At 38.6% G+C, this 56,862-nt stretch carries 63 protein-coding genes; 43 read left to right on the top strand and 20 right to left on the bottom strand.

All coding sequences use genetic code 11. The features are described from left to right. Positions 1-32 precede the first annotated feature (32 nt). A complete protein-coding gene (locus AC07YT_RS21725; protein WP_086549164.1) occupies positions 33-482 on the bottom strand; it encodes a hypothetical protein in 450 nt (149 codons plus the stop codon). Between the two features lie 318 nt (positions 483-800). Here AC07YT_RS21725 and AC07YT_RS21720 point away from each other — a divergent pair, with 318 nt between their 5' ends. Continuing rightward, a complete protein-coding gene (locus AC07YT_RS21720; RefSeq protein ID WP_086549165.1) occupies positions 801-1,388 on the top strand; it encodes a YceI family protein in 588 nt (195 codons plus the stop codon). 217 nt (positions 1,389-1,605) lie between these two features. Here the strand turns inward: AC07YT_RS21720 and AC07YT_RS21715 are convergent, their stop codons facing one another. Continuing rightward, on the bottom strand, positions 1,606-2,373 hold the full coding sequence (locus tag AC07YT_RS21715) for an MBL fold metallo-hydrolase (RefSeq protein ID WP_494945520.1): 768 nt from the start codon (positions 2,371-2,373) through the stop codon (positions 1,606-1,608). 111 nt (positions 2,374-2,484) lie between these two features. Between AC07YT_RS21715 and AC07YT_RS21710 the strand changes: the two genes are divergently transcribed. The 11 genes from AC07YT_RS21710 (at position 2,485) to AC07YT_RS21660 (ending at position 11,931) form a co-directional block, all read left to right on the top strand. Continuing rightward, positions 2,485-3,810, top strand: a complete 1,326-nt coding sequence (locus AC07YT_RS21710; protein ID WP_086549167.1) for a sulfatase-like hydrolase/transferase — start codon at positions 2,485-2,487, stop codon at positions 3,808-3,810. A gap of 102 nt (positions 3,811-3,912) precedes the next feature. Then, entirely contained in the window at positions 3,913-5,613 is a 1,701-nt protein-coding gene (recJ, locus tag AC07YT_RS21705) for a single-stranded-DNA-specific exonuclease RecJ (protein ID WP_086549168.1), read from the top strand. Between the two features lie 87 nt (positions 5,614-5,700). After that, positions 5,701-6,441 (top strand): LPS export ABC transporter ATP-binding protein, encoded by a 741-nt coding sequence (gene lptB / locus AC07YT_RS21700; RefSeq protein ID WP_086549508.1) that lies wholly within the window; start codon positions 5,701-5,703, stop codon positions 6,439-6,441. Positions 6,442-6,614: 173 nt separating this feature from the next. Then, positions 6,615-8,132 carry a GH3 auxin-responsive promoter family protein gene (locus tag AC07YT_RS21695; protein WP_086549169.1) on the top strand — a complete coding sequence of 506 codons (1,518 nt, stop codon included), beginning with the start codon at positions 6,615-6,617 and terminating at the stop codon, positions 8,130-8,132. Positions 8,133-8,240: 108 nt separating this feature from the next. Continuing rightward, positions 8,241-8,648: a hypothetical protein gene (locus tag AC07YT_RS21690; protein WP_086549170.1), complete on the top strand. Its 408-nt coding sequence runs from the start codon at positions 8,241-8,243 to the stop codon at positions 8,646-8,648. Continuing rightward, positions 8,649-9,275, top strand: coding sequence for a DUF2306 domain-containing protein (locus AC07YT_RS21685; RefSeq protein WP_494945519.1), 627 nt, complete (start codon positions 8,649-8,651; stop codon positions 9,273-9,275). A gap of 23 nt (positions 9,276-9,298) precedes the next feature. After that, entirely contained in the window at positions 9,299-10,183 is an 885-nt protein-coding gene (locus AC07YT_RS21680; protein ID WP_086549510.1) for a YARHG domain-containing protein, read from the top strand. Positions 10,184-10,200: 17 nt separating this feature from the next. Continuing rightward, positions 10,201-10,635 carry a YkvA family protein gene (locus tag AC07YT_RS21675; protein ID WP_086549171.1) on the top strand — a complete coding sequence of 145 codons (435 nt, stop codon included), beginning with the start codon at positions 10,201-10,203 and terminating at the stop codon, positions 10,633-10,635. Continuing rightward, positions 10,616-10,936 (top strand): DUF2752 domain-containing protein, encoded by a 321-nt coding sequence (locus AC07YT_RS21670; protein WP_086549172.1) that lies wholly within the window; start codon positions 10,616-10,618, stop codon positions 10,934-10,936. Before AC07YT_RS21675 ends, AC07YT_RS21670 begins: the two co-directional genes overlap by 20 nt. Before the next feature lie 8 nt (positions 10,937-10,944). After that, positions 10,945-11,424: a CCC motif membrane protein gene (locus tag AC07YT_RS21665; RefSeq protein WP_494945518.1), complete on the top strand. Its 480-nt coding sequence runs from the start codon at positions 10,945-10,947 to the stop codon at positions 11,422-11,424. A 96-nt stretch (positions 11,425-11,520) separates the two neighbouring features. Beyond that, a complete protein-coding gene (locus tag AC07YT_RS21660; RefSeq protein ID WP_086549173.1) occupies positions 11,521-11,931 on the top strand; it encodes a BrxA/BrxB family bacilliredoxin in 411 nt (136 codons plus the stop codon). A 295-nt stretch (positions 11,932-12,226) separates the two neighbouring features. On the opposite strand, the gene cdaA is transcribed toward AC07YT_RS21660, so the two are convergent. The 3 genes from cdaA to folP all read right to left on the bottom strand — a co-directional run bounded on the left by cdaA (position 12,227) and on the right by folP (position 14,524). After that, a complete protein-coding gene (cdaA, locus tag AC07YT_RS21655) occupies positions 12,227-13,018 on the bottom strand; it encodes a diadenylate cyclase CdaA (RefSeq protein WP_086549174.1) in 792 nt (263 codons plus the stop codon). A gap of 124 nt (positions 13,019-13,142) precedes the next feature. Beyond that, entirely contained in the window at positions 13,143-13,508 is a 366-nt protein-coding gene (locus tag AC07YT_RS21650) for a four helix bundle protein (RefSeq protein WP_494945517.1), read from the bottom strand. 164 nt (positions 13,509-13,672) lie between these two features. Further along, positions 13,673-14,524, bottom strand: coding sequence for a dihydropteroate synthase (gene folP / locus AC07YT_RS21645; RefSeq protein ID WP_086549175.1), 852 nt, complete (start codon positions 14,522-14,524; stop codon positions 13,673-13,675). Between the two features lie 99 nt (positions 14,525-14,623). Between folP and AC07YT_RS21640 the strand changes: the two genes are divergently transcribed. The 5 genes from AC07YT_RS21640 to AC07YT_RS21620 are packed head-to-tail and all read left to right on the top strand — an operon-like array spanning position 14,624 to position 18,391. Further along, positions 14,624-15,169 (top strand): DUF1599 domain-containing protein, encoded by a 546-nt coding sequence (locus AC07YT_RS21640; RefSeq protein WP_086549513.1) that lies wholly within the window; start codon positions 14,624-14,626, stop codon positions 15,167-15,169. A gap of 35 nt (positions 15,170-15,204) precedes the next feature. Further along, positions 15,205-16,356, top strand: a complete 1,152-nt coding sequence (locus AC07YT_RS21635; RefSeq protein WP_086549176.1) for a BT_3928 family protein — start codon at positions 15,205-15,207, stop codon at positions 16,354-16,356. 2 nt (positions 16,357-16,358) lie between these two features. Beyond that, on the top strand, positions 16,359-17,414 hold the full coding sequence (locus tag AC07YT_RS21630; RefSeq protein WP_086549177.1) for an ABC transporter permease: 1,056 nt from the start codon (positions 16,359-16,361) through the stop codon (positions 17,412-17,414). Positions 17,415-17,417: 3 nt separating this feature from the next. Further along, entirely contained in the window at positions 17,418-17,864 is a 447-nt protein-coding gene (locus AC07YT_RS21625; protein ID WP_086549178.1) for a DinB family protein, read from the top strand. Between the two features lie 23 nt (positions 17,865-17,887). Then, positions 17,888-18,391 (top strand): shikimate kinase, encoded by a 504-nt coding sequence (locus tag AC07YT_RS21620; protein ID WP_086549179.1) that lies wholly within the window; start codon positions 17,888-17,890, stop codon positions 18,389-18,391. Positions 18,392-18,460: 69 nt separating this feature from the next. Here the strand turns inward: AC07YT_RS21620 and crtD are convergent, their stop codons facing one another. Then, a complete protein-coding gene (crtD, locus tag AC07YT_RS21615; protein ID WP_086549180.1) occupies positions 18,461-19,948 on the bottom strand; it encodes a 1-hydroxycarotenoid 3,4-desaturase CrtD in 1,488 nt (495 codons plus the stop codon). Positions 19,949-19,952: 4 nt separating this feature from the next. After that, positions 19,953-21,656 (bottom strand): M28 family peptidase, encoded by a 1,704-nt coding sequence (locus AC07YT_RS21610; RefSeq protein ID WP_086549181.1) that lies wholly within the window; start codon positions 21,654-21,656, stop codon positions 19,953-19,955. A 103-nt stretch (positions 21,657-21,759) separates the two neighbouring features. Between AC07YT_RS21610 and AC07YT_RS21605 the strand changes: the two genes are divergently transcribed. Next, complete coding sequence (locus tag AC07YT_RS21605; RefSeq protein WP_086549182.1) at positions 21,760-22,935, top strand: ATP-binding protein; 1,176 nt, start codon at positions 21,760-21,762, stop codon at positions 22,933-22,935. Here the strand turns inward: AC07YT_RS21605 and AC07YT_RS21600 are convergent. Beyond that, on the bottom strand, positions 22,926-23,384 hold the full coding sequence (locus tag AC07YT_RS21600) for a DoxX family protein (RefSeq protein WP_086549183.1): 459 nt from the start codon (positions 23,382-23,384) through the stop codon (positions 22,926-22,928). The genes AC07YT_RS21605 and AC07YT_RS21600 overlap by 10 nt on opposite strands. 212 nt (positions 23,385-23,596) lie before the next feature. Here AC07YT_RS21600 and AC07YT_RS21595 point away from each other — a divergent pair, with 212 nt between their 5' ends. The 3 genes from AC07YT_RS21595 (at position 23,597) to AC07YT_RS21585 (ending at position 25,761) form a co-directional block, all read left to right on the top strand. Next, positions 23,597-23,707 carry a hypothetical protein gene (locus AC07YT_RS21595; protein WP_025145553.1) on the top strand — a complete coding sequence of 37 codons (111 nt, stop codon included), beginning with the start codon at positions 23,597-23,599 and terminating at the stop codon, positions 23,705-23,707. Positions 23,708-23,849: 142 nt separating this feature from the next. Next, on the top strand, positions 23,850-25,262 hold the full coding sequence (rlmD, locus tag AC07YT_RS21590) for a 23S rRNA (uracil(1939)-C(5))-methyltransferase RlmD (RefSeq protein ID WP_086549184.1): 1,413 nt from the start codon (positions 23,850-23,852) through the stop codon (positions 25,260-25,262). Between the two features lie 85 nt (positions 25,263-25,347). Continuing rightward, positions 25,348-25,761 carry a hypothetical protein gene (locus tag AC07YT_RS21585; RefSeq protein WP_086549185.1) on the top strand — a complete coding sequence of 138 codons (414 nt, stop codon included), beginning with the start codon at positions 25,348-25,350 and terminating at the stop codon, positions 25,759-25,761. Between the two features lie 20 nt (positions 25,762-25,781). On the opposite strand, the gene AC07YT_RS21580 is transcribed toward AC07YT_RS21585, so the two are convergent. After that, positions 25,782-27,098, bottom strand: a complete 1,317-nt coding sequence (locus tag AC07YT_RS21580; RefSeq protein WP_086549186.1) for a serine hydrolase domain-containing protein — start codon at positions 27,096-27,098, stop codon at positions 25,782-25,784. Between the two features lie 114 nt (positions 27,099-27,212). Further along, a complete protein-coding gene (locus tag AC07YT_RS21575) occupies positions 27,213-27,917 on the bottom strand; it encodes a head GIN domain-containing protein (protein ID WP_086549514.1) in 705 nt (234 codons plus the stop codon). A gap of 194 nt (positions 27,918-28,111) precedes the next feature. Here AC07YT_RS21575 and AC07YT_RS21570 point away from each other — a divergent pair, with 194 nt between their 5' ends. The 11 genes from AC07YT_RS21570 (at position 28,112) to AC07YT_RS21520 (ending at position 35,645) form a co-directional block, all read left to right on the top strand. Further along, positions 28,112-28,618 (top strand): phosphoribosyltransferase family protein, encoded by a 507-nt coding sequence (locus tag AC07YT_RS21570; protein WP_029275623.1) that lies wholly within the window; start codon positions 28,112-28,114, stop codon positions 28,616-28,618. A gap of 229 nt (positions 28,619-28,847) precedes the next feature. Continuing rightward, entirely contained in the window at positions 28,848-29,471 is a 624-nt protein-coding gene (locus AC07YT_RS21565; RefSeq protein ID WP_086549187.1) for a 1-acyl-sn-glycerol-3-phosphate acyltransferase, read from the top strand. After that, positions 29,468-30,565: a glycosyltransferase family 2 protein gene (locus tag AC07YT_RS21560; protein WP_086549188.1), complete on the top strand. Its 1,098-nt coding sequence runs from the start codon at positions 29,468-29,470 to the stop codon at positions 30,563-30,565. The genes AC07YT_RS21565 and AC07YT_RS21560 overlap by 4 nt, the downstream gene beginning before the upstream one ends. Next, positions 30,535-31,209: a carotenoid biosynthesis protein gene (locus tag AC07YT_RS21555; protein ID WP_086549189.1), complete on the top strand. Its 675-nt coding sequence runs from the start codon at positions 30,535-30,537 to the stop codon at positions 31,207-31,209. The genes AC07YT_RS21560 and AC07YT_RS21555 overlap by 31 nt, the downstream gene beginning before the upstream one ends. A 29-nt stretch (positions 31,210-31,238) precedes the next feature. After that, complete coding sequence (locus AC07YT_RS21550; RefSeq protein ID WP_086549190.1) at positions 31,239-31,448, top strand: DUF2683 family protein; 210 nt, start codon at positions 31,239-31,241, stop codon at positions 31,446-31,448. After that, positions 31,430-31,711 (top strand): Txe/YoeB family addiction module toxin, encoded by a 282-nt coding sequence (locus AC07YT_RS21545; protein ID WP_086549191.1) that lies wholly within the window; start codon positions 31,430-31,432, stop codon positions 31,709-31,711. Before AC07YT_RS21550 ends, AC07YT_RS21545 begins: the two co-directional genes overlap by 19 nt. A gap of 16 nt (positions 31,712-31,727) precedes the next feature. Continuing rightward, entirely contained in the window at positions 31,728-32,579 is an 852-nt protein-coding gene (locus tag AC07YT_RS21540) for a 4-hydroxy-3-methylbut-2-enyl diphosphate reductase (RefSeq protein WP_086549192.1), read from the top strand. 31 nt (positions 32,580-32,610) lie between these two features. Next, complete coding sequence (locus AC07YT_RS21535) at positions 32,611-33,153, top strand: cysteine hydrolase family protein (RefSeq protein WP_086549193.1); 543 nt, start codon at positions 32,611-32,613, stop codon at positions 33,151-33,153. A gap of 33 nt (positions 33,154-33,186) precedes the next feature. After that, entirely contained in the window at positions 33,187-33,861 is a 675-nt protein-coding gene (locus tag AC07YT_RS21530) for a fatty acid desaturase (protein ID WP_494945516.1), read from the top strand. A gap of 260 nt (positions 33,862-34,121) precedes the next feature. Next, positions 34,122-35,132 carry a ferrochelatase gene (hemH, locus tag AC07YT_RS21525; RefSeq protein ID WP_086549194.1) on the top strand — a complete coding sequence of 337 codons (1,011 nt, stop codon included), beginning with the start codon at positions 34,122-34,124 and terminating at the stop codon, positions 35,130-35,132. A 6-nt stretch (positions 35,133-35,138) separates the two neighbouring features. Beyond that, positions 35,139-35,645 carry a gluconokinase gene (locus tag AC07YT_RS21520; protein ID WP_086549195.1) on the top strand — a complete coding sequence of 169 codons (507 nt, stop codon included), beginning with the start codon at positions 35,139-35,141 and terminating at the stop codon, positions 35,643-35,645. Here the strand turns inward: AC07YT_RS21520 and AC07YT_RS21515 are convergent. Beyond that, the gene (locus AC07YT_RS21515) at positions 35,623-36,882 is read right to left on the bottom strand and encodes a 3-deoxy-D-manno-octulosonic acid transferase (RefSeq protein ID WP_494945515.1); all 1,260 of its coding nucleotides are present in this window, start codon (positions 36,880-36,882) and stop codon (positions 35,623-35,625) included. The two genes, AC07YT_RS21520 and AC07YT_RS21515, sit on opposite strands and share 23 nt — an antisense overlap. A 134-nt stretch (positions 36,883-37,016) precedes the next feature. Between AC07YT_RS21515 and AC07YT_RS21510 the strand changes: the two genes are divergently transcribed. The 5 genes from AC07YT_RS21510 to AC07YT_RS21490 are packed head-to-tail and all read left to right on the top strand — an operon-like array spanning position 37,017 to position 41,756. Then, entirely contained in the window at positions 37,017-38,330 is a 1,314-nt protein-coding gene (locus AC07YT_RS21510; protein ID WP_086549197.1) for a UDP-glucose dehydrogenase family protein, read from the top strand. A gap of 60 nt (positions 38,331-38,390) precedes the next feature. Continuing rightward, complete coding sequence (locus AC07YT_RS21505; protein ID WP_086549198.1) at positions 38,391-39,419, top strand: UDP-glucuronic acid decarboxylase family protein; 1,029 nt, start codon at positions 38,391-38,393, stop codon at positions 39,417-39,419. A 1-nt stretch (position 39,420) separates the two neighbouring features. After that, on the top strand, positions 39,421-40,443 hold the full coding sequence (gene galE, locus AC07YT_RS21500) for a UDP-glucose 4-epimerase GalE (RefSeq protein ID WP_086549199.1): 1,023 nt from the start codon (positions 39,421-39,423) through the stop codon (positions 40,441-40,443). Further along, positions 40,444-41,001, top strand: a complete 558-nt coding sequence (locus AC07YT_RS21495) for a hypothetical protein (RefSeq protein ID WP_086549200.1) — start codon at positions 40,444-40,446, stop codon at positions 40,999-41,001. It begins immediately after the preceding gene. 17 nt (positions 41,002-41,018) lie between these two features. Beyond that, positions 41,019-41,756 carry a tyrosine-protein phosphatase gene (locus AC07YT_RS21490; protein WP_086549201.1) on the top strand — a complete coding sequence of 246 codons (738 nt, stop codon included), beginning with the start codon at positions 41,019-41,021 and terminating at the stop codon, positions 41,754-41,756. 87 nt (positions 41,757-41,843) lie between these two features. Here AC07YT_RS21490 and AC07YT_RS21485 read toward each other — a convergent pair whose 3' ends face one another. Together AC07YT_RS21485 and AC07YT_RS21480 are read right to left on the bottom strand one after the other, a co-directional pair. Then, positions 41,844-43,073 (bottom strand): ABC transporter permease, encoded by a 1,230-nt coding sequence (locus tag AC07YT_RS21485; protein WP_086549202.1) that lies wholly within the window; start codon positions 43,071-43,073, stop codon positions 41,844-41,846. A 163-nt stretch (positions 43,074-43,236) separates the two neighbouring features. Then, positions 43,237-43,590 (bottom strand): HesB/IscA family protein, encoded by a 354-nt coding sequence (locus AC07YT_RS21480; RefSeq protein ID WP_086549203.1) that lies wholly within the window; start codon positions 43,588-43,590, stop codon positions 43,237-43,239. 92 nt (positions 43,591-43,682) lie between these two features. Here AC07YT_RS21480 and AC07YT_RS21475 point away from each other — a divergent pair, with 92 nt between their 5' ends. From AC07YT_RS21475 to dnaA, 3 genes are all read left to right on the top strand, one after another. Continuing rightward, on the top strand, positions 43,683-44,213 hold the full coding sequence (locus tag AC07YT_RS21475; RefSeq protein WP_086549204.1) for a DUF7935 family protein: 531 nt from the start codon (positions 43,683-43,685) through the stop codon (positions 44,211-44,213). Positions 44,214-44,375: 162 nt separating this feature from the next. Then, on the top strand, positions 44,376-45,923 hold the full coding sequence (locus tag AC07YT_RS21470; protein ID WP_086549205.1) for an acyl-CoA mutase large subunit family protein: 1,548 nt from the start codon (positions 44,376-44,378) through the stop codon (positions 45,921-45,923). Between the two features lie 553 nt (positions 45,924-46,476). Next, on the top strand, positions 46,477-47,907 hold the full coding sequence (gene dnaA / locus AC07YT_RS21465) for a chromosomal replication initiator protein DnaA (RefSeq protein WP_029275646.1): 1,431 nt from the start codon (positions 46,477-46,479) through the stop codon (positions 47,905-47,907). Positions 47,908-48,040: 133 nt separating this feature from the next. On the opposite strand, the gene AC07YT_RS21460 is transcribed toward dnaA, so the two are convergent. The 5 genes from AC07YT_RS21460 to AC07YT_RS21440 form a co-directional block, all read right to left on the bottom strand. Continuing rightward, positions 48,041-48,589 (bottom strand): NUDIX hydrolase, encoded by a 549-nt coding sequence (locus AC07YT_RS21460; RefSeq protein ID WP_086544660.1) that lies wholly within the window; start codon positions 48,587-48,589, stop codon positions 48,041-48,043. Between the two features lie 39 nt (positions 48,590-48,628). Then, positions 48,629-49,018, bottom strand: coding sequence for a hypothetical protein (locus AC07YT_RS21455; RefSeq protein ID WP_086544661.1), 390 nt, complete (start codon positions 49,016-49,018; stop codon positions 48,629-48,631). Between the two features lie 85 nt (positions 49,019-49,103). Beyond that, entirely contained in the window at positions 49,104-49,877 is a 774-nt protein-coding gene (locus tag AC07YT_RS21450) for a TPM domain-containing protein (RefSeq protein ID WP_086544662.1), read from the bottom strand. A gap of 3 nt (positions 49,878-49,880) precedes the next feature. After that, a complete protein-coding gene (locus AC07YT_RS21445; RefSeq protein WP_086544663.1) occupies positions 49,881-50,324 on the bottom strand; it encodes a TPM domain-containing protein in 444 nt (147 codons plus the stop codon). Between the two features lie 82 nt (positions 50,325-50,406). Next, positions 50,407-50,988 (bottom strand): LemA family protein, encoded by a 582-nt coding sequence (locus AC07YT_RS21440; RefSeq protein WP_029275651.1) that lies wholly within the window; start codon positions 50,986-50,988, stop codon positions 50,407-50,409. A gap of 483 nt (positions 50,989-51,471) precedes the next feature. On the opposite strand from AC07YT_RS21440, the gene AC07YT_RS21435 reads away from it, so the two are divergent. Genes AC07YT_RS21435 through AC07YT_RS21425 form a run of 3 tightly spaced genes read left to right on the top strand, consistent with a single transcriptional unit; the run spans position 51,472 to position 53,917 of the window. Next, the gene (locus AC07YT_RS21435) at positions 51,472-53,013 is read left to right on the top strand and encodes an NAD(P)/FAD-dependent oxidoreductase (RefSeq protein WP_086544664.1); all 1,542 of its coding nucleotides are present in this window, start codon (positions 51,472-51,474) and stop codon (positions 53,011-53,013) included. Positions 53,014-53,046: 33 nt separating this feature from the next. Next, complete coding sequence (locus AC07YT_RS21430) at positions 53,047-53,514, top strand: DinB family protein (RefSeq protein ID WP_086544665.1); 468 nt, start codon at positions 53,047-53,049, stop codon at positions 53,512-53,514. Positions 53,515-53,557: 43 nt separating this feature from the next. Continuing rightward, on the top strand, positions 53,558-53,917 hold the full coding sequence (locus AC07YT_RS21425; protein ID WP_086544666.1) for a CoA-binding protein: 360 nt from the start codon (positions 53,558-53,560) through the stop codon (positions 53,915-53,917). Here AC07YT_RS21425 and AC07YT_RS21420 read toward each other — a convergent pair. Both AC07YT_RS21420 and AC07YT_RS21415 read right to left on the bottom strand, forming a co-directional pair. Beyond that, positions 53,914-55,023: an acyloxyacyl hydrolase gene (locus tag AC07YT_RS21420; protein WP_086544667.1), complete on the bottom strand. Its 1,110-nt coding sequence runs from the start codon at positions 55,021-55,023 to the stop codon at positions 53,914-53,916. The genes AC07YT_RS21425 and AC07YT_RS21420 overlap by 4 nt on opposite strands. Then, positions 55,023-55,988, bottom strand: a complete 966-nt coding sequence (locus AC07YT_RS21415) for a lipid A deacylase LpxR family protein (protein ID WP_086544668.1) — start codon at positions 55,986-55,988, stop codon at positions 55,023-55,025. The genes AC07YT_RS21420 and AC07YT_RS21415 overlap by 1 nt, the downstream gene beginning before the upstream one ends. Positions 55,989-56,862 lie beyond the last annotated feature (874 nt).

Below are 56,862 nucleotides of genomic sequence, written 5' to 3'. Positions count from 1 at the left end.
TAATAAATGTTGTTAGGGTTATAAAATACTTCCTATTTAAATAAACCTTCAGAATTAACATTGTAGCCTAAAACTTTAATCTGATCGTTTTCTGCGGTTAAGGTAACGGTTTCTTTTGCCTGAAATTTTGCCCTTTCTACAACATAATATAGCACATAATTGGCAGATGGATTTGAGCCTCTGATTACTTTCGTTTCCCAGTGATCTAATTTTTTACTTTTTATTTCGCCTAACTTGTTTATAGTTCCGATTAAATAGTCATGTAACTTTTGTGTACTGGTTACTGCTTTAAATTGATTGCTCAGGATCGGACTTAATTTTTTCAAATCTTTTTGCTGAAGTAGCGCGTAAAATTGATCGGCTACTTTCTCCCCTTCTTTTTTATCTTCTTCGCGGTTTAAATAAGCACTGTTGAAATTACAGCTTGTTGCAATGAATAATAAGCTGAATAAATATAATGAGGTATAAATTTTATTTTTCATGAGCGTCTGATATTGTTTTCCAAATATAGAAGATTATTTTTTCTATGAACAGTATAGAATAAAATTGAGCATGATAGGCAGATAGTACATGTTTGCATTTTTTAGGCGATGCCAAGGAAACCCTCTACCTTAAGCCTTCGGCCTTCTACCTTTCTATATTCACATAAAAAAGTAAACAAATTAAACCATTGCTATAATTGTGCAGTCAATAGAATGATTTTAAATAAATCCGATTATTTTTGAAAAAACTTAACATAGGTCAACAACAGGAGATCGGGTGTTAATCTATATTTGTATCAAATTATAAAAAACCAGAAAATGAAATTAAAAATTAGCTCAATTTTTTTATTAGTGGCAGTTGTAGCATTGTCAGCTTTTAAAAACCCTATTAAACCAGTAACTTATACTGTAGATGCAGCAAAATCGACCATTACCTGGATCGGTAAAAAAGTAACAGGTTCTCACAATGGAACAATCGCATTACAATCAGGTACTTTAGCCGTTAATGGTAAAAATGTAACTGGTGGTACTTTTACTATCGATATGAACTCTATCAAAGATGCCGATGGTAGTGCTAAATTAGAAGGTCACTTAAAAGCAGATGATTTCTTCGGTGCTGCTAAATTCCCAACTTCAACTTTTGTAATTACTAAAGTGGCTGGTTCAGGTGCAAACCTAACCGTAACAGGTAACTTAACCATCAAAGGCATTACTAAACCATTAAGCTTTCCTGCAACTGTAACTGTAAATGCAGATGGTACTGTTTCTGCTTTAGCCGGAAAAATCACTGTTGACAGAACTAAATATGATATCCGTTACGGTTCTAAATCATTCTTCGATAGCATTGGCGACAAAGCAATTGATGATAACTTCGAATTAGCTGTGAAATTAGTAGCAAAAAAATAATCCAACCAACCCCTTCTTTAATGGGAGGGCTTGAAAAGCAAAAGGTCTCGATGTTCATCGGGACCTTTTTTGTAATGTGCCAGCTTGAAGCAGGCAACAATGAAATTATAGGCAATAAAAGGAAAATAATAAATTGCTGGCTTAGCCTCAACTGATACTAAATCCACTATAGGTCTGTTTCACCTAAACCCTAAACCCTAAACCCTAAACCCTAAACCTACCTTATCCTAAATCCACCCTCAACGGCATCTACAAAGCCGGTTGCGGCACTTTTGCCATGGTAAAATAAACATTCCCAGTTTTCTTCAGCAGCTCTTTTACCAAATTCTTTGCGTAATTCCATCGCCTTGCGGCCATCGAAATCGTATTTGGCAATAAAATTTTTAACCAGTTCTTCAGGTTCTGGCAAAACATCGCCTCCAAAAAATACTTTTTGTTTGCCTTCAGTTAAAAGGAAAACCTGGTGATTTGGGCAGTGGGCGCCAGTAAATTCGTAAGCAATGGTTTCATCCAATGCGCCATCGCCTTCTACAAATTTTAATTGTGCGTTACGCTGAACAAAATCGAAAATATCGGTATGATAAGAAGATGAGGTACTGCTAAAAGCAGTTTCCCATTCGCCACGGTTTATTACATACTCTGCATCAGGAAAGCTAAGTTCCACTTTATCGTTCCCCTGTTTATGGATCATACCGCCAGAGTGATCGTAATGTAAGTGCGACATTAATACCTTGGTTACATCAGTAGGATCGAAACCTGCATTACGGATGTTTTTGTGTAAAATGAGTTCGCCATGGTCATCACTAAATCCTAAACCTGTGTCAAAAAGAACAAGGTCATTGTTCAGTTCAACTAAAAAAGGCTGAACGTTAATAAATAGCGATGCGGGTCTGTCTTTAAAATGATGTATGGCTGGGTCGAAAGGAACAAATTTCTTTGTTGCATCAACAGAATAGGTACCTTCGAATAGGGTGTGAACTTGCAAAATATCGATCTTTAATGTTTCTACAAAGGTAATAATCTAAACTTGAGTATTGTTTTGGTAAAAGCTTGGATACTTCCTTTTTTTGTAAAATATGATGCTTAAATTTCAGGCATGAATTTTCGAATCTTAATTCTTCTGCTGGCGATCAGTTTTTCTACACAGTTAAAAGCACAGCAAAAACCAAATGTAATTATTGTATTGGCCGATGATATGGGCTATGCTGATATTTCGTGTTATGGAAGTCCACTGATTAAAACGCCGTTTTTAGATGGAATGGCCGCTAAAGGAATAAAAGCCACCAACTTTGTTACTACTTCACCAACCTGTACACCATCGAGGGCATCGTTGCTTACAGGAAGATATTGCAGCAGGATGGATTTGCCGTGGCCAATTGGTCCGGGTGATAAACGTGGAATACCTGAAGATGAAGTTACCATTGCGCAGATGCTTAAACAATCGGGTTATGCCACTGCTTTAGTGGGGAAATGGCATTTGGGCGATCATGGTGTTTCATTACCAAATAAAAAAGGCTTTGATGAATTTTATGGCCTGTTGTATAGCCACGATTACAGGGCTCCTTATGTTAAAACCGATACCACAATCAAGATTTTTAGAAATAATAAACCAGAGATTTACAAACCTCATGATAGTATTTTAACGAGTTCTTACACCAGGGAATCGATTAAGTTTATTAAACAAAGTGCTGCAGCCAAAAAGCCATTTTTTCTTTACCTGGCGCAAAATATGCCACATTTACCCGTAGCTTTTGCCGCACAGAAAAGTAGGAAGAGCCCTTCCGCAGGTGGCGAACTGGGTGATGTGATCGAAGATATGGATGCAGGTTTAGCTGCCATATGGAAACAAGTGGTCGCTTCCGGTCAAGCCGACAATACCATTTTTATCTTCACGAGCGATAATGGTCCCTGGATTAATGCGCCACAACGCATGTACGACGATGGTTTTACCAGGTTTTACCACGTGGGTTCAGCCGGCGTTTTTAGAGGTTCCAAAGGTATATCTTACGAGGGTGGGCACCGCGTTCCTTTTATTGTGTACTGGAAAGGCCATACCCTTAGCAATACCCAGTTAACCAAACCCATTTCAAATTTAGATGTTTTCCCTACACTAGCCGATTGGACCAAAAGTAAATTACCCCAAAAAGTATACGATGGTGAGTCGGTTTCAGCTCTGCTTACCAATAAGGACTATAATAAACCGCACCGCCCCATCTACTACCATAATTACGTTTTAGAAGGGGTAAAAGATGGGGACTGGAAACTGAGGATTACGAAAAAAGACGATAAAGAACTGACTGAGCTGTACAATTTATCTTGGGATCCGGCAGAGCGTGTAAACTTAATTGATGATGTCAAATATGCCGATCAGAAAGCACATTTGATAAAGCTTTATCAGGCTTACCCCGGAAATTCGAAGTAAAATGTAACATTTTGTTTTTGAAGGTTTTGTTCACCATCCTGTCAAAGAATGCCAACATCATATCCAATTAAAATGTATATTTACTGTTCGGAGACAGAATAAATGGAAAAAAGATGGGTGCTGGCATCAGATTGTAATGATGCTGCGGTAACAAAAATAGCAGAACAACTTAATATAGATCGCTCGCTTGCGCAAATACTTGTACAGCGTAATATCTGTGATTTCGATCAGGCGAAAGATTTCTTTAGGCCAGATCTTAATCATCTGCACGATCCTTTTATGATGAAGGACATGGATGTTGCTGTTGCCCGAATTGAAGCTGCATTGGCTGCCCAGGAGAAAATACTAATCTATGGCGATTATGATGTAGATGGTACCACCTCGGTTGCACTAGCCTTCAGTTTTTTCTCTCAGCTCACCAAAAATATAGAATATTACATTCCTGACCGATATTTGGAAGGTTATGGGATTTCTACGGCCGGGATTGATTATGCAAGTGAAAATGGATTCTCGCTGATCATCGCATTAGATTGCGGTATAAAATCTATCGATAAAATTGATTACGCCAATACTTTAGGTGTCGATTTCATTATCTGTGACCACCATTTGCCTGGAGATGAATTGCCGCAGGCCATTGCTGTTTTAGATCCTAAACGTTCAGATTGCGAATATCCTTTTAAAGAACTTGCAGGCTGCGGTATTGGTTTTAAACTTGCGCAGGCTTATGCACAAAAACATCAGCTTCCGAAAGAAACCTACCTGCAATATTTAGATTTAGTGATGGTAAGCATCGCGGCTGATATTGTTCCGGTAGTGGGCGAGAACAGGATTTTAGCTTATTACGGCTTAAGAAAATTAAATACCAATCCATGCGAAGGGTTACGCGCCCTGATGGAAGTTTCGGGCAAAACCGAAAATTACAGCATTACTGATGTGGTTTTTACCTTAGGTCCGCGCATTAATGCCGCCGGAAGAATAGACCATGCGAAACATGCGGTAGCCATGTTGCTTTGCCAGGTAGATAGTAATGCATTAGAGCAAAGTGAACTGATCAACCTTAAAAATACGGAGCGTAAAACTTACGATCAGGACATTACCCGCGAGGCGCTGGCTTTAATTGGCGAAAGTGATATTTTAATCAATAAAAAAACGACCGTTGTATTTAACGAAAACTGGCATAAAGGAGTAATCGGAATCGTAGCTTCGCGTTTAACTGAAAAATATTATCGCCCAACAATTGTACTCACGAAATCTAACGGACATGTAGCAGGTTCTTGCCGGTCGGTAGTGGGTTTCGATTTATATGAAGCTTTAAGTGGTTGTGCCGATTTATTGGATCAATACGGCGGACATAAATTTGCAGCAGGTTTAACCATGCAGCAACATAATGTTGATGCTTTTGCGGATAAATTTGAAGAAATAGTATCGGCTAGTATCACGGAAGAACTGCTTACGCCGATGATCAGGATTGATGCTGAAATTGAGCTGGCGCAGATTGATGGTAAATTCTATCGCGTTTTATCGCAAATGGGACCCTTTGGACCCGAAAATATGGCGCCAATATTTGTTACCCATAACGTATATCTCGCACAGCATGCCATGGCTGTTGGTGCAAATCATTTAAAAATTAATATAAAACAACAAAATTCGCCTATTTTTGAAGGCATTGCATTTGGGCTGGCAGAATTTGAAAATCTTTTACAACCAAAAGTGCCATTTTCGGTTTGTTATACGTTAGAAGAAAACGTGTGGAGAGATAAAAAACGCTTGCAGTTAAATATTAAAGGAATAAAAGTTAATTAACTATAAAATAAATCGTCATGCTGAACTTGATTCAGCATCTAATTTTTAAGATCCTGAAATAAATTCAGGATGACGGATAGATCAATTATGATATTAAGAGCCGAAAATCTCGTTAAAAAATATAAACAGCGTACCGTTGTAAATAATGTTTCCTTCAATGTAAGCCAGGGAGAAATTGTTGGCCTTTTAGGTCCCAATGGGGCCGGGAAAACCACTTCATTTTACATGATTGTAGGTCTGATCAAACCAAATGAGGGGCGTATATTTTTAGAGGATGAAGATATTACCGAAGATCCGATGTACCGCAGGGCGCAAAAAGGCATCGGCTATCTGGCTCAGGAAGCATCGGTTTTTAGAAAACTTACCGTTGAGGATAATATTCTGGCCATTTTGGAAATGAGTAATATGAGCAAGGAGGAGCAGCGAGATAAACTCGAAGAGCTGATTAATGAGTTTAGTTTGCATAAAGTACGTAAAAACCGTGGTGATTTATTATCAGGAGGTGAACGCCGCCGTACCGAAATTGCCCGTGCTTTAGCTGCAAATCCTAATTTTATTTTATTGGATGAACCTTTTGCCGGGGTAGATCCGATTGCGGTGGAGGAAATTCAAAGTATTGTTGCCAAACTAAAACATAAAAATATAGGCATCTTAATTACCGATCACAACGTACAGGAAACACTTTCCATTACCGATAGGGCCTATCTGCTTTTTGAAGGTAAAATTTTAGAACAGGGTGTTCCGGAGGTGTTAGCAGAGAACGAAATGGTAAGAAAAGTTTATCTTGGATCGAACTTCGTACTGAAACGTAAGAAATTTGATGTTTAATAAATTAATCAGCAACAAAAGTATTTCTGCCGACAAACAAATTCTATTTTGGGGTGTTGCCTAATCGCGATGTTAAAACAAACTGCTATAAAATTATTTACGCCGTATAAAAATCTGTGCTTATCTGTGAAAATCTGTGGTAAAATGAAGCTCATTAATTTTAACATTTAAAAATGGCATTTGTAAATTCAATTTTTACCTGGTTAATGAAAAAGCGGATCCACCAGATCGAGCTTTTTATGAAATATCCGTACGACGTTCAGGAGGAGTGGTTTCATACCTTGATTGATAGTGCCGAAAATACCGAATGGGGCAAATTGTACGATTATAAAACCATCTTAACCCCACAACAATATCAGGAACGTGTTCCAATCCAGAATTACGATACACTGAAGCCTTACATTGAGCGCATGCTCAATGGCGAACAGAATATCCTTTGGCCTTCTGATATCAAATGGTTTGCAAAATCATCAGGTACCACGAGCGATAGAAGTAAATTTATCCCGGTTTCTCCAGAATCGCTGGAAGAGTGCCACTTTAAAGGTGGTAAAGATATGCTTTCCATTTACTGCAATAACCGCCCCGATAACCAGATGTTTACCGGAAAAGGTTTGGTTTTAGGCGGTAGCCATCAGGTTAATCAGTTAAATGAAGATTGTTTTTATGGCGATTTATCTGCCGTACTGATCAAAAACCTACCTATCTGGGCCGAATATTACCGTACACCCGATATGTCTATCGCCTTGATGGACAATTATGAAATTAAGATGGATAGAATGGCAGAAGCCACCATCAACGAAAATGTAACCAGTATTTCGGGCGTACCCACATGGACGATTGTACTGGCCAAAAAGGTGCTCGAGCTTACCGGAAAGCAGAATTTACTGGAAGTTTGGCCAAATCTCGAGTTGTATATCCACGGTGCGGTAAATTTTGCTCCCTACCGCGAACAGTTTAAACAGCTTATCCCATCCAATGAAATGTATTATTTGGAAACGTATAATGCATCTGAAGGATTTTTTGGGATTCAGGACCAGGATCATTCAGAAGAGATGTTGCTGATGCTGGATTATGGCATTTTCTATGAGTTTGTGCCGATGGAGAATATCTGTGAAGAAAATCCAAAGGCGTTAATGCTGGGAGAAGTTGAATTGCATAAAAATTACGCCATTGTGATTTCTACAAATGGTGGTTTATGGCGTTATATGATTGGCGATACCATTCAGTTTACCTCGCTTTCTCCTTACCGCATCAAAATTACCGGACGCACCAAACACTTTATCAATGCTTTTGGTGAAGAAGTAATTATTGATAACGCAGAACAGGCCTTAACCAAAGCTTGCCAGGAAACGGGTGCCGAAATTAAAGATTATACCGCCGGACCAATTTACTTTAAAGGTGAAAAAGCGGGTGGACACGAATGGATCATCGAATTCGACAAACAACCCAACGACTTTGAGAAGTTTGTAGATATTATGGATCAGACTTTACGTGAAGTTAATTCTGATTATGATGCGAAACGTTTTAAAGACATGGCCTTAGCACGACCTAAAGTACACAATGCACCTGCAAATACCTTTTACAATTGGTTAAAAGCGAAAGATAAACTTGGCGGGCAACACAAGGTGCCACGTTTAGCCAATGAACGTAAATACGTTGATGATATTTTAGAGATGATGAAATCTTCTTAAATTTAATAAACCTCATTTATTTTGTCAGTCTGAGTTTGTCGAAGACTTTATTAGCGCATTTCGACAGGCTCAGTGCAACAGTTAATATTTAAAGAACGCTACTCAGTTATGAAAAACATCCTCACCCTTTTCTTAATTCTGGGAACCTCATTATATCAATCTAAGGCCCAGGTTAAAGAAAGTTTTAAAGCGCAGATTGCCTATAAAATAGTAGAAACTTCTCCCAGATGTAAACAGCTTACCAAAGGTCTTTACGAAAGGATTGTTAAAAACGGCGGTACCTCTTACGGCATTATGCTCGAGAGTAGCCCGAATCCTAAAACTGATCCTTCTGAGGGTTATTCAAAAAACTATAATTTTAACCTGCACGAAAGTTATGCCGATCGGATGCCTGTTATTGCAAGGTTTGTATTCGATCCAAAAAAGCAACAGCTTTATGAAGAAGATGTAGCAAATGATAAATTAATTGCAATACCTTTCGACAAAAAGTTACTTACGCTTTTCAACAAGAAATAAATGAAAGGCATCAGCTATAAACGTTTGGCCTGGCTATTGTTTTTTGCCTATTTCTTTGCGTTAATGATGCAGATTACCTTACGTTATATTCCGCTGAGCAGTGAAGTGTCTTTTCTACAGATTAAACAGACGGAAGTATCAGGAATCAAAGCATATCTCCCGATATTTTATGTGCATGTTTACAGTGCCATATTTGTACTGTTGGCTGGCTTTACACAGTTTAATCCTACAATTTTAGCGCAATATCCCAAAGTGCATCAGTGGTTGGGCTACCTGTATGTGGGCTTCGTATTGTTACTCGCCGCGCCGTCTGGTATTTTTATCGGCTGGTTTGCAAATGGAGGATTAATGGCTAAAACTTCATTTATTATTTTAGGGATTTTGTGGTTCTGGTTTACGCTAAAGGCAGTTCAGCTCATTTTAAAAAGAAAAATAATCGCCCATCAGAAATTTATGTACCGCAGTTTTGCTTTGGCAACTTCTGCGATTACCTTAAGGCTATGGAAAGTTATTTTAGTATATTTATTTCACCCGGACCCGATGGATGTTTACCAGATCATCGCCTGGCTAGGCTGGATACCCAACTTATTAATTGCCGAATGGCTGATCAGAAAGAAAATTATTTGACCTACGCATACAGAAACATACTGATGAAAAAAATCTTATTATTCGCGCTGCTTCCCTTTTTGATGCTATCATGCAGAGACACCAAAAAAACAAATAAAGAAAAAACAACAGGCATTGCACAGCAGGAAATCCACAAGGAACTTTATGGTTTTTGGGTTGGCGATTTTTACACAGCAGATGAATTGGAGTACGAAGGAGATATGTCTGATGCGGTTAAAAAACTGAACATCAATATTAAAAGAATAACCAAAGATACGGTGATTGCACAAAGTGTGGTTTCGGGCAACAGCCGTCCACTATTGGGTAAAATATCAGAAGATGGTGGTAAAATTACCTTTGTTCTAGATGAACCGGGCACAGAAAAATATGATGGGAAATTTGAAATCACCCTTGTTGGCGACACCTTAATTGGTAAATGGAACGCTTATAAAAAGGAGCTGAAATGGCCGGGGAAAGAATTTAAATTATTAAAAAAAGCTTTCGAATATAATGCAAGCCGCATGTTGCCAACAGAAATGGAATATGTAGACTGGAGCGACCACAAAATGGTAGCGCAGTTAGATACCCTCGAAGATGGAAGTGTAGATTCGTTAGGTGCAAATACTTTTTACAGAAGCGCCTCCGAGCAAATATTTAAATTAAATGCATCAACAGCCCTGTTAAAGGAAGAAGATGTGAAGAATTTAAGAAAATTAGACCTGCAGATTATTAAAAACACCATTTTCGCCAGACATGGTTATGCCTTTAAAAAACAAACTTTTAGAAATTTTTTCGACCCTGTAGAATGGTATGTTCCTGTTAAAAACAACGTTGATAATGATTTAACGGCTATCGAGAACAAAAATATTGTACTATTGGATCGCTTTACCAAATATGCTGAAGACAATTATGATGCTTTTGGCCGTTAATTTGTAAAGTATTAATTATGAAATTGAACAGGGAGAAAATATTAGGATTCTTTAAAAAATCGCAAAGCAAAGCTTCGGTAATCTTAAGTGATAAAAGCAAAGCCAGTAATACGATTAAAGATGCACTGGGCAAGGCGGTAACTAATAAAGGTGATTTAGAAGGTGTTTGGTCGAAACTAGTGCTGCTGTTTGCGGTATCTAAAGATTATGTGAACGGCGATTATACCGAAATCCCTAAAAGATCTATTATTGCCATTTTAGGTGGACTGATTTATTTCCTTTCACCTGTAGATGTAATCCCTGATTTTGTGCCGGTTTTAGGTTTTGTTGATGACATTTATATCTTAAATCTGGTATATAGGCAAGTACTTAAAGACCTGGAAAAATATAAAGTATGGAAAGATGGGCAAGTGAAATTTATTGGCGATGTAGATGGCTCAACCGCAACATAATTTTTTTGATTGGGTAGGAGCGCATCTTTTCAGCTGTCCTTTTAAAGCCCATTTCGGGATAGATTGCCCCGGCTGCGGTTTACAACGTTCTGTTTTAGCTTTGCTGCGTGGCGATATTATCGCATCATTTAAGTTTTATCCTGCAACAATCCCGCTCATTTTTGTTGTCGTATTTACCATTATTCACCTTAAGGTAGATTTTAAATTTGGGGCGCAGCTGATTAAAATCGTTTTTGCAGGAGTTGCAGTAATTATTTTAATCAATTACATTTACAAAATATACACTCACCAATTGATCTAAATATAGCTATGTCAGAAGAACAGGAAACCCCTCATGAAAATAAACCCATTGATCCTTCAACGAATCAAAACCCTGAACCTGCACCATTTCAGCCATTAGGTAATGGTCCGGTAACGCCGCCGCCCTTTCAGCAACCACCACCATTTGGACAATTTGGAGGAGGAGGTTTTGGTCAGCAGAACTTACCAAATGCAACAGCTTCTCTTGTTTTGGGGATTTTGGCTATACCAGCATGTTGCTTTTATGGAATATTTGGTTTAATATTTGGCATAATAGCCTGGATATTAGGTGCCGGCGATATGAAAAAGTATCAGCTTAATCCAGGGGTATATACAGAATCATCCTATAAAAATGCAAAGGCTGGTAAGATCTGTGGAATGATTGCCACAATTTTGAGTGTGCTTTTTGTCGTGCTGATTGTATTAATTATCGCTGGTGCAATTGCCAACCCTCAAATGTTTGATGAGTTTTTCAAGAGCATGAGATAACGATTAATTTTACCTTAAAAATATAAATCGAATGGTGCATGCCATTCGATTTTCTTATTTTTGTACCATTGAAATTGTAAATAAAAAACTAAGATAATGTATCCAGAATATTTAGTAGAGCCAATGCGTAAGGAATTAACTAACGTAGGTTTTCAAGAATTAAAAAACGCAGAAGAGGTTGATCAAGCGATTAAAGGCGAAGGAACTGTGTTGGTCGTGGTAAATTCAGTTTGCGGTTGCGCGGCAGCAAATGCACGTCCGGCGGCCAGAGCAGCAGCTGCACACGAAAAACACCCTGATAAATTGGTTACTGTTTTTGCGGGTATGGAAAAAGAAGCGGTAGATCAGGCTAGAAATTATATGATGCCTTTTCCTCCATCTTCTCCGGCAATGGCATTATTTAAAGATGGTAAATTGGTTCACATGATCGAACGTCATCAAATTGAAGGCAGACCAGCGCAAATGATTGCTGATAACCTGATCGGTGCTTTTGAACAATATTGCTAAAAATTGATTAACGGATTATTGGATTATACCGATAAGAAGGTAATTTAAATGATAAATGAAATGGTGAGTGGGAACATTCACCATTTTGCGTTTATTGGGTATTGTAAAGAAGTTGTTTTGCCACGGAGGCACAGAAGCACTGAATATCTCCCTCGGTCCCTCATCTTGAGCCTAATCGAAAGAGCTTTATTGTATGGTGTTTCTTCCGTTAGTCGAAAGTTCAACATTTCATAGCTAGAAAACCCACAATTTTTCTAAATCTGTGTAATCACCTTAAATCGCCTAATCTGTACTCCTAAAAATCTTTATTCAGCAATTTCTCCAGTTCCCCGAACGAAACATTCATCCTCACCCTGCCTTGTTTGGCATACGATATTTCTCCGGTTTCTTCGGATATGATTACCGCAACCGCATCAGTCGTTTCAGAAACACCAATACCTGCACGGTGCCTTAAACCAAACTGTGAGGGCAATTGATCGTTATCCGTTAAAGGTAAAATACAGCTCGCACTTTTAATTTTGTTTTCCGAAATCACTACAGCACCATCGTGCAGCGGACTGTTTTTCTGAAAGATACTTTCCAGCAAACGTTTTGATATTTTAGCGTCAACAAGTTCGCAGCTATTGGCAAAAAACTGTTCGTCGTAAAATTTAACGAATACCATTAATGCCCCCGTGCGCGTTTTCTTCATGCTTTTACAGGCATCGATAATGGGTTTTATACGGGTTAAATTATTTCTTTCAATTTCTTTTCGGCCAAATAAATATCCCCACCAGGCTTTGTTCTTTTGTAAAAAGGCATTTTTCCCGATCAGTAAAAGGAAACGTCTGATCTCCGGGTGGAAGATTACAATCAATGCAATGATCCCCACACTCATAAATTTCTCGATGATAGCAGTAAGCAGTTTCATGTGCAAAGCATCAACAACGCGATAGAATATGGCGATAATCAGCATCCCAACCAGGAGGTTAACGGCTAAGGTATTGCGGATTAGGGTATAAACATAATAGATTAAAAGTGCCACAAGCACAATGTCTACCACATCGGTAATGGTGAATTTTACAAAATCAAAATCTAATCCTTTCATCAATGGCAAGATAGCAAAACGGTTTTCAGTTTACAATACTAGGTTAACTGTTTAAATTGGTTATGGGTTAACTGTTGATCGACGTTTTGGTTAACTGTTTGAATTGGTTAACTGTGTAAGATGTTTAAGCCTTTAAAATCGATTTGCGTAAAGCATTTAACTTGTTTGTTAGCTCATCAAGTTTTAACCTGAATGAAATGTAGTCTTCTTCATTAATGTATCCGAGATCATATGCCCCAATAATATGATTAATGGTTTCAATAGCACTTGAATAAGACATCGTTATAAAATGCGCTTTGTCTTTGGGTGTAACTCTTGCTGAACCTTCTGCCAAACAATCGCCAACACTGCCCGATGATCTTTTGATTTGACTTGTTAAACCGAATACTTCCTCTTTAGGGAATTTTCTGGTCAAATTGTAAATGTCTTTTCTGAGCATTCTGGCTTTCTGCCAGGTTTCTAATTTTTCAAAGGAATAAATATGCATCATAATTAAGTTTTAGGTTAATTATGGGATGATATCAAATATAGAAGAAATACACATTAATTTACAATTAATCAGTCAAATCACAATTAACCAACAATGCGATTTTATATTTTAGATTTAACTGATTACTCATAAAGGTCGATTAACCAATTTAAACAGTTAACCGATTAACCTAACTTAGCAACCAGCCGCACACACTCCACCGCCTCCTTAACATCATGCACCCTTAAAATGCCGGCACCTTTTTGTAGTGCAATGGTATTCAATACAGAAGTTCCGTTCAGGGCCTCTGCTGCCGAGGTGCCAAGTGTTTTGTAAATCATTCCTTTACGTGAGAAACCGACTAAAATGGGAAGTTTGAAAATTTTAAAAGCCTCCATTTGCTTAAGCAGCTCATAATTATGTTCGGTAGTTTTTCCGAAGCCAAAGCCAGGGTCAATAATTACATCATGAATATGCAGCGCCTTAAGTGCTGCAACTTTTTTAGCCAGGTAATCAATTACTTCAAGTAATACATTTTTATAAACCGGATTTTGCTGCATGTTTTGGGGAGTGCCCTGCATGTGCATGATCATATAGGGAACCTGTAGTTTAGCTACGGTTTCGAACATGAGCTCGTCCATATCCCCGGAGGAAATATCGTTAATGATATGCGCACCAGCCAAAATGGTTTCCTGTGCAACTTTTGCCCGAAAAGTATCGATGGAAATAACCGCTTCGGGAAATGCTGCAGCTAAACTTTCTACCACAGGTAGCAAACGGTCAGCTTCTTCGGCTGCTGAAATATCTTTAGCACCTGGTCTGGAAGAGTACCCGCCGACATCAATAAAGGTAGCGCCTTCATGAAGGAATTGAGCAGCTTTGGTTAAGGCTTCGTCTATCGATTTTGTTCTGCTGTTGCTATAAAAAGAATCGGGTGTGATATTTAAAATGCCCATCACTTTTGGGCTGCTTAAATCGATAAGCTTACCTTTAATGTTTAAGCTTTGTTTGGGCTCAAAAAAGTTTTTTTCTGCCATAATAAACCCTTTCGGGATTTGGGTTTCGCTTTAAAAATGTATCTTTAGCTTTTGTTTTTTCACGACAAAAATACACTAAAAACTAAATAATTATTGGCTTTGGCACAAACAAATACCTCTACCGAATTTGATGAAGTGATTGCAGTTTGCAGATCATTATTTTTAAAAAAAACTAAAGATTATGGCACTGCATGGCGGATTTTAAGACCAAGTTCGATAACCGATCAGATTTTTATCAAAGCACAACGCATCCGTACCCTCGAAGAAAAAAAAGTAAGTAAGGTAGGAGAGGGTGTAATAGCTGAATACATCGGGATTGTAAACTATTGCATCATTGCCATGATGCAGCTCGAATTGACCGAGAACGACCCGAATGAAATGCCTTATGCCGAAGTTGAAAAACGGTTTGAAGAAAAGGTAACGGAAACCAAAGATTTAATGTTTGCCAAAAACCACGATTATGGCGAAGCCTGGCGCGATATGCGCATTAGCTCATTAACCGACCTGATTTTAATGAAAATTTTTAGGGTTAAACAGATAGAAGATAACGAAGGGCAAACCCTGGCTTCGGAAGGTGTTCATGCGAATTATCAGGATATGTTAAACTATTCGGTTTTTGCACTGATCAAACTCGGCGTTAAATAAATAGCACAATAGCCTTTAAAAACAGATACATACAGATGCGAAACATACTTTTAAGATTCTCCAGGATTTTTGTCGGTGCCCTATTTATATTCTCAGGACTCATCAAAGCAAACGATCCGCTTGGCTTTGGTTATAAATTACAGGAATATTTTGAGGTTTTTCACATGAATTTTCTTAGTGGAATGGCCACCGGTATCGCCATTTTACTCTGTACCTTAGAAATTGTGCTCGGTGCCTTATTGCTGTTGGGTTTCTGGAGTAAAAAGGTAGCCTGGGGTTTATTGCTGCTTATAATCTTTTTTACCCTGCTCACATTTGTATCGGCAGCGTTCAAAGTTGTGACCAGTTGTGGCTGTTTTGGCGACGCTATTCCGCTTACTCCATGGCAGTCGTTCGGTAAAGACCTGATTCTTTTAGCGCTGATTATTGTTATTTTCCTAAACAAAAACCTCATTCAGCCTTTATTCAAAAAAGAAACTACGCAGCGGAATATTGCCATTGCCGTAACCGTGATATCTTTAGGTTTTGGCTTGTATACTTATAATGTTTTACCGATTATCGATTTTCTGCCTTATAAAGTTGGTGCACATCTTCCCTCATTAATGGTGATTCCTCCGGGAGAAAAACCAGATGAATTTGAGATTATGTACCACTTAAAAAACAAGAAAACCAATGAAGAGAAAGATATGAGCGATAAAGCCTATCTTAAAACTGAAATCTGGAAAGACAATAACTGGGAAATTATAGGAGAACCTGCAAAAAGACTGGTTAAAAAAGGTTTTGAACCTAAAATTAAGGACCTGAACATTACCGATGCTTCTGGTACCGATTATACCAAGGAACTGATCGAAAATCCTTATTATAATTTGATTTTTGTAGCCTACGATCTTCATGCTACAAACGAAGCCGCCATTGGTAAACTAAACGCTTTGGCTCTAAATGCTACACAGCAGTTTAACATCCGCACGGTATTGCTTACTTCTAATTCAGCTCAGGATGCACAGGCTTTTATCAAAAAGAACAACCTGTTTTCGGAGGTTTTTTATGCTGATGCTGTACCTTTAAAAAGTATGGTAAGGGCAAACCCAGGTGTTTTATTGATGAAGAACGGTGTGGTGATCAATAAATGGCATTTTCATAACGTACCCACTTTCGACCAGCTCAGCCGGAAATATTTCGATAAATAAAGATGATCGGATACGCACTAAAAAAACTGATGTATGGGCTGCTGGTAATGGGCGGTGTAATATTGGTTGTTTTTGTGCTGTTTAATATTTTGCCCGGCGATCCGGCAAGGATGACCATGGGGCAAAGGGCCGATGTCCAATCACTGGAGGCTGTTCGTAAAGAGTTTGGCTTAGACCGCTCTAAACCTGTTCAGTTCCTTTTATATATTAACGATTTATCGCCAATTAGTATACTGGATAATGATAGCACCAATCAACAGAAATATCATTATGCAAAACTGATGTCCTTTGATAAAAAGGCACTGGTGATCAAATGGCCTTATCTTCGTAGTTCTTATCAAACCAAGCGCGACGTAACTGCTATACTATCCGAAACCGTACCGAATACTTTTATCCTGGCTTTAACCGCCATGATTTTCGCCACCATAATCGGCGTGTTTTTGGGCGTGCTTTCAGCGGTGTATAAAGATTCGTGGATTGATAAAACGGCCAATGCTTTTGCCATTCTGGGTATATCAGCACCTTCTTTTTTTGCCGGAATAATTATTGCATGGTTGTTCGGTTTTGTGCTGAGTAATTATACGGGCCTGAAAATGAGTGGCAGCTTATATTCTTATGATCCATTTAATGGTGAAGTACTAACCTTAAGAAACTTATGGTTGCCAATGATTACCCTCGGCTTAAGGCCTTTGGCTATTATTGTACAGTTGACCAGAAGCGCCATGCTGGATGTTTTAGCGCAGGATTACATCAGAACGGCAAGAGCAAAAGGTTTAAGCAGAAATACCATCATCTATAAACATGCACTAAAAAATGCGATGAATCCGGTAATTACAGCTATTTCGGGATGGTTTGCCTCTTTGCTGGCCGGTTCTTTTTTTGTAGAATATATTTTCGGCTATAATGGATTGGGAAGAACTACGGTAACAGCTTTAGAAATGTCTGATTTCCCTGTGGTAATGGGCTCCATTCTTTTTATTGCTTTCGTGTTTGTGGTGATCAACATTCTGGTTGATATTTTATATGCCTATGTTGATCCAAGGGTTAAATTAAGTTAAGCCATGCGCGAAGAAGAAATTATAAACTATACTGCGCTTGCCGATCAACGCATCATCGATATATTTAAGCTTGCAACCATCGAGCTGCCCGATGCAGAGCGGTTGTTCAGCCACGTACTTAATGCGCAGCACATATGGGCGCAACGAATTTCGGGCAAAGTGCCACTTTACGGCGTTTGGGATATTCACCCCAAAGAAAACTTTGAAAGTATCGCTGCTGAAAATTTTAAATTGATCAGGATGGCCTTGAAAGAGCATGCTTTAGATAAAAAGATTTTGTACCGCACCTCACAAGGCGTCCAGTACGAAAACCGAATAGATGAAATTTTATTTCATTTATTTAACCATTCTACTTATCATCGCGGACAGGTTGTAACTTTATTGAAAAAGGAAGGTTTTACGCCACCTGTCACCGATTATATTATGTTAAAACGCGACCATCTGTTATAAGGTCGAAGCAAAAAGAGAAATACATGAAGATTTTCCTTATCGGATATATGGGCTGCGGTAAAAGCACAAAGGCAAAACAGCTGGCACATCGTTTAGATTGCCCTGTGATCGATCTTGATGCCGAAATTGTTTCAAAAACAGGCAAAAGCATTGCCGAATATTTTGCCGAATATGGTGAAAGCGGCTTTAGGGATTATGAAAGCGAAATGCTTAAAACCTTCGATTACCCGGAAACCTGTGTGGTGGCCACCGGAGGTGGATTGCCTTGTTTTTTCGATAATATGGAATGGATGAATGCAAATGGCGAAACGGTTTACCTGCAAATGGAACCTGCCGCCTTAGTGTCGCGCTTACATAACCGTCAAAAACGCCCATTAATTAAAGATTTAGATGATGAGCAACTTTTAGTATTTATTAAAGAGAAACTCGAAGAACGTGATCCTTTTTATACCCGGGCTAAACTGATTGTAGATGCATTTGATCTGGATGGCGAAAAGTTAGAAGAAGCCATTAAGAAAAATCGATAGTTTACAGTCCTTAGTCTTGAGTCCTTAGTCGGTTAATCAATAAGCAGATAGTTACTAATCAACCAATGGCTAATGAACCACTGAACTAATCTCATCATCAATTATTTTAGCCGATAACAGTGCAAGCGGAATTCCTCCACCTGGATGTACGCTGCCTCCACAAAAGAATAAATTTTTAACTTTCGAACTGAAATTGGGATGTCGTAAAAAGGCAGAGAACTGATTGTTAGAGCTGTTTCCGTACAGAGAGCCTTGATACGAACCGGTTTTGACTTCGATGCTTCTCGGGTCGAGAATCTGTTCGCAAATGATATCTTTTTCAATATTTCTGTTTAACAAACGGCTGATTTTTTTAATAATATTTGCCCTGGCTTCTTTTATCAATGAGTCCCAATTCTGGCCGTTATTGGCTGGAACGTTGATCATTACAAACCAGTTTTCGCTGTCTGCGGGTGCATCATCTCTGATGTGTTTACAGCTGATGTTGATATAAACAGTAGGATCGTTACTAATGGTTTTATCTTTCCATATCGCATTAAACTCCTTCTGGTAATCCTCAGTGAAAAAGATATTGTGTAAACCCAGATCGCTGTAATTCCCATCCATTCCCCAGTAAAAAATTAAAGCAGAACTACTCCGTTCCTGGTTGAGTAACTTTTTAGGCTGGGTTATATTTTTAAGCAGGTTTTTATAGGTAAACCAGATATCGAGGTTCGAGACCACAACGTCGGCCTTATAGGTTTTATCGTTAACTTTTATGCCCTGTACTTTGGGTTTGCCTTCATTGGAAGAAATAATTTCTTCTACCTTTTGATTGTAGTGAAACCTGATCCCCAATGCTTCTGCCAATTTTACTAAGGCAGTAACAATACTGTACATCCCGTTTTTTGGAAGGAAGGCTCCATAGTGGTACTCGAAATGTGGAATTACGTTTAATGTGGCCGGTGCCTGAAAGGGATCGGACCCGTTATAGGTAGCATACCGATTGAATAATTGGGCAACTCTTTCGTCTTTAAAAAAAGATTGGTTTGCTTTTGCCTGTGTTCTAAAAGCATCAATCTGGCCAAAACGGAATATGGATTTTAAGGTATCCCAATGCAGGTAACTTTTAAGTTTGTGCAAACTTCTTTCCAGAAATACACGGTGGGTAACCTCATAAATGGTTTTGCTTTTATTTAGATAACGGTTAATTTCTTTGGCAGTTGAAGTTGTTTTTTCTTCAATTTCCTTTGCAAATTTATCCAGATCTGCACTGGCGTTTAACCGTAAGCCATCTTCATAAAAATAACGGCAAACTTCTTTCAGTTTTAGATATTCAAAATAATCTTCAGGGTTTTTGCCTGCCAGTTTAAAAAGCTCATCCACATACTGAGGCATGGTAAAAAGACTTGGGCCTGCATCAAACCTGAAACCGTTCGTCTTTATTTCTGCCAGCTTACCTCCAGGTTTTGAGTTAGCCTCATAAACATCAACCTCATAGCCCTTCACAGCAAGGCGAATGGCAGATGCAATTCCTGCAATTCCAGCACCGATAATTATTGCTTTTGGTTTAGCCATCAATCTATTTCAATTCTTCCAAATATAGCTTTGCTTGTTTTTCAATCTCATTGGTGGCAAACTTAATGGCCGAACCAACTCTTGTGGTCTCGGATTTTACAGGCATTTTATTTACTGTCGCCAAAGCATCAGTATACCATTTGGCCCAGACTTCAATAATATGTTTCTCATCTGTGGCGCCTTTCCCTTTTGCAATTTCTTTTTTGCTTAATTCAAATTCGGTTTTCAAACGGGTTAAGGCATCGGTTTTAACCTGCGAAACAGTGGCTATCGCTGTATTTTCATCTGCGGAAATTAAAGTATAAGCAGCAGTTAAAGCACTTATCCCAACATTTTTCATCTCGATTGGCGAAACTTTATCAATCCTATCATTGTCTGTGTGGTAAAATACATCGGTAAAGTGCCACATTAGTAAACCTGGGATTTTATGCTGCAAAAACGGGGTATGATCACTACCACCTTCAAAAGGATTGTAGTTAACTGTCCAATTCGCAAATATGCCCTGTTTTTTGCAGATGTCGAAAACAAAATCGTTAAAATAATGAGGGAAAAGATCTTTTTCGGTAACATCACCTGCGCCCCATTCGGTATGTTTATCAGTTCCTCTTGTCCAGATGGCAGAAGGATCAGGCATTTTTTCAATCAGGAAAGAACCGCCGGTTTTTTGGGTATCTTCACCAACCATATCCAAACTCATTCCCCACATAATGCCTTTGGCCCGGGTAGTATCTTCAGTAATGTATCTTCTGGTTGATACAATTTCGTCGCCCCATAAAAAGGTTAAGCTGCGCTTCGGACTTATTTTTTTTGCCTGATACAATTCTGCCGTTAACCTGGCCATTTCAGCTAATGTACCCACACCGCTTGCATTATCATTTGCACCCGGCTCCTGAACATGGGCACTGAATACAAATCGCTCATTAGGATTTACACTGCCTTTAACATTTGCAACAATGGTTAATTCTTCCGATGGATAAATTTTAGTCTGGATATTTACTTTCAATTTGGTTTCACCCTTTAAGCAGACTGCTTTTAACTTTTCTTTGGCCGCATAAGATAAAAGTAATGTCCATACCTCGCTACTGGCTTTCATGTTTCCAAACTGGATAGACGTTTGGTGTACCTCGGGTTGGGTATATTTTGGCATAGAATAACCCAGTACACCAATGGCCCCTGCGTTGGTGGCTATTTGAAGTAAACGTGATGGGTTGCTCTCTGAAAATAGGATTTTCCCTTTCAGGTCCATTTTTTCTATTTCGGCAGGTGATACGCTGGTAATGAAAACCACAGGTGCAGTAACACCTCCAACCGGAGTTGAGCCGCAATTAACCGGAATCATGTTGCGGTTGGTTTTGTAAGAGATGAGTGGTTTTGTTTCGCCAACAATATCTATGTTGGCGTCTACAGGTTCCCATGTATTATTTTTCATCGCTCTTTTTTCGATGCGATAAGTTAAAGGCGCTTCAAACTCATTCTGCTTCTGTTCTACAAAGCCAGCTTTTTTGAGGATCTTTTCTACATAATAAATACTTGCATTAAAGCCTGTATTGCCGGGGATACGAAAATATTTTTCGACAAAAGCGGTCGTTTCATAGGCGTTTTTTGCTATGAAACCTTTCCTTGTCAGGTTGAAATATTCATCTGTTGAATTTTGTGCGTAACATCCCAATCCCGCAAAAAGCAGTGCAAAAAGTATCTTCGTTTTCATGATCGTTAGTAAAAGCGAAAGATAACAATAGTTTGAATCTTTTCTCGATTTAAAATGAGGTGTTAAGTATGCAAATGTAATATTCTATGTTATATTTGCAGACATGATTCTCCGAAATTTAGAACCAATACTTAAAGAAGCTTTGCAGCGTAGTCCTGTGGTTGTACTGCTAGGCCCCCGACAGGTAGGTAAAACTACATTAGCCATTGGTCTTATTGATGAGGTTAAGTCCATTTATGTAGATCTCGAGGATCGGTTAGATCTAGAAAAAGTTAGAGATATAACTGCTTTCCATCAAAATAACAAAGAGTTACTCTTAATTCTTGATGAAGTTCAACGTTTGCCAGAAATATTTTCGCAAATAAGGGGGATTGTGGATAAGGAACGTAGAAGAGGAAATAAGGCTGGACAATTTCTGTTTCTGGGATCGGCATCTTTAGATTTATTAAAACAGTCTAGCGAATCTTTAGCTGGAAGAATTACTTATCTGGAACTTTTTCCAGTAAATGCTGTAGAATATGGGCAAGAAGATTTAGCTAAGGTTAATAACCTTTGGTTGAGAGGTGGATTTCCCGAGAGTTTATTAGCTGCGTCGGAGAAAAATAGTTTAATATGGAGAAGGGACTTTATCAGAACGTATTTGGAAAGAGATATCCCTCAATTGGGACCTCGTATTCCCGCCGAGACGCTCGAACGTTTTTGGACAATGCTCGCCCACAATCAAGGTAGTGTGCTAAACGCAGCTCATTTGGCCCGTAATATTGAGGTTACAGGAGTAACCATAGCCAGGTATTTGGATTTGATGGTAGATTTATTGTTGGTTCGGCGACTAAAGCCATATACAGTTAATGTTGGAAAACGACTTGTGCGATCACCAAAAATATATGTAAGAGATAGCGGCCTTACTCATGCCCTGCTTAATATAAAAAGTTATAATGAACTACTTGGTCATCCGGTAGTAGGTGGAAGTTGGGAGGGCTTTGTGATCGAAAATATTATGTCCGTAATTCCATCCGGAGTACAAACTTACTACTATGGAACACCAGGAGGCGCAGAAATAGATTTAATTTTGGAATTTTCGGATGCCGAAAAATGGGCAATAGAAATTAAAAGAAGTTCTGCGCCTTCATTATCAAAAGGGTTTTACTTCGCTTGTCAAGAAGTAAAACCCAATAGTAGCTTTGTTGTTTATGCAGGTAATGATACTTTTACAATGCAGGGCGGAGCCATAGCACTATCACTGCACTCATTAATGCAGAAGCTTATAAGCTACGCGTAACGTCTTCCCTTTTTGTTTTTCAATCCTTCATCAACCGATAAAGGGCCAGAGCCTACTACCCAAAACATGATGAGCAGAAACAACACCAGTACCGAAAACCATAACTCCGAATTGGGTGTGGAGAAACCCGGGGTAAGGTTAACGAAAAATACGGCAAACAATAAGATTGGAATCTGAATGACAACGGCAAAGCGGGTAACTAAACCTAATGTAATCAAAACACCCCCAACCAAATGTGCAAATGCAACTACGTGAATGGCAACACTGATGAGCATGCCCGAAAAACCAAATACGTTGTTTTGTGTAATCATATTTTGAAGAACCGAGGTGTCGCTAACAAAAGAAACACCTTTTCCAAAAATGATCAGGCCAAGTACAATCCGAAGATAATCCAGCCATTTTGAGTGATGAACATCTCCCCAATGTTCAATTTTACGGATAACGTTCATAATGAACCTCCATTTTTATGTGAATGATACTTTAAGTTACGGATTTATATTGGCTTGTCAAATAAAGAACTGAAAATCAATAGATCAAGGCTGAATTTATTTTAAAAAGCAGTTTTAACCATTTGATGTAAAATTAACATAAATTTAATTTGTACCGTTTCGGTTTTTGGTATAAATTTAGTATTATTGCTTAAATAGATAGGTTTTTTATCATGAGCAAAGAAATATTAGAGTTTTCTGTACAAGTAGATGAAAAATTTGACCTGAAATTTAACTGGTTGGATGGCTTTTGGGGCGCTGCATTTAAATTTTTTGGAAAATAATTTTTGAAATCTAATTTTTCTTAACGAACAATCCACGTTCGAACAAGACAGTATTGCCTAATCTTTCTTGATTAACCGGGTTTTAAACCCTCCACCTTTCTGCCTTCTACCTTTAACCTCTTTTTTCTATCTTTGCAAAATAATGAGTAGAAGAAAACCAGGTACGGTAACTATTGTTCCAAACGTACATATAATCGATATTGCTGAAGAAGGAAAAGGTGTTGGCAAGGCTGACGAATTGGTCATTTTTGTTGACAAGGCTGTTCCTGGTGATGTGGTAGATGTTCGGTTGACCAAAAAGAAAAAGAATTTTGCTGAAGCAATTATTGATCAGCTTCATGAAAAATCAGCTTTACGAACCGATCCTTTTTGTCCTCATTTCGGAACCTGTGGCGGTTGTAAATGGCAGCACATGGGCTACGATGCGCAGTTGAAGTTTAAGCAGAAAAATGTTGAGGCAGCTTTACAGCGCTTAGGTAAAATAGATACCTCAGGAACCGAACCTATTTTAGGTTCAGCAAAAAACAGGTACTACCGGAATAAATTAGAATTTACTTTTTCGAACAAACGTTGGTTAGAAAAAACTGATGTAGAACGCGATGAAGATCTTGATATGAATGCCCTTGGTTTTCACGTGCCTTTGCGTTTCGATAAAATTTTAGATATTGAACATTGTTACCTGCAGGATGAGCCATCTAATTCAATCAGAAATGCAGTGCGTAATTATGCTTTAGAAAATAGCCTTTCGTTTTACGATCTGCGTAATCATGAAGGTGTTTTACGTAACCTGATTATCCGTACTTCCAGCACAGGAGAGGTAATGGTTGCCGTGGTATTTGCTTATCCCGAACAGGCACAGGTTGATGGTTTAATGGCTTTCCTTCAAAATGAATTTCCACAGATCACTTCCTTGTTGTATATCGTTAACCAAAAGAAAAACGATACCATTTTCGATCAGGATGTGGTGCTTTTCTCTGGTCGCGATCATATTTTCGAAGAAATGGACGGCATCCGTTTTAAAATTGGTGTAAAATCTTTTTACCAGACCAATTCAGAACAGGCCTTCGAATTATATAAAATCACCAGGGATTTTGCCGGATTTAAAGGCGATGAGCTGGTTTATGATTTATATACTGGTGCCGGAACCATTGCAAATTTTATTGCAAAAAATGTAAAGCAGGTGGTAGGTGTAGAATATGTACCAACTGCTATTCAAGATGCAAAGTTTAACTCTGCGTTAAATGGCATTGATAATACGATCTTCTATGCAGGAGATATGAAAGATATTCTCACTTCAGAATTTATCCTGGCACATGGTAAACCAGATGTAGTGATTACTGATCCACCGCGCGCCGGAATGCATGCAGATGTGGTTCAAAGATTACTGGAAATGGAATCTGAAAAAATTGTTTATGTAAGCTGTAATGCAGCTACGCAGGCGAGAGATTTAGAGCTGCTAAAAGAAAAGTATGATGTGGTGCGTATTAAACCTGTAGATATGTTTCCGCACACACAACACGTAGAGAACGTTGTATTATTAAGGTTTAAGGGGTAAGGCAAAAGGTTTAAGGCTATAACCTTAAAATCAAATGTTGTCATTTTAAACCCTACACCTTAAACCATAAACCTTTTACCTTGAAATGGATAGAGAAGAATTATTAGGCGCAACGCCTGAAGAGAACGGAACACCACAAAAAAAGCAGGAAAGTCCGCTGGTAAGTTTAGAAAAAGACCTGGAGTTTTATGCTGATGCCATTAAAGAAGTGGCAATTGAAATTATGGTTGAAGGGATTTCTGCACACCCGATTTTTATTGCACACCAACATGAAGTGAACATCGGTGAACTTATTTTAAATAAAGAGGAGCTCAATACCGATTGGACCATACAAGCCTCTACCTTGGAAGAGTTTGTAGAAAAAGGAATCATCAGCAAAGAGAAAAAAGAGCCGTTTTTAAAAGTTTATAAAAAACCAGAGGATTTTATGTGCGTTTTCGTAATTGTTCCTGAAGGCGCCAATTTTATTTATTATCCATATAAAAAAGGCAGGGGATAGAAGGCCAAGGTCTTAGGGATTTATTCCTTATCCATTGTTATTCGGTTCTTGCCCTGGCTAAATATTATCCTATGTTCAGAAGGTAAAAACTCAATCGTTAGCTTATATTGCGCTGAGGTAAATTTATCTACTTCGTAACAATCTAAAGGAAAATCCGTTTGGCCGGTAGCTTGTGCTTTTAAAATGTTGCCATTTTTAGAAACTGTAATTTTTAATGGAAAATCTGGACTGGCATATACGCCCAGGTATTTATCCAAATCATTGGTTTTTACATTAAGGTAGGGTTTAAAATTTGGCAATTCGTAGGGTTTGTTGTAGATAATACTCAACAAAACTATCGCGAAGTCATTTTTATCGAAACGCGCAGCATTTAATGCTAATGCCCAGCTAATTCTATCATTTTCGTTATAGCCAACAATAGAGTGTGTTCCATAAGTATCACCAGCGTGGCCATAATACATCGACTCGTAAAAAGGAATAGGCATTATTCCTCTACCAAATGTTTCATGCTTTGGTTTCATTAATTCAATAGTTTCTTTCTTCAAGATTTTATACTGAAACAAACTTGTAATAAAAACATTTAAATCCTGAGTGGTTGATGAGATATCTCCAGCCCCGGTTACATTGCTGAAATTTAGATCCTCAATAATATTCCATTGGTTGATATAATTGTAAGATTGAAAAACATTTGTAGTTTTTGGTGTATAGGCTGAAAAATTTTTAAGTTTCAAAGGCTTTGCAATTTCTTCATCTACTATTTTTGCATAAGGCTGTTTGTGTTTTTTTTCTAAAATTTTAGTAAGCAGATAATAACCTGTATTTGAATAAGCCACTTTTTCGTTTGGCTGAAAACTCACCCCCTGGCGAATAATTTCGTTCATAATATCTTGTTCGCTAACCTTTTTTATAAGCCAAAATATGCTGTCTTTTTTCATGAGAAAATCGCCCAAACCACTGCTATGTTCCAGTAGGTTTTTAATCGAAATTTTGCTGGCATTTGGAATTTGAGGATAGTAAACAGCTAGTTTGTCTTCTAAGTCTAACTCTCCTTTTTCTATTAATTTAAAAATAAGAGTTGCAGTAATCAATTTTGTGATTGATCCTATTTGATATTTTGTATTGGCATTATAGCTTACTTTTTTTAGGCTCGTTTGCCCAAAGCTTCGGTTGTATATTTCTTCTCCATCCTTAAAAATAGATAAACTACCAACTGCTCTATGATTCGTATCGATATAGGTAATGTAATCATTAATTTTTTTTGAAAGTGAGCTTTGACCATAACTGACTTTGCTTAAAAAGAACGATATGATGATAAGGATTAATATATTTTTTTTCATTTAGGCTTAGTTTTCCTCTATTGACGATAAGAAGTATAAAAGGGTTGCATATTTAATAAAAAAACGCCGCTTTGCATCCACAAAGCAGCGCGTATTATTAACTAAACTAAACTTTTAATTTACGTGGTGTACATCGCCACTTTTTGAGGTTGATGTTTTCTTGAGTGAAGCATTTCCTTTATAACTTACATCACCACCGCCACTTGCACTGGCCTCTAAACCCTTATTTACATAGAGATTTACATCTGAACCACCAGAAGCCTGCACCTTTGCATAATCTGCAATTAATTCATAAGCGTCGATATCACTACCTCCGCTCGATTGAATGGTCATATTTTCTGCTTTACCTTTTAAATCGAGATCGCTACCCCCGCTTGATTGAATAGACAAGTCGTTGCAAACAATGCTTAATTTTAAATCTGATCCGCCCGAAGAACGAATGGCCAGTTTATCTGTCTTGATCTGATTTTGTGTGAAAACATCCGAACCGCCTGATGCTGCAATGGCATTTAAAGTTTTAAAACTTACATAGGCTTTAATGATTCGGTTTTTAAACAGACCACTCCAGTTGACACCATCCTTAAATTTTATATTCACATTGCCACCATTCTGTTCCACAACAATATCTTTTAACGTTTCAGCATCCGATTTTATACTCACACTTTCGCTGCCACCCTGAGTGAGGTACAGGTCGATACCGCTGCTTACCCCAATGCTATTGAAATTTTTAACCGTGAAACTTTTAGTTTCCTGTGCTTTAGCCATATAGCTGGTTACCACTATAAATAAAATGGCGGATGATTTGATGAGGGTTTTCATAGTCGTTTTTTCGTTAAATGATTCTGAAGCGATCCTTACGCAGTATTTGTGCAGCGATGGCCCCGGTTTTGTGTTTTGGTTATTGATTAGACGCATCTTTGGTGAAAACGTTGCAAACAATCGAAATTATTTTTCAAATAGTTTGAATTTCATCCTTAAAATCGTTCTTTTTGTATTCAATCCTTTTTTATACAATGGCATCGCAATTACTTATTCTTAACAAGAAACAAATTCAGCAGAAAATAGATCGTATCGCTTATCAGATTTTAGAGGATAACCTGAACGAGAAAGAAGTGGTGCTTGCCGGCATTTGGGACCGTGGTTACAAATTAGCCTTAAGGTTAGAAAAAGTGCTTAAAAAGATTTCAGGCTTTAAACTAACTTTGTTGCGTATCGACCTGCAGAAAGAAAGCAGCAAATTGGTTGCCTCAACCGATTTAGATGAGAGCCATTGGAAAAATAAGGTGATTATTATTGTTGATGATGTATTAAACAGCGGTAAAACCCTGGCTTATGGCTTGGGCGTTTTCTTAAATACGCCACATAAAAAAATCCGTACCGTAGTTTTGGTTGATCGAAGCCATAAAATTTTCCCTATCGCAACCGACTTTGTTGGTCTTGAACTGGCTACCATTTTAAAAGAACATGTAGATGTAGTGATGGATGTAGAAGGCGAAGAAGACCGGGTTTATTTAAGCTAGAGAAGATGTAAAATGGAGGAGGTAAGATGGAATTGATTAATATCGTCCTGGTTTGCAACGAGGATGCCCGAGAACAGCGATTTCATCGCTAGGGTATAGCTAAATTACAGGGCTATTGCACCACATTACAAATGTGGATCTTACTAATCCTCGTCACAAACGAGGACTATTGATCATCTTAAAGAAAAGGATATTTGCAATTCATCCCAATTTTTTGCAATTTCCCGAAATGTATCAGCCCAGAAAAAATAATTTGATCTTCAGCTTTTTCTCCTGGTACATCCAGTTTATCATCAAAAAAGATTTCTCGGCTTTTAATTTTGGTGAAGTGGAAATAAAGCCAGATGCTGCCATACTCATTTTAGCCAATCATTTTAGCTGGTGGGACGGGTTTTTCCTGTTTTATATCAACAAAAAAGTATTTAAGAAACAATTTCATGTGCTAGTGAACGCTGAAAATTACAATAAAGTTGGTTTTCTAAAGTATCTTGGTGCTTTTGCTGCTGAAAATAAGGGCAAAGATGTGTTAGAAACCCTTAACTATGCTGGCAAATTATTAGATAATCCCACAAACCTGGTGCTTGTATTCCCTCAGGGCCAATTATATTCGAACCATCTCAAAAATATCAGTTTCGAAAAAGGGGTAATGCAGATGATCAATGCCAGTCAGAAAAAAATCAATATCATTTTTGCGGCTACCTTTATCGATTATTTCGCGAAAAGAAAACCCTCCGCTTATACTTATCTACAGCATTGGGAGAATGAGGAGTATGTGAGCTTGCAATTGCTGAAAAGCGCCTACAATAAACATTACGATCAATCGCTTGTTAAACAAACTCAGCTTATTGAATGACCATTTTTATTTACGCCGTTTTAATTTTCCTGGTTATCAGGTTTTCGGTTACTGTTTTCAATTTCCTTTCTAATCCGAAGTTGCCAAGGGTGGTTAAACACTATCATGATCAGGTTTCAATCTTAATCCCAGCGAGAAATGAAGCAGAGAATATTTTAGCGCTGCTCGATTCTATAAAAAATCAGGATTATAGCAATTATGAGGTTATTGTTTTAGATGATAACAGCGACGATAATACTTTCCAGATCGTCGAAAAATTTTGCCTTACAAATCCGCAATTTAAAGTAGTTAGCGGTGAAGCACTTCCTCAAAACTGGCTTGGTAAAAACTATGCCTGCCACCAGTTGAGCGAACTGGCAACCGGGAAATATTTTTTGTTTATCGATGCTGATGAATCAATAAAAAGAGGCTTGATCAATAGCCTGATCAACCGGATGGAAATTGGAAGTCTGACTTTATTAAGTGTTTTTACCAATCAAAGCATGAAATCGATAGGCGAGTGGCTGACTGTTCCTTTAATGCATTTTATTCTACTGAATTTATTGCCCTTACGATTGGTTAAACTCTCGAAAAATCCGGCATTTTCGGCAGCAAGCGGGCAGTGTATGTTTTTTAATGCCCGTCATTACAAAGAAAATCACTGGCATGAGCGGGTTAAACATCAGATTGTAGAAGATGTAGAGATAATGAAACTGGTAAAACAGGAAAAATTTAACGCAGAAGCACTTTTAGCCAACGGACTGATCTATTGCAGGATGTACAAGAATTTAGGCGAAAGCCTGAACGGTTTCAGTAAAAATTTACTGGCAGGTTTTGGTAATAACATCATAATATTATTACTTTACCAGCTTTTGGTAACCATAGGGCCAGTAATTTTAATCTTAAACTTTAATGTTGCTTTACTTGTATTACCATTAACTTTAATAGTGTTAAGCAGAATGATGATCTCTTATTTATCCGGACAGCATGTTTTGATAAATCTGATTTTACATCCTTTACAGATGTTGTTCTTCTTAATTATTTCATTTATTTCTATAAAAAAACATATTTTTAAAACAGGCACATGGAAGGGCAGAACGATCAAAGCGATATAAAGGTTAAAAGGATTGCAGTAGCAATAATTATCGTTTTTCATCTGGTTGGCTTGCTTGGCTTCTTAATTCCAGCTGCACAGCCTTATTTTATCAAACTTGTTCCCTTTCATTTGTTGCTCATGTTTGCTGTAATTGTTTTTTCTTACAATGCCGATGTGAAACGTTTGTTATTACTGGTTTCGGGTGTATTTCTCTGTGGTTTTCTGGTTGAGGTATTGGGTGTGCATACCGGAAAAATATTTGGTAGCTATTACTATGGCGATACATTGGGATACAAAGTTGCTGCGGTTCCTTTGTTAATGGGCGTAAATTGGGTAATCCTTATTTTCAGCGTGGGGCAAATGATGAAAAGTATGAAAATCAGGAACAGCATTCTGGCTTCGGTTATTGGTGCTTTTATACTGGTAGGTTTTGATTTCTTTTTAGAGCCTGTGGCCATGAAATTTAACTACTGGCAGTGGGACTGGCATGAAATCCCTGTTCAAAATTATGTGGCCTGGTTTATCGTTTCGGTAATTTTGTTAAAGTTTTACTATGCCCTTGGGCTAAAGCAACAGAAATATATTGGCGTGACCATGTTCCTTTCACAGCTAATCTTTTTTGTTGTCTTATACATGACAACCGGAACAAATATTTTTGCTTAATTTTGTGAAGTTATTTTAATTAATTTTATATGATGGAAACACTAATCGTACAGCCTAAAAATAAAAAACAGCTTTTGGCAGTTGAGGCCGTGTTACAAGCATTAAATGTAACTTTTAAAAAAGAGAAAAGCTATAGCGCTGAATTTAGAAATGAAATAGCTAAAGGTGAAGATGATGTGAAAAATGGACATTTAACAAGGGTTAGTGATGTTCAAAATATATGGAAAAGTATTTTGTAGACATTACGGATCAAGCTAAAAAACAATTAGCTGAGATCTTTAAATCAGGAGATAAAGCTTCGATTAAAAAACTCCAGCAAATTTTTATAGAATTAAGTATTCATCCGGCATCAGGCGTAGGTAAACCTGAAAAATTAAAATTTGAATTTTCTGGCTATTGGTCAAGACAAATAAATAAAAAAGATAGGTTAGTATATAGGATCGATGAAGAGATTATTACAGTATTTGTAATCTCGGCAAAGGGACATTACCACGATAAATAACTAATCCTGAGAAAAAATGAGCAATTTAAACTTACAGGTCAACATCGATAAATCATCAGGCTTTTGCTTTGGCGTAGTATATGCCATAGAAATGGCAGAAGATATTCTGGATAACGAAGGTTATTTATATTGCCTCGGCGATATTGTTCACAACGATGAAGAAGTAGAACGTTTAACCAATCGTGGATTAAAAATCATCGATCACGAAGTGTTGAAAAACTTAAGGGACGAAAAGGTTTTGATCAGGGCACATGGTGAAGCACCTTCAACTTATCAGCTGGCTTTAGAAAATAACCTGACTTTAATAGATGCTTCTTGTCCTGTGGTGCTGAAACTGCAAAACAGGATTAAAAACTCGCATGATGATGATGAGCAGGTGCTTATTTTTGGGAAGCACGGGCACGCCGAGGTAATCGGATTACAAGGCCAGACAGATGGTAAAGCAATTGTTTTTCAGGATTTAGCCGAGCTGGATAATGTAGAATTACCGGCTAAATTTACCTTATACAGCCAAACCACTAAAAGCACCGATAAATTCTATCACATTAAAGACGAATTATTGAGTCGTGGTTATGAAGTTAAGGCTAACGACACCATTTGCAGACAGGTATCTAACCGTTACGAAGAGCTGGAAGATTTTGTAAGTCATTATGACAAGATCGTTTTCGTATCGGGCAAGAAATCATCAAACGGAAAAGTGCTTTACGATGTTTGTAAAAAACATAACGATAATTCTTATTTCATCTCTAATGTTGAAGAGTTAGATCAAAGCTGGTTTAATGAAAATGATAAAGTTGGCATCTGCGGGGCTACTTCTACACCAATGTGGCTCATGGAGAAGGTTAAAGCCGCTTTGGAAAAATACTAATTAGAAAACCGTTATTATATTTATTATTTAAATGAAAGCATTGTTAATAATAGATATGCAAGTTGGCAGTTTTAAACCTTACACTTTGCGTTACGATACTTCAGGCGTAATTGAGAGAATAAATAAATTATCAGATTATTTCAGAACGAATAATAATAAGGTGATTTTCGTTCGGCATGATGGCACAAAAGAAAATATCTTTTTACCAAATACCCCCGATTGGGAGTTCTTGCCAGAATTAATCATAAACCCGAATGATTTTATAGTCTCAAAATCAGCTAATGATTCATTTTATCATACTGATCTACAGGATATATTAACCGAAAATAGCATTACAAAATTGTTTGTAACAGGCTGTGCTACTGATTTTTGTGTTGATGCTACAGTTAAATCAGCTGTTAGCAAGGATTATGAGGTAACCGTTGTTGAAGATGCCCACACTACAGCAGACAGACCTCATTTAAGTGCTCCCAAAGTAATTGAACATTACAATTGGATATGGCGCGAAATGACTCCAACAAACTTTAAAGTTCGGGTTGTAAAAACTAAGGATCTGTTTACTTTGTTGGTTTAAAGACAAAGGTTATTGGCTCGACAAAACTGTAAATTGAAAACTATAAATCCATATATCGGAATTCTGGTTGCGTTAACCGTAATGGCCTGCTGGTTTATTTCTCTTTATTTCTTGCTTACCTGGCATTTTGCCTGGAGCAATCCCTTGGTTTATCTGATGGTTTTTGTACAGATGCATTTGTACACCGGTTTGTTTATTACCGCTCATGACGCCATGCATGGAACCATATCGCCCCATAAAAAAGTAAATCATTTTATCGGTTATCTTTCTGTATTTCTGTATGCAGGTTTTTTATATAACCATTTGTACACAAAACACCACCAGCATCACCGCCATGTACATACCGAAGAAGATCCTGATTTTGCACCACATGGTTTTTGGAAATGGTATTTCCGTTTCATGTTAAATTATGTTACGGTAATCCAATTGGTGATTATGGCAATAGCTTACAACGTATTGAAAATCTGGGTTGATGAAAGAAATTTACTGCTGTTTTGGGTGCTGCCATCATTATTAAGCACTTTTCAGTTGTTTTATTTTGGAACGTATCTTCCACATAAAGGCGAGCACGATAACGAATACCATTCTGCCACTTTGCAGAAAAACCATTTTGTAGCCTTTATTACCTGTTATTTTTTCGGTTATCATTTAGAACATCACCAAAAACCAGCTATGCCCTGGTGGCAACTCCACAAAACTAAAAAGTAGACTCATATTCCTGCGCTGGCGACCAACTTCGCTTTTTGTGCTCAAGTGACTTAGGTGGTCAATAAAACGGCAACGCACTTTGTTATGTTATTTGCTCAAACGGTCAGATGGTAACATCAGACAGCACACTGATTTGCTTTTCTAATGTTTAAGCAGAAATAATACTTTTTTTGACTAAAAAATGTCGACTGTCACATTTTAAACATAGGTAAAAAACAATAAAAAGGCGATATTTGCGCCACGAAACATATTCTTTATAAATGAGCAATAAGGGAATTTTACTGGTAAATTTAGGAACACCTGACAGTCCGGCAACGGCTGATGTAAGAAAATATTTAGATCAATTTTTGATGGATGAACGGGTAATCGATATTCCTAAACTCAACAGAACATTATTAGTTAAAGGTATTATTGTTCCATTCCGTAGTCCTAAAACTGCTAAGCTATATAAAGAAATCTGGAATGAAAATGGTTCGCCACTATTGTATTACAGCAGGTTGCAGGCTAAAATGCTTCAGGAAAGATTAGGTAGCGATTACCATGTAGAATTAGCCATGCGTTACCAAAGCCCTTCAATAGAATCGGCATTGGCAAATTTAAAGGCAGGCCTGGTAGAAAGTATACAGGTCATCCCGATGTTCCCTCAATATGCTTCTGCCAGTACCGGTTCGGTAATGCAGCTGGTGATGGAACTGGTGAGCAAGTGGCCAACGGTTCCGCCAATTTCGTTTGTTAACTCATTCCACGATAACGAATTGATGATTAAAGTTTTTGCAGAAAATGCTAAAAAGCATCATGTAGAAAGTTATGATCACGTCTTGTTCAGCTTCCATGGATTACCTGAGCGTCAACTGTTAAAATGCGATCACACCGGAAGTTACTGCTTAAAAAGCGCCGATTGCTGCCAGACATTAAACGATACCAATAAATTCTGTTATTCTGCACAAGGGCATGATACCGCAAGGTTAATCGCCAAAGAATTAAACTTATCGAAAGATCAATATACCGTTTGTTTTCAATCGCGTTTAGGTAAAGAACCATGGGTACAGCCTTATACCACTGATGTGTTGAAGAAACTGGCTGCCGAAGGTAAAAAACGCCTTTTGGTTTTTAGTCCGGCTTTTGTGGCCGATTGTCTGGAAACACTTTACGAAATCACGGTAGAGTACCACGAAGAGTTTAAAGCTTTGGGTGGAGACCATGTTCAGTTGGTAGAAAGTTTAAATGATAGTCCGGTGTTTATCGAGGCTTTGGCCGGAATGGTTAAATAGTTTAATATGGCGGGTTTTATCATTTTAATGGGTGTTTCGGGAAGTGGTAAAACCGTCATTGGAAAAGCTTTGGCGCCAAAAATAAATGCCGAATTTATCGATGGTGATAATCTCCATTCACAGCGGAATGTAGATAAAATGGCTGCCGGAATTCCGTTAACAGATGCCGATCGTTTAGATTGGCTGCAGCTGATTGCGAAAGTTGGCCGCGAACATGTTGCCCATGGTACAAGCTGTATTATTGCCTGTTCTGCACTGAAAAAATCATATCGCAATCTATTAAGAAATGATAATCCGTCAATTCGGTTCGTTTACCTGCAAGGAAGTTTCGGTTTAATCCACGATCGGATTGCTAAACGTTCTCATCAATATATGCCCGCTAGTTTATTGAAAAGCCAGTTTGAAACCTTAGAAGAACCACTGGCAGATGAAGGGGATGTCGTAACGGTCTTAATCGATCAAAGCATTCCTGAGATCGTTAATGAAATTGTTAAGGCTGATCTGATTTCGTAATCATCGAAATAATCTGATCGGTTGCACCTTTTTTATCCACAACATATCTTTTAGCCTGGTCGGCAGCATTTTTATTTTCAATAAAGCCTTCAAAAGCCCTGATCAATTCCTCAACAGAAGAAATACTTTTAGCTGCACCTATGGCAATTAAATCTTTCGCTTCCTGAAATTTATCGTATTTCGGTCCGAAAATTACAGGTAATCCAAAAGCTGCGGCTTCTAAAGTGTTGTGTATCCCCGTCCCGAAACCACCACCTATATAGGCTACTTTTCCATATTGGTATAGAGAAGACAACATGCCGATGTTATCGATGATGAGCGTTTGGTGTTTAGCGTTTAGCGTTTGATCAGACGAACTAAAAACTGAAAACCGTAAACTGTTAATTGAAAACTGTTTCTCGATACTCTCAATATGGCTTTCATGGATCTCGTGTGGGGCAATGATAAACTTCCAGTTGGGGTATTTTTCAGGCAAAGCCGATAATATTTTTTCATCTTCAGGCCAGGTACTTCCGCAAATTAAAGTAGGGGAGTTGCCAATAAAACTTTCGATCAGGCTAAGCTGTTTGGGCGATTGAGCATTTTCATAAACACGGTCGAAACGCGTATCGCCGTTTATCGTTACATTATTTAATCCGATTGATTTTAAAAGATTTTCGCTTTCTTTATTTTGTACGAAAAAGTAAGTAACAGATTTTAAAATATTGCGGTAAAAGCCACCATACCATTTAAAAAAAGCCTGGTTTTCTCTGAAAATTCCAGAAATCACATATAAAGGAATATGCCGATCCTTCAATTCTTTAAAATAAAAATGCCAAAATTCATATTTGGTAAAAATGGCCATTTCGGGATTAATACTTGCTATAAACCGTTTGGCATTGGCCGCCGTATCAATCGGAAGGTAAAATACATCTGCCAGGGCATAATTTTTTCTGATCTCATATCCCGAAGGAGAGAAAAAAGTAACTACAATTTTCTTCGCCGGATAAAGGTTTTTTAGTTTTTCTAAAACCGGGCGGCCTTGCTCAAATTCGCCCAAAGAGGCAAAATGAAACCATATGTGTTTTTCATTCGGATTAATTTTCTGGGCAATTTGTGTATAGGTATTTTTACGGCCGTTTATAAACAGTTTAGCCTTAGGATTGAATAATGAAAATATCCTGATGAGAAAAATGTAAAGCCGAATTCCGATTATGTAAAGCAAAAGCATTAGTGTAATTTCATATCTTCGTGCCAAGATAAAACGAATATATTTAAAAAGCTTAAAAATATATGGAGACCTCACGATTGGCCTATCATTCAGTATAATAAAAAGACAAGCCATCATGCTCCATAGCAGCTAAAAATAAAGCTAAAAGTAAATTATAACAGATGAAGATAGCCGTTATTGGTACCGGATACGTAGGTTTAGTTACCGGAACCTGTTTAGCAGAAACAGGAAATGATGTAATATGTGTTGACATTAATGAAGCGAAGGTAAAAAAAATGCAGGCTGGCGAAGTGCCGATTTACGAGCCTGGTTTAGATCTTTTGTTCCATAGAAATATAGAACAGGAAAGGTTAACTTTTACTACAAATCTGGCAGATGCCGTAAAAGATGCGCAAATTATTTTTATGGCTTTGCCAACGCCTCCTGGTGGAGATGGTGCTGCCGATCTTTCTTATATTTTAGGTGCTGCAAAAGATATTTCCAAACTGATTACTGAATATAAGGTGATCGTAAATAAATCAACTGTTCCGGTTGGAACGGCAGATAAGGTAAAGGCTGTTTTTGCCGAAAATACCTCAGTTGAAGTGGATGTAGTTTCGAACCCGGAGTTTTTAAGAGAAGGGGTAGCTGTTGATGACTTTATGAAACCTGACCGCGTTGTGTTAGGAACTAAAAGCGAAAAAGCGAAGAAGTTAATGACTGAATTATATGGTCCTTATGTACGTCAGGGGAATCCAATTCTTTTTATGGATGAGCGTTCTTCTGAACTGACCAAATATGCAGCAAACTCTTTCCTTGCCACCAAAATTACCTTTATGAATGAGGTTGCCAACCTTTGCGAACTGGTAGGTGCTGATGTTGATTCGGTAAGAAGAGGCATAGGTTCTGACGACCGTATCGGTAAACGTTTCCTTTTTCCGGGCGTAGGTTACGGCGGTTCCTGTTTTCCGAAAGATGTTCAGGCTTTGGTAAAATCATCTGATGATTATGCTTACGATTTTCAGATCCTGAAATCGGTAATGGAGGTTAACGAAAGACAAAAAACCATCCTTGTTGATAAGGTGTTGAAATATTATAAAGGTGATATAAAAGGCAAACATTTTGCACTTTGGGGTTTGGCTTTTAAACCAGAAACCGACGATATCCGTGAGGCACCGGCCTTATATATTATCGATGCACTGGTTAAGAATGGTGCTACCGTTACCGTATTCGATCCGGAAGCGATGACCAATGTTAAAAATGTTATTGGCGATCAGGTAAATTATGCTAAAAACCAGTACGAAGCTTTGGAAGGTGCTGATGCACTGTTGATTGCGACGGAGTGGTCGGTTTTCCGTAATCCTGATTTTGAAAAAATTGATAACATTTTAAAAAATAAAGTGGTTTTCGACGGTCGAAATTTGTACGATTTGCAAAAAATGATCGATCTTGGCTATTATTATAACAGCATAGGTAGAAAACTATTAACCCCCTAGCCCCCTGAAGGGGAGACTAAGCACAATGCGCAGTTTAAGGGCGTTTTTAAAAAAAAGAATATGAACGAAAGAAAGGAAAAGTCCCCTTCAGGGGATGTAGGGGCGAAAAAAAGAATATTGATTACAGGTGCAGCCGGATTTTTAGGCTCACACCTTTGTGATCGTTTTGTGAAAGAGGGCTATCACGTTATCGGAATGGATAATCTGATTACGGGTGATATGGCAAATATCGAACACTTGTTCAAGCTGGAGAATTTCGAGTTTTACAATCACGATGTTTCCAAATTTGTGCATATTCCAGGCAAACTTCATTACATTTTACACTTTGCTTCACCTGCAAGTCCGATCGATTACCTTAAAATCCCGATCCAGACACTTAAAGTAGGTTCATTAGGTACGCATAACCTTTTGGGGCTTGCCCGTAATAAAAATGCGAGGATGCTGATTGCATCAACCTCTGAAGTTTATGGAGATCCAAATGTAAATCCTCAGCCTGAGGAATATTGGGGCAATGTAAATCCGGTTGGTCCGCGTGGGGTTTACGACGAGGCCAAACGTTTTCAGGAAGCCATTACCATGGCCTACCATACTTTCCATGGCGTAGAAACCCGGATTGTTAGGATTTTTAATACCTACGGGCCGCGAATGCGCCTGAATGACGGCCGTGTTTTACCTGCATTTATCGGACAGGCTTTAAGAGGCGAAGATTTAACTATATTTGGTGACGGAAGTCAGACACGTTCTTTCTGTTATGTTGATGACCTGATAGAAGGGATTTACCGTTTATTGATGAGCGATTATGCGCAGCCGGTAAACATTGGTAACCCGGATGAAATCACCATCAAGCAGTTCTGTGAGGAAATTATCAAGCTTACAGGTACCACGCAGAAAATCGTTTATAAAGAACTTCCGCAGGATGATCCTAAACAGCGCAGGCCGGATATAACCAAAGCGAGAACGATACTGGGATGGGAGCCAAAAGTAGGCCGTGCCGAAGGATTGAAAATTACATACGAATATTTTAAATCATTGCCTGCAGAGGCTTTGGAAAAGATAGATCATAAAGATTTTACCACATTTAACCGTTAAAATGGCAAAAATATTAGTTACCGGTGGAACAGGATACATAGGTTCGCACACCGCAGTAGAATTACACAACGCAGGTTACGAAGTTGTGATTGTAGACAACCTTTCTAACTCGAATATCAAAATTTTAACCCAGCTTCATGCCATCACTGGCAAATGGTTCGATTTTCATGAAATCGATCTGCAGGATGACAGGGCGGTTCAGGAATTTGCAGAAAACCATACCGACATTGATGGAATTATCCATTTTGCAGCATCAAAAGCTGTAGGCGAATCGGTAGAACAGCCCTTAAAATATTATAAAAACAATTTTTACGGTTTAATTAACCTGTTAACCTCGTTTAACAGAAAGATAAATTTTGTATTTTCTTCATCTTGTACCGTTTATGGACAGCCAGAAACGTTACCGGTAACTGAGGCGGCACCAGTACAGAAGGCTGAATCTCCTTATGGAAATACCAAGCAGATTGCTGAAGAAATATTAGCAGAAACAGCAGCCGTAACACCAGCGTTAAATATTATCGCTTTGCGTTATTTTAACCCGGTTGGTGCACACGAAACTGCTTTGATTGGCGAGTTGCCAAATGGTGTGCCTGCAAACCTTGTTCCTTTCATTACGCAATCGGCAATTGGCAAACGTGGTCCGATTACCGTTTACGGTGATGATTACGATACCCCTGATGGTTCTGCTATCCGCGATTATATCCATGTGGTTGATCTGGCAAAAGCACACGTTGCTGCCATAAAAAAATTAGAAGAAGGAAACCCTAACGGTAATTACGATGTTTTCAATATCGGTACAGGTAAAGGTTCTTCTGTTTTAGAAATTATTGCAGCTTTCGAAAAAGTGAACGGAGAAAAGCTTGATTATAAAATCGGACCAAGAAGAGCAGGTGATATTGTTCAGATTTATGGCGATGTTCAAAAATCGAATAACGAACTGGGCTGGAAAGCTAATCTTGATATCAATGAGATGATGCGTTCTGCCTGGGAATGGGAAAAATACATTAAGGCTAACCCTTTTTAAATGAAATTATCGGAGCACAAAGATTTAAAAACTGCCATAACAGAATTGCCTGTTAAAGAAAAAGACAAGCTATTGCTGCGTTTGGTGGCTAAAGATAAAGTGCTTACCGAACATCTTCATTACAAATTGTTAGAAGATGCCACCGATTTAGATGATCGGAAAGAAAGGATTAAAGCTGATGTGGAAGAACAGGTGCTGGAACTGAAAAAACTAAATGCTAAAGAAGCTTTGGTAAAAGTTCGGAAGATGATCACCTCGGTTAACCATTTTTATAAAGTAACAAAAGATCCGGTTGGCGAGGTAGAACTAAAATTGTTTATCCTCAATGCCATCCCTTTTGATTATAAGAAATCAATTTTTGGTTACCGCGATTTTATGATGCTTTTTAGTATTTTTTACTTAAAAACTGTCGCGGTAACCTTAAATAAATTCAAAAAACTACACGAAGACCTGCAGTTCGATTTAAGCGAAGACTTAAATAATTTGTTAGCTAAAATCTATTCTTCTAAATTAGCAGGCGCAGCAGAGGCAAGCAATTTGCCCAAAGAGATCAGTTAAAGTTATGACCTACCATTATGTTCGGATTATTTAAAAAGAAAAAAATAGCACCCGAATTTAATTTCTCCGGTATTGGAACAGATATGCACTCGCACATTATTCCAGGGATTGATGACGGCGCGCAAACGCTTAAAGATTCTTTCCTTTTGGCCAAAAAATTTAAAGCTTTAGGTTATAAGAAACTGATTGCCACACCACACATCATGGCCGATTATTTTCGAAATACACCCGATACCATTAACCGTGGTCTGGATACCTTGCGAAAAGGCTTGCAGGAAATTGAACTGGATCTCGAAGTTGATGCCGCTGCCGAATATTACCTGGATGAAACCTTAGAGAAAAAAATCAGACAAAAAGAGGTGTTAACTTTTGGAAATAATTATCTTTTGTTTGAATTATCTTATATCAATGCACCTCAGAACCTGATCGATTTTATAAAGATGATGCAGGATGCCGGATACAAGCCTGTTCTGGCCCACCCTGAGCGGTATCCCTATTACTACAATGCTTTCGAAAGCTATCACCAGATTAGAGAAACTGGTTGCCTGTTGCAAATGAACGGTATTGCTTTAACCGGTTATTATGGTGCTGGGGCAAAAAAAGTAGCAGGAGAAATGGTGGAAAACCATATGGTCGATTTTATAGGCAGCGATATGCATCATTTAAAGCATGCTGAAGCACTCGAAGATAGCCTTAGCACACCATTAATGCAACAATTGCTTACGCAACATCAGCTTATTAATGCGTTGCTTTAAATTGGGTTAACTGTTTAAATTGGTTAATCGGTTAATTGTATAGAGCCTCCAGCAGTTAACCAGTTTAAACAATTAACCGATTTAACATTACTCATATCTCAATGCCTCCACAGGATCTAGCTTTGATGCTTTTTTAGCAGGATAATATCCCGACAGAATTCCTACAAATACACATAATACAAAACCGCCGATAATAAATAGCCATGGGATCAAGAAGGCACCACCCATAGCGAGGGAGATCAGGTTGCCTAAAACTATTCCCAGAAAAATACCCAGGGCACCACCCATTAAACAGATTACGACTGCTTCAATTAAAAACTGGTGACGAATTACCTTTGGGTTTGCGCCGATCGCTTTACGGATACCAATTTCGCGTGTACGTTCGGTAACGGAAACCAGCATGATATTCATTAAGCCAATGGAGGCGCCAATCAGGGTAATAATTCCAATAGCAACCCCACCAATAGCCACAAAGGCCAGATTTTCGAATAATGTTTGCGCAATGGCATCACTCTTGGTAATCTCGAAATTATTGGTTTCGTTCACCTTTACCTTGCGGATATTTCTGAATAGCGCAGTAGATTCGCCAATAATGTTTTCCTGCATCTCGTTGCTAGGCACCATTACGGTGATGGTGTAAGATGGATTGGCATTGGCGTTAATTTGCTTGGCTTTTAGCAAAGGCACATAGACCGCCCTGTCGCCGCTAAAGCCCATACTCGAGCCTTTTTTCTCTAATATGCCAACAATTTTAAAACGGTTATTACCTACATTAATCAGTTTATCCAGGGGATCTGAATCTTTGAACAATTTTTCAACCACTTCACCCCCAACAATACAAACGTTGCTCCCGAGTTGGATTTCGGAAACACTAAAATTTCTTCCTTGTGATAAATTTAGACCTTGCGAGGCTAAACCGTTTTCATCTATACCCTGAACGTTAATGTTTGGATTTGTTTTTAAACTGCCGTATTTGATGGTAGAACCTCCACTGGCAAATACACTTACCGCAACGGTTGCAGGGGTATTCAGGCTATCTTTAAACTTAACGGCATCTTCATAGCGGATGGCTTTAAAAGGTTTTGGCCGTTTACCATTTCCAATTCTAATCCCCGTGCCGCGGTTTCTGATGGTAAAAGAGTTGGCGCCCATGCTACTAAAAGCATCGGTCATACTTTTCTTTACAGCATCCAGAGTGGTTAAAATCCCAACCAAAGCCATTAAACCTATGGCAATAATTAAGGCGGTAAGCATAGTACGCAAGCGGTTCGCTTTAATAGATTCTAATGCCAGTCTGATGTTTTCTCTGTAATTCATTTATTGTAAGTATCAAGTATCGGATCAAGTATTGAGTATCAAGTATTAAGATGGATTAACCTTATACCCTATACCTTTTGCCTTCAACCTCTATGGGTAAAAATAAAAAAAGTCCCGATGTTTAGACAAGGGGACTGCACTATATGTTACAATAATATTTTATTTATGCCGAGAAACTCGTGCCACAGCCACAAGTGCTGGTTGCATTAGGATTAACGAAAGTAAAACCACGAGAATTTAATCCATCCTGCCAGTCGATCATCATGCCCATTAAATACATCTGGTGTGCTTTGTTCATGAAAACTTTAATGCCATCAATAAAAAATTCCTGATCGCCATCTTTTTTCTGATCAAAACCTAAAACGTAATTCATGCCAGCACAGCCGCCACCCTCTACGCCTACGCGTAATCCGTAATCTTCACTAATCTCCTGCTGATCCCTTAATTTATATAACTCTTTGGCTGCTCCTTCTGAAAAAGTAACGGGTGCAAATGCTGTATCAACTGTTGTGCTCATGTTATTTAAATTTTATCTGTTACAAATATAAATAATAATGCACATTTTTGCTTTTAACGGTCTGTTAATATTACCGTAATTAAACAATACTTATGAATACCCAACAAATTTTAGTTGATATAGTTGTCTTATTTGCAGGCATTTTCGCTGCGCTAATCGCCCTTTATTACATTCTAAGGAACGATATCCAGCGTTTCTTTGACTTAAAAACGATCGAGCTGAACAAAGAAAGCCGGGCGCATATTTTGCCCTTACGTTTACAGGCACACGAACGTTTAATCATATTTATCGACCGGATTAACCCCGCTAATTTGCTTGTTCGCCTGCACCAGCAAGGAATTGGCATTGGTACTTTACAAGCTGGTATCTTAAACGAAATTCGCTCGGAGTACCAGCATAATATTACCCAGCAGTTGTATGTAGATAGCGTAACCTGGACTGTGGTGCGAAAATTAAAGGACGATACCATTGCCATGATTAATAATGCCGTACAAGGTTTACCTGCCGATGCAAATGGGATTGAACTCAGCAAGGCAATTTTACAGCACATGGCCAGTAAAGATGAAAACCCTTACGATTTAACCATCGAACTGATTAAAAAAGACATCCATAAGCTGTTTTAAGGAAGGTTAACTGGTTAATTGTTTAAATCGGTTAGCTGCGAATCCTTGGAATTCGAATAATAATTTTTCGTTAGGCTGTTAACCAATTAACCAGTTTCAAACAGTTACGCAACTTGCCGTACTAATGAACCAATGACTATTGAACCAATGAACTAACTTATTATGAGCGAAAAGAAGCACACCACCACCTCAGGCATTGAAATCAAAGCGCTGTACACCAAAGCGAAGCCGATGGAAGAGCTGCCGGGCGAATTTCCCTTTACCAGGGGGATTCAGAAGGATATGTACCGGGGCCGTTTATGGACAATGCGGCAGTATGCAGGCTTTTCGACCGCTGAAGAATCAAACAAGCGTTACCATTATTTATTGGCGCAGGGAACAACGGGCTTATCTGTTGCTTTTGATCTTCCAACGCAAATTGGTTACGACTCTGATCATGAAATGGCCGATGGCGAGGTGGGTAAGGTGGGCGTGGCTATCGATTCGTTAAAGGATATTGAAATTCTATTTGATGGTATTCAGCTGAAAGACATTACCACTTCGATGACAATCAATGCAACGGCTTCAATTTTGTTGGCCATGTATATTGCGCTGGCCAAAAAACAAGGTGCAGATTTAAAACAGATTTCAGGCACGATACAGAACGACATCTTAAAAGAATATGCGGCGAGGGGAACTTATATTTATCCGCCAAAACAATCGATGCGATTAATTACCGATATTTTTGAGTTCTGCAGCAAAGAAGTGCCGAAGTGGAATACCATTTCTATATCCGGCTACCATATTCGCGAGGCCGGATCTACCGCGGTGCAAGAACTTGCTTTTACATTGGCGAACGGTAAAACCTATTTAAAAGCAGCGCTGGATAAAGGTTTAGATATTAATGTATTTGCGAAACGTTTGTCGTTCTTCTTCAATTGCCACAATAATTTCTTTGAAGAAATAGCAAAATTTAGGGCCGCAAGGCGCATGTGGGCCAAAATTACCAAAGATTTGGGGGCCACAGACGAAAAAGCACAGATGCTCAGATTTCATACCCAAACCGGAGGTTCAACCTTAACTGCACAACAGCCGTTAAACAATGTAATCAGGGTAAGCAATCAGGCTATGGCGGCCGTTCTTGGCGGAACTCAATCCCTGCATACCAATGGTTACGATGAAGCACTTTCGCTTCCAACGGAATCGGCTGCAAAAATTGCTTTACGTACCCAGCAGATCATTGCCTTCGAGAGCGGTGTTACCGATACCGTAGATCCATTGGCAGGATCATTCTTTGTAGAAAACCTAACCGATGAAGTAGAAACGGCTGCCTGGGCTTATATCGATCGGATAGACGCTATGGGTGGCTCGGTTAATGCCATCGAAAGCGACTACATGCAAAATGAGATTGCCGGTGCATCTTATCAGTATCAAAAAGAAATCGAAAGCGGCGAAAGGATCTCAGTAGGGGTAAATAAGTTTACCCAGGAGGAAGAAGGTTTGACCGAAGTTTTTAATATTGATGATTCTATCCGTAAGCTGCAATCTGAAAAACTGGAAATTTTAAAAACCACCCGTGATAATGATGCCGTAGAAAAAGCATTGCAAAGTTTGCATGAAGCGGCCAAAGGCGAAACTAACTTAATGCCATTGATTATAGATGCGGTTGAAAAGTATGCTACGCTTGGCGAAATTGCAGATGTGTTTAGGGGTACTTTTGGCGTTTACTAACAAAGCTTCGGCAACCTGATTGGTGTTTCATTTCAGGTCAAAATTAAAGGCATGCTGCTTTTGATGAAGGGGTAATAAAATGAACAAATATCTTATTCACTGATCTCAAATTTAAGGAGTTGAATTGTCGTAAAATTCATACAAAAATAAGGCATAATGAATTAATCTAAAATCGATTTGAACGATTGGCTTAAATTAATATTAATTTATTTATCTTATGGCTTTGATTTTCAGTTAATTCGACTAATAAAAAGACTAAAACGCTTAACTAGTGCCTAAAATGGCTTAGATTTTGCTTTTTCAACAGCGATTCGAAGTGATGAGGGTATATTGATGTTAAATAATGGTTAATGTGGATAACCAGTGTTAATAAATAGTTATCAACATAAAAAATTGAGGTTAAGCGGGCTACTATATTCCTTATCAGTACGTTACGATTTATTTGAAATTTTTGTTTAAAATGTTGATAATTTTCTCAATATTCGTAGTCCCTAAACGGACCATCCCTTTAATTCGAATAGGCACTGTAAACCAATAAATTATAGAAATCGCAATGGAAAAAACTTGTACAGAAGTATGGAAGAACTGTCTTCAAATTATTAAGGATAACATTCCGAGTCAAAGTTTCAAAACTTGGTTCGAGCCAATAACAGCCCTTAAATTGGAAGGTAAGGTTTTAACTATACAGGTGCCAAGTTTGTTCTTTTACGAATGGCTTGAAGAACATTATGTAGGCTTGCTCCGCAAGACTGTAAAGAAACAACTTGGAGAGGATGGCAGGTTGGAATATAACATCGTTGTAGATAAATCATCAAACAGCGGTAATCCTTATACTACCAATATGCCCTCAAATGGAAATGGAGCGGAGGCAAAGGTACAATCGATGCCGATTCCGGTTTCCATTAATAAGGATATTAAAAACCCATTTATTATCCCTGGATTAAAAAAATTAAATGTTGATCCACAATTAAACTCTAACTATACTTTCGAAAATTATATTGAGGGAGATTGCAACCGCTTGGCGCGTTCTGCAGGTTACGCTGTAGCTGCTAAACCAGGTGGTACATCTTTTAACCCTCTGATGATTTACGGTGGCGTAGGTTTGGGTAAAACACACCTGGCGCAGGCAATCGGTAACGAGATTAAACGCAGCATGCCAGATAAACTGGTGATCTATGTAAGCTGTGAGAAATTCTGCCAGCAGTTTGTAGATTCATTAAAAAACAACACCATTAACGATTTCGTTAATTTTTATCAGGCAATGGATGTAATCATTATGGATGATGTACATAACTTTGCCGGTAAAGAAAAAACACAGGATATTTTCTTCCACATTTTTAATCACCTGCACCAATCGGGCAAACAGGTCATCTTAACATCTGATAAAGCACCGAAAGATTTAGCTGGTTTGGAAGAGCGTTTGTTAAGCCGTTTTAAATGGGGGTTATCAGCAGATCTACAGATTCCTGATCTGGAAACCCGTATTGCTATTTTAAGAAAGAAAATGTATGCTGATGGTATTGAGTTACCAGGCGAGGTGGTAGAATATGTGGCACACAACATTGATAACAATGTACGTGAATTAGAAGGTGCTATGGTATCTCTTTTGGCACAGGCTACTTTGAATAAAAAAGAAATCGATTTAGCCCTTGCTAAGCAGATGTTGAAGAACTTCATTAAAAATACTTCTAAAGAAATTTCAATGGAATATATCCAGAAATTGGTTTGCGAGTATTTCGAGGTTCCTGTAGATATGGTTAAATCGCAAACACGTAAACGCGAAATTGTTCAGGCACGTCAGATTTCGATGTACCTTTCTAAAAGTCATACTAAATCATCGTTAAAAACGATTGGCGCTTTCTTCGGCGGTCGCGATCACAGTACCGTAATTTATGCTTGCCAAACCGTAGAAGATTTAATCGATACCGATAAAAAGTTTAAAGCTTACGTACACGATATCCAAAAGAAATTAAAAATGAGCTAAACCAGGTTCAGGAACAGAAAGGTAGAAGGGTTTAAATAAAATCTTTCGTTCCTGATCAAAAGTTAATGCATTAAACAATAAAGGCCAGATATTTTATCTGGCCTTTATTGTTTCTGTTTTTCTGTAAAATAAATTAAAGTTTCTCTAATTCTGCTAAGCCATATAATAAAGCCGCAACATGAAGTGCCTGGGCTATTTTATTATCCTTAATCAGTTGTTTTAGCTCATCAATGGTATACTCTTCAACATTTAATATTTCATGTTCATCTAAATGCTGTTCATGCGTTTTAATACCACCTGTCAGGAAATAGGTAAAGGTCCTGTTATCAGATGTTGCAGGATTGGGATAAAGCTCAGCTATAAGTTTGCAGGTTTTAAAACTGTAACCGGTTTCCTCTAAAAGTTCACGTTTAACAGCAAACTCAGGTGCTTCATCGCCATCAATTACACCGCCCGGAACTTCAAGTGAAACAATATCGGCTGCATGGCGGTACTGGCGTACCATGATTATTTTTCCTTCTTCAGTTAATGCAATCGCATTTACCCAGTTTGGATACTCTAAAACATAATAATCGTCTTTTATAATACCTCCGGGAAGTTTAACTTCGTCTACCCTCAAGGTAGCCCACTTCTCTCGTACTAAATATTTAGAGGCTATTTTCTGCCACTTTTCTATAATCATTGATGTATGTTGTTTTGTTTAGCGCCATGCAATAGGCGTTTAGCGCAAGTATTGTTGTATCGTTTTCTGACGGTGCAGGTTGACCAAATGTACAATCTTATGCCGATCTGACAGGTAATTATAAACTAAATTCAGCTTTGGGGCAATCATTTGGTTCCGATCCTGACTTATGCCCATTTCATAATATAGAAATTCGCTCAGTGAGTCGAGTTTTTCCGGAGGAAGGTTGCCCCCAGTCAACCAGTTTTCAAAAACAGCCAGCTCTTCACTTTCCAGAATTTCTTTTGGCAATTGAAAACCGCTTTCCATGGTTTCGTCAAAAAGCTGATTGGCTTCGGCCAACTTACCCTCTAATTTTAATCCCATAATACGGGCTAAAACCTGCGCAAGTTTCTGTATTTCTGCTGTGATTAAATCTCTTCTGTACATTATTGTTGTAATGTTTTAATCTGTTGGAAAGTGGTAACGTTCAAACGGAGTAGATTCTAACTTAATGACCAATGAACCAATGAATTTACCAGCTTCCGCTGCTACCACCACCACCAAAGCTTCCTCCGCCAAAACCACCGAATCCGCCACCGCCTCCGCCTGAAGAGCCGCCTCCCCAGCCACCGCTGCTTCGTCCACCGCCACCGCTTCCAAAAAGCATAGCCCAGAACAAAGCATTGGATGCACCCCGGCCACCAATTACTTCGCTGCCACCGCCACCACCTTTACGCATAATAATGATGATCACGATGACGATAATGATAATAATGATGATACTGCCTGAGCCACCTTTCTTTGAAGAAGCTTTTGGACTATCATTTTTATATTCGCCCCTGGTGTATTTTATAATCGAAGTAGTCGCTTCATCCAGGCCGGCATAATAATTTCCTGCTCTAAAATTGGGTTTAATGTCGTTGTCAATGATACGTTTGGCATAAATATCGGGTAATGCACCTTCTAAACCATAACCTGTTTGGATAGAGATTTTTCGATCGCCAACGGCCACAACGATCATAATGCCGTTGTTTTTGCCACTTTGGCCAACTCCCCATTTTCTGCCAAGTTCTACAGCGTATTCGTTAATATCATAATCACCGACTGATTTTAGTATCGCTACGGCAATCTGTGTGGAAGACGAATCATTAAAAGCTACTAATTTAGTTTCCAGTTGCTGCTTCTGATCGGATGATAATACATTAGCGTAATCATTAACCAGTGTGTTCGGTTTTTCTGGAAAATCCTGTGCAAAGGCAAAAGTGAATAATAAACTCAGTAACGAGAAAAGGAATATTTTCTTCATCGTTTATTTGTGTTCTAGGTTATCCATAAAAACAATATCATTTGGCAATTCATTAATATCGCCTTTTTGAGGTGGGAAGAACAAGGCTAGCTTTTCTCCGGCCAACGCTACACCTGCAATAATGCCATCGGCTAAATTGCCTTTTGCAAAGTGTGCAGTCATCGCTATTTTAGCTGTTTCCCAAAAATTTTCAGGTACTACCTGGTTGATGCCTACATCGCCAATAATGGCAAATTTATGATCGGCATGTGCCAGATAAATCAGCACCCCATTTCTTTTAGCTGTTTTGTCCATATCCAGCTTGGTGAAATACTCGATAGCTTTCTCGTATGGATCGCCTGCGCAATGTTTGTCAATAGCTATCCTAATTTCTCCGGAAGTTGCTCTTTCTGAATCGGAAATCGCGTTTGCTATTTTTTCTTGTTCAATATCTGAAAATAACGACATATGCTTATTATGTATGAAGTAAAAAGGGTAATAAATGCTTTTTAATAAACATTCACTACCCTTATATATTGTGTGGAGAATATTAAAATTCTACTTTAGGGGCGTCTTTTGCAGTAGCATCGGCCTCAAAATATCCTTTAGCTTTAAAGCCGAACATGCCAGCAGTTAAATTGGTTGGGAACGATCTGATTTTACCATTATACTCCTGTACCGCATCATTAAAATCTTTACGGGCAACGGTAATCCTGTTTTCGGTACTTTCTAACTGTGCCGATAAATCACTGAATTGCTGTGTAGCCCTTAGTTCAGGATAGTTTTCGGTAATCGATAATAGTTTGCCTAAAGCCTGGCTCAATTGTCCTTGAGCTGCCTGGTATTTCTGAATGTTTTCTGGTGTCAGTTCATCCGCTTTAACCGTCATCTGTGTTGCTTTTGCACGTGCTTCGGTTACAGCAGTTAAAGTACCCTGCTCAAATTTAGCCGCGCCTTTTACCGTAGCTACCAGGTTCGGAATTAAATCTGCTCTTCTTTGATACTGGGTTTGCACAGTTCCCCATTTCGATTTAACGTTTTCATCAAGTTTAACCATGCTATTATATCCGCATGAACTTAAAGTGCTCACTGCAATAACTGCAGCTAAAATTCCAAATATTAATCTTTTCATTTTTATGGTTTTTGTCTTTTTAATAGAATTGATTTATGGTCAATTTACGAATTAGATATCAAATTGCATGCCTTTGTTACACTTTCAATAATTATCTGCCAGGTTGGCAAGCTTAGGGTAATGTTTAAACTGATGTTTTTGTTTTGAAGCGCAAGGACATTCGCTTTTTTTAATGTTTGCTCCCGCTCTTTGCTTTACTTCGTGTCCGCTCCGATCGGGGGCTAAAAACTTTGGGCTGTGGCACGGAAAGCCTGCATAGTAGCAACAAAGCCGCCATCTAAACCCGAACGAATGGATCGCGACGTAAAGTCGGGAGGAGGTAGAGCGGGAAGAAAGTGGCTTATGGAATACTGCGGTGGCTTTCCAAAAAAACATAAAAGCATTACTTTAGTCTGCTGATAATTTTTAGTCATATTTTGAAATCATCAAATATGCTATCAGTTGCCTATCTTTGTACCGTTCGGGATAAAAACCTGACATGATATGCAAAAAGACATCGAAATTACGTTGCTCCCGCACGAGGTAGAGCAAACAGAGTTGATTAAGCAGAAGCTGGCTGAAGCCTTAAAATTGCCTGGATCAAGAATTAAAGGTTATGAAATCCTGAAACGATCGATAGATGCCCGCTCCCGAAAAGTGATATTCCGACTTCAGGTAAAAGTTTTTGTCGATGAGGAAGCCATTCCCGAAGTATACACCATTAACTATAAAAATGTAAGCGATGCCAAACCCGTAATTATAATCGGCGCTGGTCCGGCCGGGTTATTTGCAGCTTTACAGTGTATCGAAAATGGATTAAAACCCATTATGATCGAACGTGGCAAAGATGTAAAGCAACGCCGCAGAGATTTAGCTGCCATAAATAAGCAGGGATTAGTGAATACCGAATCTAATTATTGTTATGGCGAGGGTGGCGCAGGAACCTATTCGGATGGTAAACTGTATACCCGATCGAATAAACGGGGTGATATTAATAAAGTACTTCAGGTTTTTGTAAACCATGGCGCAGAAGCTGATATTGCTACCGATGCCCGTCCACATATTGGCACGAATAAACTTCCACATATTATCACTGCTATCAAAGATACCATCCTGAATGCCGGGGGCGAGGTGATGTTCGATAGCCGGATGACTGATATTTTAATTGAATTCGGAAAAGTAAAAGGAATTGAGATCAATTTTGAAGAAAAGTTGTTCGCTGATGATATTATCCTGGCAACAGGTCATTCTGCGAGAGATGTGTACGAATTGTTGAACAGTAAAAATATCCTGATTGAGGCCAAACCATTTGCTTTAGGTGTGCGGATTGAGCATCCTCAGGAAATTATTGATTCTGCCCAGTACCATTGTGATATCCGGTCCGAATTCTTACCGCCTGCTTATTATAGTTTAGTTGAGCAGGTTGGTAGCCGTGGGGTGTTTTCTTTTTGCATGTGTCCGGGGGGGATTATTGCACCTTGTTCCACCGGCGAAAATGAAATTGTGGTAAATGGCTGGTCGCCATCTAAAAGGAATAATCCTTATGCCAATTCAGGCACCGTAGTACAGGTTACCTTAAATGATGTTCAGGGCTACGATCCGCTTAGGATGTTGCACTTCCAATCTGAAATTGAAAAAATGGCTTTTGAGGCTGGTGGTGGCAACTTAGTAGCGCCTGCACAAAGAATGGTGGATTTTGTGAACAATAAACTATCGATCGATTTACCGAAGAATTCTTATCTGCCGGGAACCAAAAGTTCGATGCTCGATAATATTTTACCCGATTTCGTATCAGATAGTTTACGCGCTGCATTGCCTTTGTTTGGGAAAAAGATTAGAGGTTATTATACAAATGAAGCTATTTTGGTGGGGGTAGAGAGCAGAACGTCTTCTCCGGTCAGAATTCCGAGAGATAAAGAAACTTACCAGCATCCTCAGGTAAAGGGTTTGTATCCTTGCGCAGAAGGCGCAGGTTACGCGGGTGGGATTGTATCGGCAGCCATAGATGGAATTAACTGTGCAAATGCAATATTAAACGCATCTTAACAAACTTTATATGGCCCCAATTGTTGTTTAGGTATGTTTAATATTACAAACGAAATTAAAAAGGCATTTAATGGCGATGCCTGGCATGGGAACCATGTAATGCAAACGCTGAATAACGTTAACCCCGAAAGTGCCTTTAGTCACTTTGTGCCGGGTGCACATTCTATTGCTGAAATTGCTTTGCACTTAACGGCCTGGACAGAAGAAGTGACTTCAAGACTGAGTGGGAAACCAGCAACAGAACCCGCAATGGGCGATTGGCCAATGCCCGAAAGCAGGACACCTAAGGCTTGGGAGCGTATTATCTTTAATTTTAAAATTGCAAACGAAGAACTCATCCGCCTTTGTGAAACCATAAAAAATAATCAATGGGACGATGAAGTGAAGAGTGAGCGAAATCCGACTTTGGGAACAGGTGTAACCAATGCCGAGCTTTTAAGTGGTTTGGCACAACACCACGCTTACCATTCCGGTCAAATTGCTTTACTTTCTAAATTTTAATATTTATCCGTGTAATCTCTCCATCTGTGTAATCAATTTCAAAATGAAAAAGACACTTATAATCGGCGCATCGCCAAACCCTTCAAGATATGCCTATAAAGCAGCCAATATGCTCAAGCGCTTCAATCACGAAATTGTTAATGTGGGCATAAAAAAAGGAGAGGTTGCAGGCGTAGAAATTGAAGAACCGGGTCTGATCCACACCGATATCGATACCATAACCCTGTATATTGGCCCATCCTTACAGGCTCAATACCACGATTATATCCTGGAAACCAAACCAAAGCGGGTCATTTTCAATCCGGGAACTGAAAATTACGAGCTCGAAAAACTATTGGATCAACACAACATCGAACCAGTTGAGGCCTGTACTTTGGTATTGTTAAGCACAGGACAATATTAAAATCTATAAACTACGCCCCAGTTTACATAATCTGCCTGGGCAAAATGCATATAGGTTTTAGCCTGCAAGCCAATATGAGGTGTAATGTTAAAAGTGGGTCCGAAGGTCCAGTACCAGGTCGCTTTATCCATTAATCTGTTATAATGGATATATTTTCCAATCTGCGCGGCAACAGTAACACGCCATAGGTTGATATCGGCACCAATACTGATCCCTGTACGCCATTTATCATAAGAAGTACCGTAGTTCTGGAAGGTTTCTCCATAATTATTCGGATCAAATACAGAATAATAATATACAGCATCAGCACCTGCTTTAAGCGACATTACATCGTTCAGGTAAAAATTGTAGCCGGCATATAATCCACTTTTGTATAAACTTTTTGTTCTGTTACCAAATACACCCCTTGCGCCTAAACCTGCACTAAGCTCAATAGAATTACGCTGTAAAGTGGTGTAGGTACTTTTTCGTTCAGCAGTTAATGTTTTCGGATTGTTGAGTTTAAGTCCGACGTAAATATTTCCGGTATTCAATCCCCCGTTCGGAACAGTGGCGCCTCCGTTGGATACATGCAAAAAACCGAGACCTACTAATAAATCGGCGTATTTGCTCATCGGCAGCTCCATTCCTAAATCTGCTTTAATGGTTTCGTTAATCGGACTTCCCAGAAATCTGTTTTTGGTATTATTAAAGTAATACTTGTTTGTATAACCCAAACCAACGCCTGGAGTAAAATTAAATTTAGCTTTTCCAATTTTGAATATTTGAAAATCCATCTGAGCCACCAGGCCATATACCTGCCCAAAAGCATTGGCCGAAGTATCTTTTGTGCCTTTCAGTTTGCTCAGGTTTCTAAAAACAAATCCGATGCCATAAGATTTGGCGCCACCAAATCCGATCCACTTATCACTGTTCTGGCTGATGTCCTTAAAATAAGCCGCATCAAATCCTGTAATCTGATCCTGAAACAAGTGTCCCTGATCATTATTTACATGCGTACCAAATATGGGTTTAAGAATAATCGAATGATTTTCCGGGGCAATTTGAGCCTGGACAGATGCTAAGCCTATAATAACGAGAATAAAAAAGAGTAGTTGTTTTTTCATTAGCTTTTACTAAAACGGTAAGCAAGACTATAAAAGGCGTAGCGGTAACCAGTGGCACTGTTTTTAACTTCGTTCGAAGTAAAAGTAGCGGTATAATTTGCGGTCCAGCGCGCAATGGCGAAAGTTAACCCCACCTGCGTGGTAAAAACAATTGGTTTGGGTTTAAAGGTAATTGGCCCTTTATCATTCAAAAATAATCCCCCTTGCAAACTCGAATCGAAAGCAACCGCATGTAAGTGCGGGCTAACGGAAAGGAAAAGTTCGTATTTGCGTTCTGCTTTGTTCATATGGTTATTACTCACCAGGCTATTAAAAGCCGACGAACCATCCATATCGTTAAATCTGCCCAGGCGGAACATTGCGCCAAGATTTGCTTTTGTAATCACGTTACCAACCGCTGCGGAAGTTGTTCCCGTAATATCGAATATTTTATTGTTTGTGCTCAATAAAAGCCTATTGTACTCTACCCCCAGGTTTAATGTTGGTTCGCTGTTTAAGCCATACTCCCATCCTTCAATCTGATTTTGGCCAACCAGTTTATGAAATGCTTTCTGAAACTCTTCACCCAAAGCATCTTTTCCGGTAAGTCCAATCTGTGCAGAAACCTTTAGCATTTGTTTGTTGGTATAAAAACGGCTATAATTTGCTTCGCCATAAAGATATGCTGTAAAAGGGCGGTCGTGTAGGGCAGGGTTTGGTACAAAGCTGTAATACGGATTGTATATTTTTTGACCAAGTTCGAAACCGATAATCTCTTTGCTTCGCCCTGCTTTTAAATGCGCTCCATCCAGGGCATGCCTGTATTTAATAAAAGCACCATTTGTATAATAACGATCACTGGTGATGTCGATATAAGCATCGTTCTCAGAGATAATAACGAGCTCATTTTTATAATTTTGCGCATAACCGATTTCTACTATGCTGATAAACAGCAGAGAAAGGTATAGTTTGAGCATCAACTTCATTTATTTAGATGGTTTAATAAAGCCATAAAAGTATTAATTATTGTTCAAAAATTCGATACGATAGTTGTTCGACTTAATTGCTGCTCATATATTAGGTAAGGTGTTTATTTATAATTCTTTTTTAGTAAAGCAGGTTTAGTGCTACTATCCAGGTTGGTTCCTGCTTTTCATTCCAAGTCCTCGCTGCGCTGTGGGCTTTTCATTTCAATCAGGTTTATTTTGCAGGGGCTGACTGGCTGCAGGGAAAACTTCAGGATTGTTTGGGGGCGGTGCGCCAATAAACACTTGTTTCCTTAAAAAGTTTTAACCATCGGCATATTTTTTCTGTCTGTAAGCCATAGGGTTACGTTAATCCCCGCCCCATTCCATAAAAATGTTTTGTGTGTACGATAAAAAATCCTACTTTTGCATCCCGCTTCGGAGGAAGGGTTTTGATTGAAAGGATGGCATTAGGGCGAGTGGGTCGAGATTTATTTTAAAATAAATATTGTGGGAGAGGAAAAGATTGCTACCTTTGCAGCCCGGTTCGGAAGGACGGAAAGCTGGTTAACACCGGTATATTGAAATAAGGGGAGGGGAAAAAAAGAAGACAGAAAAAATAAAATTTATTTTATTTGGAAGTTTAAGAAAGATCCTTACCTTTGCACTCCCAACGATAAGGAAGGGTAAAAAAATCGGAACGGCGGATGTCGGGAAGATAACAAAACAAGATTGAAACGGGTTGAAACACAGGTTGGACGAATAAGACCGGCCGGAACTGAAACCGAAGATATATAACTGATCGGCCGCGAGGTTTACAGATCAACAAGTTCTTAAAAGAGATGTCAATGTAGCGTAGCGAGGTAATGGAGTACCGATCAAAGTACATGATTAC

The organism is Pedobacter sp. GW460-11-11-14-TSB4, assembly GCF_059423705.1.
The sequence above is the reverse complement of the archived record's forward strand: the minus strand, read 5'-3'. Positions and strand labels throughout refer to the sequence as shown.

Bases quoted from the DNA above. Each gene is read 5' to 3' on its own strand.
- AC07YT_RS21725 (WP_086549164.1), bottom strand. From the start codon at position 482: ATGAAAAATAAAATTTATACCTCATTATATTTATTCAGCTTATTATTC.
- AC07YT_RS21720 (WP_086549165.1), top strand. From the start codon at position 801: ATGAAATTAAAAATTAGCTCAATTTTTTTATTAGTGGCAGTTGTAGCA.
- AC07YT_RS21710 (WP_086549167.1), top strand. From the start codon at position 2,485: ATGAATTTTCGAATCTTAATTCTTCTGCTGGCGATCAGTTTTTCTACA.
- recJ (WP_086549168.1), top strand. From the start codon at position 3,913: ATGGAAAAAAGATGGGTGCTGGCATCAGATTGTAATGATGCTGCGGTA.
- lptB (WP_086549508.1), top strand. From the start codon at position 5,701: ATGATATTAAGAGCCGAAAATCTCGTTAAAAAATATAAACAGCGTACC.
- AC07YT_RS21695 (WP_086549169.1), top strand. From the start codon at position 6,615: ATGGCATTTGTAAATTCAATTTTTACCTGGTTAATGAAAAAGCGGATC.
- AC07YT_RS21690 (WP_086549170.1), top strand. From the start codon at position 8,241: ATGAAAAACATCCTCACCCTTTTCTTAATTCTGGGAACCTCATTATAT.
- AC07YT_RS21685 (WP_494945519.1), top strand. From the start codon at position 8,649: ATGAAAGGCATCAGCTATAAACGTTTGGCCTGGCTATTGTTTTTTGCC.
- AC07YT_RS21680 (WP_086549510.1), top strand. From the start codon at position 9,299: ATGAAAAAAATCTTATTATTCGCGCTGCTTCCCTTTTTGATGCTATCA.
- AC07YT_RS21675 (WP_086549171.1), top strand. From the start codon at position 10,201: ATGAAATTGAACAGGGAGAAAATATTAGGATTCTTTAAAAAATCGCAA.
- AC07YT_RS21670 (WP_086549172.1), top strand. From the start codon at position 10,616: ATGGCTCAACCGCAACATAATTTTTTTGATTGGGTAGGAGCGCATCTT.
- AC07YT_RS21665 (WP_494945518.1), top strand. From the start codon at position 10,945: ATGTCAGAAGAACAGGAAACCCCTCATGAAAATAAACCCATTGATCCT.
- AC07YT_RS21660 (WP_086549173.1), top strand. From the start codon at position 11,521: ATGTATCCAGAATATTTAGTAGAGCCAATGCGTAAGGAATTAACTAAC.
- cdaA (WP_086549174.1), bottom strand. From the start codon at position 13,018: ATGAAAGGATTAGATTTTGATTTTGTAAAATTCACCATTACCGATGTG.
- AC07YT_RS21650 (WP_494945517.1), bottom strand. From the start codon at position 13,508: ATGATGCATATTTATTCCTTTGAAAAATTAGAAACCTGGCAGAAAGCC.
- folP (WP_086549175.1), bottom strand. From the start codon at position 14,524: ATGGCAGAAAAAAACTTTTTTGAGCCCAAACAAAGCTTAAACATTAAA.
- AC07YT_RS21635 (WP_086549176.1), top strand. From the start codon at position 15,205: ATGCGAAACATACTTTTAAGATTCTCCAGGATTTTTGTCGGTGCCCTA.
- AC07YT_RS21630 (WP_086549177.1), top strand. From the start codon at position 16,359: ATGATCGGATACGCACTAAAAAAACTGATGTATGGGCTGCTGGTAATG.
- AC07YT_RS21625 (WP_086549178.1), top strand. From the start codon at position 17,418: ATGCGCGAAGAAGAAATTATAAACTATACTGCGCTTGCCGATCAACGC.
- AC07YT_RS21620 (WP_086549179.1), top strand. From the start codon at position 17,888: ATGAAGATTTTCCTTATCGGATATATGGGCTGCGGTAAAAGCACAAAG.
- crtD (WP_086549180.1), bottom strand. From the start codon at position 19,948: ATGGCTAAACCAAAAGCAATAATTATCGGTGCTGGAATTGCAGGAATT.
- AC07YT_RS21610 (WP_086549181.1), bottom strand. From the start codon at position 21,656: ATGAAAACGAAGATACTTTTTGCACTGCTTTTTGCGGGATTGGGATGT.
- AC07YT_RS21605 (WP_086549182.1), top strand. From the start codon at position 21,760: ATGATTCTCCGAAATTTAGAACCAATACTTAAAGAAGCTTTGCAGCGT.
- AC07YT_RS21600 (WP_086549183.1), bottom strand. From the start codon at position 23,384: ATGAACGTTATCCGTAAAATTGAACATTGGGGAGATGTTCATCACTCA.
- AC07YT_RS21595 (WP_025145553.1), top strand. From the start codon at position 23,597: ATGAGCAAAGAAATATTAGAGTTTTCTGTACAAGTAGATGAAAAATTT.
- rlmD (WP_086549184.1), top strand. From the start codon at position 23,850: ATGAGTAGAAGAAAACCAGGTACGGTAACTATTGTTCCAAACGTACAT.
- AC07YT_RS21585 (WP_086549185.1), top strand. From the start codon at position 25,348: ATGGATAGAGAAGAATTATTAGGCGCAACGCCTGAAGAGAACGGAACA.
- AC07YT_RS21580 (WP_086549186.1), bottom strand. From the start codon at position 27,098: ATGAAAAAAAATATATTAATCCTTATCATCATATCGTTCTTTTTAAGC.
- AC07YT_RS21575 (WP_086549514.1), bottom strand. From the start codon at position 27,917: ATGAAAACCCTCATCAAATCATCCGCCATTTTATTTATAGTGGTAACC.
- AC07YT_RS21570 (WP_029275623.1), top strand. From the start codon at position 28,112: ATGGCATCGCAATTACTTATTCTTAACAAGAAACAAATTCAGCAGAAA.
- AC07YT_RS21565 (WP_086549187.1), top strand. From the start codon at position 28,848: ATGTATCAGCCCAGAAAAAATAATTTGATCTTCAGCTTTTTCTCCTGG.
- AC07YT_RS21560 (WP_086549188.1), top strand. From the start codon at position 29,468: ATGACCATTTTTATTTACGCCGTTTTAATTTTCCTGGTTATCAGGTTT.
- AC07YT_RS21555 (WP_086549189.1), top strand. From the start codon at position 30,535: ATGGAAGGGCAGAACGATCAAAGCGATATAAAGGTTAAAAGGATTGCA.
- AC07YT_RS21550 (WP_086549190.1), top strand. From the start codon at position 31,239: ATGATGGAAACACTAATCGTACAGCCTAAAAATAAAAAACAGCTTTTG.
- AC07YT_RS21545 (WP_086549191.1), top strand. From the start codon at position 31,430: ATGGAAAAGTATTTTGTAGACATTACGGATCAAGCTAAAAAACAATTA.
- AC07YT_RS21540 (WP_086549192.1), top strand. From the start codon at position 31,728: ATGAGCAATTTAAACTTACAGGTCAACATCGATAAATCATCAGGCTTT.
- AC07YT_RS21535 (WP_086549193.1), top strand. From the start codon at position 32,611: ATGAAAGCATTGTTAATAATAGATATGCAAGTTGGCAGTTTTAAACCT.
- hemH (WP_086549194.1), top strand. From the start codon at position 34,122: ATGAGCAATAAGGGAATTTTACTGGTAAATTTAGGAACACCTGACAGT.
- AC07YT_RS21520 (WP_086549195.1), top strand. From the start codon at position 35,139: ATGGCGGGTTTTATCATTTTAATGGGTGTTTCGGGAAGTGGTAAAACC.
- AC07YT_RS21510 (WP_086549197.1), top strand. From the start codon at position 37,017: ATGAAGATAGCCGTTATTGGTACCGGATACGTAGGTTTAGTTACCGGA.
- AC07YT_RS21505 (WP_086549198.1), top strand. From the start codon at position 38,391: ATGAACGAAAGAAAGGAAAAGTCCCCTTCAGGGGATGTAGGGGCGAAA.
- galE (WP_086549199.1), top strand. From the start codon at position 39,421: ATGGCAAAAATATTAGTTACCGGTGGAACAGGATACATAGGTTCGCAC.
- AC07YT_RS21495 (WP_086549200.1), top strand. From the start codon at position 40,444: ATGAAATTATCGGAGCACAAAGATTTAAAAACTGCCATAACAGAATTG.
- AC07YT_RS21490 (WP_086549201.1), top strand. From the start codon at position 41,019: ATGTTCGGATTATTTAAAAAGAAAAAAATAGCACCCGAATTTAATTTC.
- AC07YT_RS21485 (WP_086549202.1), bottom strand. From the start codon at position 43,073: ATGAATTACAGAGAAAACATCAGACTGGCATTAGAATCTATTAAAGCG.
- AC07YT_RS21480 (WP_086549203.1), bottom strand. From the start codon at position 43,590: ATGAGCACAACAGTTGATACAGCATTTGCACCCGTTACTTTTTCAGAA.
- AC07YT_RS21475 (WP_086549204.1), top strand. From the start codon at position 43,683: ATGAATACCCAACAAATTTTAGTTGATATAGTTGTCTTATTTGCAGGC.
- AC07YT_RS21470 (WP_086549205.1), top strand. From the start codon at position 44,376: ATGAGCGAAAAGAAGCACACCACCACCTCAGGCATTGAAATCAAAGCG.
- dnaA (WP_029275646.1), top strand. From the start codon at position 46,477: ATGGAAAAAACTTGTACAGAAGTATGGAAGAACTGTCTTCAAATTATT.
- AC07YT_RS21460 (WP_086544660.1), bottom strand. From the start codon at position 48,589: ATGATTATAGAAAAGTGGCAGAAAATAGCCTCTAAATATTTAGTACGA.
- AC07YT_RS21455 (WP_086544661.1), bottom strand. From the start codon at position 49,018: ATGTACAGAAGAGATTTAATCACAGCAGAAATACAGAAACTTGCGCAG.
- AC07YT_RS21450 (WP_086544662.1), bottom strand. From the start codon at position 49,877: ATGAAGAAAATATTCCTTTTCTCGTTACTGAGTTTATTATTCACTTTT.
- AC07YT_RS21445 (WP_086544663.1), bottom strand. From the start codon at position 50,324: ATGTCGTTATTTTCAGATATTGAACAAGAAAAAATAGCAAACGCGATT.
- AC07YT_RS21440 (WP_029275651.1), bottom strand. From the start codon at position 50,988: ATGAAAAGATTAATATTTGGAATTTTAGCTGCAGTTATTGCAGTGAGC.
- AC07YT_RS21435 (WP_086544664.1), top strand. From the start codon at position 51,472: ATGCAAAAAGACATCGAAATTACGTTGCTCCCGCACGAGGTAGAGCAA.
- AC07YT_RS21430 (WP_086544665.1), top strand. From the start codon at position 53,047: ATGTTTAATATTACAAACGAAATTAAAAAGGCATTTAATGGCGATGCC.
- AC07YT_RS21425 (WP_086544666.1), top strand. From the start codon at position 53,558: ATGAAAAAGACACTTATAATCGGCGCATCGCCAAACCCTTCAAGATAT.
- AC07YT_RS21420 (WP_086544667.1), bottom strand. From the start codon at position 55,023: ATGAAAAAACAACTACTCTTTTTTATTCTCGTTATTATAGGCTTAGCA.
- AC07YT_RS21415 (WP_086544668.1), bottom strand. From the start codon at position 55,988: ATGAAGTTGATGCTCAAACTATACCTTTCTCTGCTGTTTATCAGCATA.